Source organism: Legionella sp., from assembly GCF_049790535.1.
Lineage (GTDB): Bacteria > Pseudomonadota > Gammaproteobacteria > Legionellales > Legionellaceae > Legionella.
Genome location: NZ_JBAQZB010000154.1, coordinates 1 through 57,671 on the forward strand (window position 1 = coordinate 1; position 57,671 = coordinate 57,671).

The window sequence follows — 57,671 nt, forward strand, 5'->3', positions numbered from 1 at the left end:
CAGTACACACAGAAATTGGCATGACTTTTAAAGCATTTAAGAGGCCCTCATCTCTAGGTCTTGGGTATCAATGGACTAAAGAGGCTCTTGCTCTAAATTTACCCAAGCAACGAATTATCGGTGTATATAATATCTCCATTTGGAGAGACACCGTAGAAAGTATTGAATACAGTCATGATATTGATTATGCTGTTTATCAATTTGCTAACGGTGCTGCTCCCAACGGTACGGTAAATTTACCTACATTGGGAACAGGACGTTCTGCAAATACACTTTCCGCGCAAATTGGTGTTTATTTCTAAGCGAGTTATTGTTGTGAACAGAGTCTCGAGCCCTTAGTTCGTTACTGCATTCAATGTTGACTAGGGACTTGTTTCTTTTAAAGCATTTCCTTTATTTGTTTTTTATGATAGAACTGTTTTTTTTGCAAAGGCTATGAGGTTTAACTGTGTCAATTAAATCAGATAGATGGATAGAGAAAATGGCTCTTGAGCAGGGAATGATCGAGCCGTTTCAACCGGGTCAAGTGCGTCAAAATGAGCGTGGGCGTATTATTTCTTACGGAGTATCCAGTTATGGATACGATGTTCGTTGTTCTAATGAATTTAAAATTTTTACTAATATTAATTCTGCAATTGTGGATCCGAAAGCTTTTGATGAAAACAGTTTTGTTGATGTACAATCTGACGTATGTATCATACCACCCAACTCATTTGCCTTAGCTAGAACAGTAGAATATTTTCGTATCCCACGCAATGTATTAACTATATGTCTTGGTAAATCAACGTATGCACGTTGCGGAATCATTGTGAATGTGACTCCTTTAGAGCCTGAATGGGAAGGTCATGTGACACTGGAGTTTTCGAATACAACAACGCTACCTGCTAAAATCTATGCTCGTGAAGGCGTGGCGCAAATGTTATTTTTAGAAGCTTCCGAAGTTTGTGCTGTTTCTTATCGTGATCGTGGTGGTAAATATCAAGGGCAGACTGGTGTGACATTACCACGCACTTAACTATAACCCCTTCATTTCAAATGTACGCAATCTCTTTATTGGGAGGTGAGGTACTCACGTATTTCCCATAAATAGTTACAGCAGGAACTTTTTGCCATTGCGTGATGTAAGCAATACGCATTATTCCTCTTCTGGAAGCTTATAATGCGCACGTGATCCATTTACGCGTTCACGCAATTCCTTACCTGGTTTAAAATGGGGACTATATTTTGCTTTAGTCACTACTTTTTCTCCAGTTTTTGGATTATGAGCATTGCGAGGCGGACGATAATGTAGCGAGAAACTACCAAAGCCCCGAATTTCAATCCGTTGATTTTTAATGAGTGCTTCACTCATTAATTCCAATATCCTATTAATCCCATCAGCCACTTGTTTTTCAGTAAGATGTGTCATTCGAGCAGCGATGTGTTCAATGAGTTCCGATTTAATCATAACCACCTCGTTATTGTCGCGTATTCCAAAGCCTGTCACCAATACAGATTTAGGTGCTGACAATGTCCCTTATCTATAAGTATAGATCGGGTAAAAAATTATTCAATTTTTTCAAGGTGCTTAGTAATCATTCTTTTTTTCGTACGTGTACATAGGCAAAAACAATCCCCCAACTCATCTCAACCAAGGTTTGAGTAACCACTATAAATTTCTTACTACGCAAGGCTTTACTAATGGTTATAATTGTCATTAGACACGGTAAGCGCTCAAGGCGTGTGCATAGTTTTTCCCAAGTTGGATTAAACACAGCGGTGGAATTAATAAAAATAAAGGTTGCTTCATTTAAATTAACTTCAAGAAAATCACCAAGGATAAATTCGATTTTATTTGCTTGTGTGGTATAGTTTTTTACAATTGCTAGTTGTGTAACTTGTTTACAGGCTTGAAAATATAACTCTGGGAGTAGTTCCACACCCACACTTTTACGAATTGGATAAACCATGGCACAGGCTAACACTGCTTTACCGATACCACAGCCTAAATCATAAAATACAGTCTCATCATTCAGTTTAGTTAGTGATAACAGCGCAATAAAAGGTAAAAATTTGATTTCTCCATAAACATAATCAAGAGTATCATATTTTTTTCGTGCCTGTTGCGACAGAATAAAGCCATTGATGTTTTGGTACAGCTGGTGAAAAACTCGAGCATGATTGGTCAAATTTAAGGATTTTTGCCATTTATTAATATGAAATTGTTTTCTTTTTAACGGAAAATAAATAAAAAAAACTGCAATTATAGGTGCTAAATAAAGAAACAGATATGTTGCGTCAATCAATACAAGCCCTTCTTTTTTAAGGAATTAATAGTTAAGACTGAGGATCATTGACAGTTCATCATCCTCTTCTCTATAACTGGCTAGGCTGATTATGATAAGCTGCGGTCAATGCTTAAGAAGATCATGCTACAACATTGGATTTATGACAAGCCTAATTTTGCTAGTTTTAATATACGGTAATTTTTAATTTTAATACGCAAATTGTGTAAATAATTTTTCGTGGTCTAGAATTAGGATGAAATGAAATTTTAGGAAAGAGTTTTTATTTTGAAAACAATTTCTTTATGTAATCAAGCGAGTGGTTAATATTTCCTTAATTTAGATTTATTAGAATTAAGATATCTTTTTAGAGTAGGAGCAGGTTATGAGTAGTAACAGTTTTTTTAAAGCTCCTGAACGGCATGCAAATCAGCGGGGCGAAAATTACGAAGTAATTAATGTAGGAGGTGAGCAATTTCATGCCGTAGCAGTGGCCTTAATTGATTATTTGCAAAGTAATTCTCAAGTTAATGATGTGAGCATTAAAAAAATACTGCGTGGTTTTTCACAATATTTTCCTCAATATGTTATCCATAATTCTCCTTCGATGCCTTCTACCGATCTTATGAGACGATTATTAAATAGTCCAAGGAAGACAGAATTGATTGAATGTATGGCTTATGTTCTCCGTCAGTTAACCGTCGATGAATTATATGCAGATCATGTAAACTTAAATTATCGCAATGTTTTTGAGCATTTGACTGCCAAAACAGCAAAAAACTATTTACGAAAGCCTGATACTCAATTACCTGTATGTGCGCTAAAAGCGTTGCAGCATACTTTAGGATTATCCATTATATTATCTTTTAAAGAACCTGGAAAAGAATTAAGGAGGCGCGAAAAAAATTTTGATAATAATCACGCAGCATTACTTATTCAGGTTCAAGATTATAATAAATATTATCCTCAGGTGAAACACAAGGAAGATTTTTCCTCTGTTGGTCAATTGGATGTAACGGTTAAGCCTATTGAAATACCTAGTGAAAATGAAGGAACTATTAACGATATAGTTTCTGCAATAAATACTGATAATCAGGAGCGATTGCACACTTACGAGCAACAAACTACTAAGATTCTAAGTATGGTTGCTGCAGGAGAACTTAGTTATGAGCAATTACGAGATTACTATATTGTTTTAGTACCTTTCCAACTGAATAATGCCCCCTTCATTACCCAGTTACAACAAACCATAAATCCGGTTATTGTCAAGGCACAAGTGCATCCAGAGCAGCACACAATTCTGTTAGCTACTACTTTGGCAAGTTGGATTGCTGCTGGAGCAATTACAGAAGATCAATTATTTGATCGCATTGAAAATATCCAGGTTGGAACTTTAGCTCGATAAAAAAACCTCCTCTTTCATATGAGGAGGTGAAAGAAGACAATAAACTTCCGTTGTTTTTCTTCTTATTAAAGGTAACCGTGAGCGTTCATCCAGTCATCGTTTACAAATTTAGACATATAATTACGAATTGAATCAGGTAGAATAACCAGACATTTTTGTCCTTTACTTAGTGATTTTGCTACCTGTAAAGCAGCCCACATTGCTGCACCTGACGAACCACCCACCAACAACCCCTCTTCACGTATAAGTAATCTTGCTGTATGAAATGAATTAATGTCATTGGTTTTAATATAATGATCAATTAATTTATTATTTAATACGGCAGGGAAGAAGTCGTAACCTATACCTTCTACATCATAAGATTTAATTTCTGTACCGCCGCCTAAAATTGAACCTTCAGGATCAACGCCAATAATTTGGATAGCAGGATTGAATTCTTTAAGACGTTTGCCAATACCAGAAATAGTGCCACCTGTGCCTACGCCAATGACCACCATATGTAAATCCTTGCCAAAATCATCAATGATTTCTTGTGCCGTACCGCGATAATGTGCATTGGGATTATTAGGATTTGCATATTGATCAAGAATATAGGAGTGCGGAATTTCAGCTTGTAATTTTTTTGCAAGAGAAATATGACTTTCAGGATCATTAAAAGCTGCTTCAGTAGGCGTACGGTAAATTTTTGCTCCCAAGCGTTCAAGTACAGATTGTTTTTCTTGGCTCATCTTTTCTGGCATGGTGATGATTAATTTATAACCCAATACCGCAGCTGCCAGTGCAATCCCAATCCCAGTGTTCCCTGAAGTTGGTTCGATCAGCGTGTCTCCTGGTTTAATTAAACCATCTCGCTCAGCATTTACTACCATTTCATAACCAATACGATCTTTTACAGAACCACCTGGATTAAAAAATTCACATTTTGCATAGAGTTCGCAGTCAAGCTCCTTACCTAAGCGATTAATTTTTACTACTGGAGTATTGCCAATAGTGGTGAGTATATTGGGATAAATCATGCGTGTAGTCCTTTATTTAGAGTAAATAGATGGGTTATAGGGTAATGGAAAAAACAAATTAAGTCTTTATGAAGAAGATAAAATCTTATCTGGGGTGGTGATTTTAATATTTATAATTTATATTTAATAAGTTAACTAACCGTGCAGGGAGCAAATAATGATAAATCATAAGTCAGTAAAATGGGGTTTCGCTGTGGTTTTTTCTTTGGGATTAAGCGCATGTAACATGTGGGACAGGCAAGGTTCACGCCAAGCAAATTCGCCTTATGAGCCCATGCAGTCAAAACATAAAGAAGTTTCTCACAAAGCGAAACCAGTACAAAAAACTTATGCATCTAAAGATCCTACGCAACAAGCAACACCTGGTCCAGTACGTAAGGCAGCACCGCAGTTACCTGTAATCCAATAAGATTTATACAGATTACATCACTAATCCAACCCTCTCTTTTCTAGCAAAATAGGGTTGGATTTATTTATTGCTCACATTGGGGAGCAATCATTTCTTCGGGCCTTACCAACTCGTCAAAACGTTCAGCGGTTAAAAAGCCTAGCTTTACTGCAGCTTCTTGTAGAGAAGAATGGTCAAGGTGTGCCGTTTTTGCAATCTTCGCTGCTTTATCATAACCAATGTGCTGATTCAAAGCGGTGACTAACATCAATGAGTGATGCAAATAATAATCAATGACTGCATAATTAGGTTCTATTCCTTCAGCGCAAAATTTCTGAAATGAATGGCATGTGTCAGCTAATAAATTAGCTGAATGCAGCACATTAAAAATAATTACTGGCTTAAATACGTTCAGTTCAAAATTACCTTGGCTGTCAGCAATCCCCACCGTTGTATCGTTGCCTAGGACCTGAGTGCACACCATTGTCATGGCCTCACATTGAGTTGGATTTACTTTACCCGGCATAATGGATGAACCCGGTTCATTTTCAGGAATAATTAATTCACCGATACCACAACGAGGGCCTGAAGCTAACCAACGAATGTCATTGGCTATTTTCATTAGGGCGCAAGCCAAAGTTTTCATTGCACCATGAGCAAAAACTAGTGCTTCATGTGAGGCTAAAGCGGCAAATTTATTTTCAGCACTCACAAAGGGTAACTGAGTAATTTGTGCAATGTGTGCTGCAACTTTGCTAGCAAATTGTGGATGAGTATTTAATCCAGTGCCAACGGCAGTACCTCCTGCAGCCAATTCATATAATTCAGGTAAAACGTCCTGAAGTCGTTTGATACACGAATCAAGCTGAGCTACATAACCAGAAAATTCTTGACCTAAAGTAATAGGAACTGCGTCTTGCAAATGAGTTCTACCGATTTTAACAATGTCTTTAAACGCGTTCATTTTAACCGCTAATGCATTTCGTAAATTTTTAACGGCGGGGAGTAATTTTTCATTAAAAACAATCGCTGCAGCAATATGCATGGCTGTTGGGAAGGTGTCATTGGAGGATTGAGACTTATTTACATCATCATTAGGGTGGATCGGTATTTTGCTGCCCATTTTCCCACCCGCTAATTCAATGGCGCGATTGGAAATTACTTCATTTGCATTCATATTGGATTGTGTGCCACTTCCTGTTTGCCAAACGTGCAATGGAAAATGATCATCTAATAAGCCTTTACCGACCTCATCTGCTGCTTTAACAATTAAATCAGCTTTATCTTTAGGAAGTTTACCTAAGTCCATGTTTGTGAGCGCAGCAGCTTTTTTTAAGATACCAAACGCATGAATAACTTCACGTGGCATAATGTCTTTGCCAATATTAAAGTGATGTAGAGAGCGCTCAGTTTGTGCACCCCAATATTTATCCTCTGGGACAGCAATTTCGCCCATACTGTCCGATTCAATACGTGTTCTACTCATGGTACGTGGTTCCTTGGTAAAAGATAAATTTTCGTTTAACCTGCACTTCAATCTGGTCGTTCGTCAAGATTTTTACATAGTGACTCAGCAGTTACAAATTTTATCACATGAATGATTATGAAAGAATTAGAATGCTTATTTTGTAGGTATTCCTTATAAAAAATAGAAATAAATTAGGGAGTGGTTGACATTTCTATTTTCTTGGTGAAAATAGTTTCCTACCCCAAGTTAGGGTGAAAATAAGTTTTTTTTTAGGAATATTAGGTGAGAATAGTACGTATTTATCAACCTGGCAATTACCAAAGTGGCCAGCTTTTAGAACTTTCTCCAGAGGCAAGTCAACATGTTGGTGTGGTTTTGCGCATGCAGGTGGGTGAACGTCTCACTTTATTTTGTGGTGATAATCGTGAATTTGAGGCACTGATTACCACCGTGAAAAAAAAGCAAGTTGTAGTTACCGTAGGTGCAGTAAACGAGGTGAATAAAGAATCACCTTTAATGGTCCATTTAGCTCAGGCTATTTCCAAGGGAGAGAGGATGGAGTTCGTGATGCAAAAGGCCGTAGAATTGGGTGTTACCAGTATTACTCCCCTTATTACTGAACGTTGTGTGGTTAAGTTAGATAAAGAACGCATGACAAAAAAACTGCATCAGTGGCAGTCGATTGTTATTGCCGCTTGTGAGCAATCTGGTCGTAATATTGTGCCAACAGTACATCAACCTTGTACGTTAGCACGTTATTTGCACGAAGTTCAGTCTCCATTAAAATTACTTTTACATCCTGGCGACAATAAAAATTGGCGTGCTTATTCCTTTACACAAGCAGATGTTGCTTTATTAATTGGCCCTGAAGGCGGTTTAACCCGAGATGAAATCTTATTTGCTAAAAAGCACGCGTTCCAGCTTTTATCTTTGGGCCCAAGAATATTGCGAACAGAAACGGCAGCAATTACTGCATTGAGTGTGTTGCAAGCCCTCGGTGGTGATCTATAATAGAGTATTGGCTTCATACATGAATTTTAAATAACAGAGGTTTTATTTATGAGTGATCTTATTAAAACGATAACAGATGCAAGCTTTGACCAGGAGGTAATAAGCGCTAATAAGCCTGTATTGGTTGATTTTTGGGCTGAATGGTGTGGTCCTTGCCGTGCATTGACTCCAATTCTGGAAGAAATTGCAGCAACTCATGGCAGCGAAATTACTTTTACAAAAATTAATATTGACGAAAATCCCGAAGCACCCGCAAAATTTGGCGTAATGAGTATTCCTACTTTGATTTTATTTAAAAATGGTCAAGTTGAAGCGGTTAAAATGGGTTTGCTATCCAAATCTCAATTAAGTGCTTTTGTTGAAAGCCACATGTAAAATACATGTTTTCTTTAATAAAATGTTGGATCTTAAAGTAAAGTTGTGATACTGTTTGTCCTATGTGGCCCCCTTAAAATTTTTTTAAAGTCACATAGGCAGCAGAATCCTTAGCTGCTGTTCTTAATATAAATTTTCTCGGATAACTCAATTCGTAAACAACAAATCAAGTGAGAAGTATGAATCTTAGTGAACTTAAGCAATTGCCTATTGCCGATCTCTTCAATATAGCACAAGAGATTGGTGTCGAAAATCCTTCACGTATGCGTAAGCAAGAAATTATTTTTGCCATCCTTAAAGCCCATGCCTTAAAAGGGGCAGATATTCATGGTGATGGTGTTTTGGAAGTCTTGACTGACGGTTTTGGCTTTTTACGATCAGCAGATGGTTCTTATTTAGCCGGTCCTGATGATATTTATGTTTCACCAAGTCAAATTAGACGTTTTGGTCTACGTTCTGGTGATACTATTTCTGGAAAAATTCGCCCTCCTAAAGACAGTGAGCGTTATTTTGCTTTGTTAAAAGTGGATGAAATCAATTATGATTCTCCTGATAGTGCCAAGCGCAAGATTCTCTTTGAAAACCTTACTCCTTTATTTGCTTCAGAACGTTTGGTTATGGAACAAGGCAATGGCAGTACGGAAGACTTAACAGCTCGTGTGGTTGATTTATGCGCTCCTTTTGGCCGTGGTCAGCGAGGGTTGATTGTTTCTCCTCCAAAAGCTGGTAAAACGTTAATGTTACAAAACATTGCTCGTTCCATAGAAAAAAATTATCCAGAATGTTACCTCATCGTTTTATTAATAGATGAACGTCCTGAGGAAGTAACTGAAATGCAACGCTCTGTTAAAGGAGAGGTGGTTGCCAGTACTTTTGACGAGCCTGCTAACCGACACGTTCAAGTAGCAGAAATGGTCATTGAAAAAGCCAAGCGTTTGGTTGAACACAAACGTGATGTGGTGATTTTATTAGATTCCATTACGCGTTTGGCTCGTGCTTACAATACGGTAATTCCTTCTTCAGGTAAGGTATTGACGGGGGGGGTAGATGCCAATGCCTTACAAAGACCTAAGCGTTTGTACGGAGCGGCACGTAACATTGAGGAAGGTGGTAGCTTGACTATTATTGCTACAGCCCTAGTTGATACTGGTTCTAAAATGGATGAAGTAATTTATGAAGAATTCAAGGGAACTGGTAACATGGAAATTCACTTGAGCCGTAATATTGCTGAGCGCCGAGTTTTTCCAGCAATTAACATTAATCGTTCAGGTACTCGTCGTGAAGATCTTTTATTAAATCCTGAAGATTTACAACGTACGTGGATCTTACGCAAAATTCTCCAATCTATGGATGAATGTGATGCGATTGAATTCTTAATTGAGCGCATGAAAAATCATAAAACGAATACTGAGTTTTTTGATGCAATGAAACGTCAGGAATAATAGAGATAAAAAATTCTTATCTTCTTGATAAGTTGGCAAAAAAGTAGTACCTACGTTCCGCTATGTGTCCGCGTGATTCAGAAATCTTGTTTTACTAGAGTATTTACGAGGGTAGTCGCAGGACGTAGGTCAACGAAGCAATTTTTCTCGGTAGTTGTTACTAATGAAGTTTGTTGAGAAGTGACACATCCTCTCCTTGAGGTCATTGCTATTAAGTTTTTGAAGCTCGTGCCAAGGCTGCTCTTCAGCATGGATGGATCGAAATAATTGTCAGACCTTATCCAAAACTTAATGGTAATGTTCTTGGGGTTGGCCCTGAGGGGCACCTTTTCCCTTGGTGGAGAAGGATTTTACTTTAACCCTGTGAGCCGAGATAGTGCGAGGAATTTTTAATGAAATACTCTGATCTCAGAGACTTTATAGAGCAATTAGAATCACGTGACTTATTAAAACGTATCGATTATCCGGTATCACCTTATCTTGAAATGACCGCGGTCAGTGATCGCGTCTTACGTTCTGGTGGACCGGCTCTTCTTTTTACTAATACTCCTCATCATCACATGCCGGTTTTAACTAATTTATTTGGTACAGTTGAGCGTGTGGCCATGGGCATGGGTGAAGAAAGCATTAATGCCTTAAGAGAGGTGGGTAAATTATTGGCAGCATTAAAAGAACCTGATCCCCCTAAAGGGTTCAAAGATGCGTTTACTAGAGTACCTTTGTTAAAACAGGCATTAAATATGGCACCAAAATACGTCAGCGGTGCCGAATGCCATACCCATGTTTGGGAAAAAGAGGCAGTCGATTTAACCTCCTTGCCGATTCAAACTTGTTGGCCTGGAGATGTTGCTCCATTGATTACTTGGGGATTGGTTACTACTAAAGGACCTCATCAGGACCGTGAAAATATGGGAATTTATCGCCAGCAACTTTTAAGCAAAAATCAATTGATTATGCGCTGGCTGTCACACCGTGGAGGTGCTTTGGATTATCAAGCCTGGCAACAGGCTTACCCTGGTGAGCGTTTTCCCGTGGCTGTAACTTTAGGTGCGGATCCTGCGACCATTCTGGCTGCAGTAACGCCGGTACCCGATAGCTTATCTGAATATGCTTTTGCTGGCTTATTACGTGGTCAACGTACTCGCCTTACTCGGTGTATTGGTAATGATTTGCATGTACCTGCCAGTGCAGAAATTATTTTAGAGGGCTATTTGCAGCCTGGAGTTGATGCTCCTGAAGGGCCGTATGGGGATCACACGGGTTATTACAATGAAGTACAATCTTTCCCAGTGTTTACGGTGGAGCGAATTACTCATCGTGATCGTCCGATTTACCACAGCACCTATACAGGTCGTCCACCGGATGAGCCTGCTATATTAGGTGTTGCTTTGAATGAAGTGTTTATTCCTTTATTACAAAAGCAATTTCCGGAAATTGTTGATTTTTATTTACCGCCTGAGGGTTGTTCTTATCGTTTAGCCGTAGTGACCATTAAAAAGCAGTATCCTGGCCATGCGAAGCGTATTATGATGGCGGTGTGGTCTTTTTTACGACAATTTATGTATACAAAATTTGTGATTGTCTGTGATGAGGATATTGATGCTCGTAATTGGCAGGATGTAGTATGGGCCATGACTACACGTATGGATCCTTCGCGGGACACAGTGATGATGGATAACACGCCCATAGACTATCTTGATTTTGCCTCCCCAGTTTCGGGTTTGGGCTCAAAAATGGGTATGGATGCAACCAGTAAATGGTTGGGTGAAACTCAACGTGAGTGGGGGAAACCCATTGTTATGGATGAGGACGTATTAAAAAAAGTAAATGGCTATTGGTCCTCATTGGGACTAGGAGCATGAGTAGGAAAATAGTTAAAGCCCATATAGAGCAGATAACTCCCCTGACTGACAGTATTACGCAGTTAATTTTAATACCTGAAGAATATGTAGATTATCAAGCAGGACAATATTTGCAAATTCTTTTAGGTGAAGAAGCATTGAGTTATTCAATCGCAAATGCTCCTTTAGGTTCACGTAAGTATGAACTGCATATCCGACATAACCCGGAAAATTTTTGCATGCAACGTTTGTTTGCTCACATTAAGAAAGAAGAAAGTGTAACTATTAATTTGCCTTTTGGAGACTGTAGTCTCGAACATCTAGAAGTTCATCGCCCTATCTTGTTTATTGCGGCTGGAACTGGCTTTGCACCAGTAAAAGCAATGATAGAACAATTATTATTTAATGCAGATAGGCGATCTTTTGAGTTATTTTGGGGGGCGCGTATGCAAAATGATTTGTATATGGATGAAAAAGTAACTCAATGGCAGGCTCATGTCTCTGGCTTTCATTATTTTTCTTCCCTTTCTGCGGAAAACTCACAACCATTGATTTCTTTTGTAGTTGCCAGACATCTTGCCGATCTGAATGATTGGCAAATTGTTATTAGCGGGCCTTATGATATGGTATACAGTACACGTGATGCCTTAATTGAATATGGTGTAGAACCTGAGCATTTATTTTCTGATGCATTTAGTTTTTTATCAAAATAAGGGGGCTTTATGCAAATGTTGTATGAAATTTTAGGTCTTATTGGGGGAGGAATAATTCTTTTTATTTTGTACCGTTCAATTAAAGGGAATCCTGCTCAATTCAGCAAAGAGAATTTAAACAAAAGCTTTTTCACTATGGGTGTGTTAGCTCTTGTTTTGATTGGTTTTATTGCATTAATGGTGTTTATGTTGCGCAGTACGTAACTTAATGTTTCATTTTTGGATTATGATACTGTCCTTTATGCTCTTTCAAATACATAGCAAGATGTGGATTATTAATGGGTAGTTCGCTGGCATCTGCAATTAACTTGCATTCTTCAACGTAAGTCATTTGGCTGCTGTCATCAACCAGTAAGCGGTACCAGGGATTACGGGCGGCAAATTCTCGTTTTGGTGCCTGCGGATTGTAGCGACCGGAAGCCTGAAATAAAGGATCAACATCTACAACAATAGCTCTGTAGCGACTGTATTTGTGAATTACTAAATCTCCTATATTAAATAGAGCGACTTTATTCATTGAAGGCTCCTTTTTCTTAATTGGCAATAGAGTCTAGTTGTTTTTTCCAAATTTATGGCCACTTTGATTCTATATCGGTAAATTGACATTTCTCTTAAGTTATAATTCAAGGAATGATGTATTCGCGTCGCATTGTAACAGCCAGAATAATCCCTAGTTCATAAAGTAAACAGAGTGGTACTGCCAGCATAATTTGTGAAAAAACATCAGGAGGGGTAAGAAGCATCCCCATTATAAAGGACCCGACAATAACATAAGGACGTACTTTTTTCAGAGTAACGACATCAAGAATGTTTAGTTGAACTAAAATAAAGCAAATTAAAGGTACCTGGAAGCAAAAACCAAATAACAACAGCATACGAGTGATGAAGTCCATGGCTGAGGCTATATCAGGCATATAACGAACTCCCTTAGGCACAGCATGAGTGAAAAATTGAAACATGAATGGTAGTACAAGATAAAAGCAAAACAATACCCCCATAATAAATAAGATGAGACTAAGGGTAAGTATACCTCGGAGGAGTTGTTGTTCGTTTTTATAAAGTCCGGGACTAATAAAACGCCAGAGTTGAAATAAGGCAAAAGGTGCACTAAATAACATGGCTGCATCGGCAGCAAGTTTGAGAGGGGTAAAGACTGGAGAAGTAATTTGGGTGGCAATTACTATTTTTTGCCCTGAAAGGCTATGCAATAAGGGGTTGATTAGGACATGGAATAAATCGTTGGCGAGGAAAAAAAATAATGTAAAGAGAACGCCAAACCACACGAGTGTTTGAATGCTGCGGCGACGTAGTTCAAGAAGGTGGATTAACATAGGAATAGAGAGTTAAGCGTCGACAGGTGCACTATTCTTCATACCCAGTCGTTCGGGACGTATTTCTTGGATGCGATTAAATGAATCCACAAAAACCACCGTTGGTTCTACATTGGCGCAATTTTCTTCCAATACTTGGGTAAAAGTAGCAATAATCACCAGATCTCCAGGAGTTACAAGATGCGCTGCAGCACCATTAACGCAGAGATTGGTAGATCCAGGCTTACCAGTAATGGCATAGGTTTCAAAACGAGTACCGGCAGTGACATTCCACACATTGACAGCTTCATAAGCTGCTATATTTGCTGCTTTCAAAAGCTCTGGGGAAATGGTGATACTCCCTTCATAGTCCAAATCGGCTTCAGTCACGCATGCACGATGGATTTTTGATTTTAACATTTTTCTATAAACCATTATTCTTCCAACCTGATTCATTGTGTGCGAATTTTACCCCATGTTAACAATTTTATGCTAGTTAAATTTAAGAGCTGTTGATAATTTATTGTCCGCTTAACTTGCTCTCTTGGCTGCCGTATAAGTGAGTACGGCACAGCAGGGATGAATATCAATATAATGAATGAGGTACGGAAAACCTATTATGATTCTTTTGAATAATCAAATATCTCTTTCATAATTAAAACTAAGAAACTGCAGTGAAGTCTGTTGAATTGTCCAGTTCAGAGTGTTTTTGTCTGTTTTTATAGGTATCAATAGCAAATAGTCCAACTCCAGTAAGCGCAGATGCAATTCCTAACCCGGCTACTATCACACCTGGCACACCAAAAGTTGCTGCATTTAGTAAAACAAAAGCAGTTGCAACCGCAGCACAACCTACTACTGCCATAAAACCACTTAAAACCAGCATGCTAATATTAATCATTGATAAAGAAATATTGTGATGTTCTATTGTGTTATGCGTTGAATTTTGGCTGGCATCATCGATGTTGTTGGCGCTTTTATTTAGCAACTTCAAGTTTGCATTAACCACTTCCGCTTCATTATTTGATTTATATTTATTCTTTTGTTCATCCATCGATGTAGGTCCGTTTTCTGAACTACCAGATAGATCAAGAATATTGCGTGTAGTCCATGCGCCACAATATACATCATTTAGCTGGACACCTTGATATTCTTTTTTAAATGACATATTGCTTGCTATTACGGAACCGTAAATAGAGGTAATTCCTTTTTTAAGTTCGTGTTCCATAGCCGATGTTGGATAAAATAGTGAAATAAACCAAGGTCTTGAGTCAAGTAAAGTAGCTTGATTTGTATTTAGATTGTATTCTAACGTCACCCAGTGATTTCGTTTAAATAACCCAAATATTTTTTGTTCTTCTGCAACCGGAATAAGTATTTTATTGTACTTTTTTTCTTCCGATAAGTCTTTTAATTCGTTAATTCCTTCACTAATTGTTTGTAGCATTTGCGTATTCGTATTTTCAGTATCGGTTGATGGATCAAGAACAATAGATGAATTGTTAATATAATACGCATAAGTTTCTATATCACCGCTTATATACCGTTTTTTTTGGCCTAACAAAGATGGAGAAACCATAAAAATTTTACGTATTTTATTGGGACAATAGCGAATTTCATAAGACATATTAAATCTAAAAAAATTATGGGGTAGTACTTTATTATAAACACTTAACATTAATGTTTTATTAAGTTAACAAATTGGATATTTTTAAATCTTTATGCTGAATTGAGGATTTAGAAAATAATGTCAATTTAATTTAGGTAATAATCTCAGTAAATTTATTACCTGACTTTCTTCATCACTCACGACCATTGCTTTTAACAACAGCCGCATGAGGTTTGAGACCTATCTCTGGTGATCGATCTCGGTGGGTCTGCCACCATCTCTTCCACAGCTTGCTATGACATACCCTCAGATTTGTAATTCAACCCCACGTATCAAATGCTAATAAAAACAAGCAGATTAGCTTGTTTGAGTCATCATGGAAAGACCATATTCAGATCGCAGTATACGGAAAATTTTAGAAAAATATAGTGTAATAGTGGGAATGAGCCATACTGTTTCACCTATAAATTAAGACATTTTTTATTCACTTGGTTAAAAAGCCAAGGTGTTCATAATGCACTAATACAACCTTATTCAGACCATGAAACCTGCGCCTCACTTGAAGTGTACTCGAAACTATCTTTATCGAATGTACAAGAAGCTTATGATGAAAAGATCAAAAATTTTCCAGTGTGAGGGCTAATTTTGGCACTTCAGCGCCCGATCTTTAGTTCCAGGCCATCAAGATAATTTTTTGTTTCATCTGCAACCTGTATTAATTGATAATACAATTTTTCTAATGATTCTGTGTGCCCAGCCTTGCGGTAACGCTCTAAATACTGGCAAGCATAACGCATGCGAACCGTTCCACAATAAGTTGCTCCACCCTTCATCTTATGGGCTAATGCTTCAACGCGATCCCAATTTTTAGCTAAAAAAGCCTCTTTAATTTCTTCTTTCTCTTTGGGGATTTGTTTAGACATTAGATTTAAAGAGTCCTCTATAAGTTTATAACAATTCTCACCATAAATTTCAGTTGCCACCTTCATACTAAAATAAGGGTACTGATCTAACATAAAGAGTTCTTCTTCTGTATCGGGTAAATCACGGCCTAATCCGGTCTTAGGTGGAGTGGATTCTTGCTGAGTAGGTATTGACTGCTGGGTATTTTGGGAATTAATATTTTCATTATTTGATATAAATTGTTGAATCAAACTCTTAAGATTATCAAAGCTGGCAGGCTTAGTTAATACTTTGTCCATACCTGCTTGTAAACATTCTGGTTCAGCTATTTGGGCTGCATGTCCTGTTAAAGCAACAATAGGAACCCTTTTTTTATGATTTTCTTTTTCCCAAGCACGAATATTTTTTGTTGCTTCGATTCCTGATATACCAGGTAAACCTATATCGCTAATGATTAAGTCAAAATTATGTGTTTTAGCAAGTTCAACGCCTTTCTCTCCGTCCTCTGCCGATTTAAATCGACATCCCGCTCTTTTTATCATGGATTCAAGGCCAAGCAATGCTGGTTTATTATCTTCAATCAGTAGTAGAAAAGGAGCAGTATCAGGTAGAGAATCATCATCAATAGGTTGGGAAGATTTTGATATGATATTCAAAGAGGTTTGGCTCACCTGTTGAGATCTTTGCTCTTGCTCAGGCACAATTTGAACAGCATCTTTCTGATCGCCTAGTTTAAAAGATAACGTGAAGAAGAAGCGACAACCTTTGCCTTCTTCACTTTCTACATAAATACGGTCTGCTCCTAATAACTGCACATATTTTTGTGCAATGTATAAACCAAGGCCATTCCCTTTATAAACACCTTTATAAGATGGATTGGCTCGAAAAAAACGGTCGAATATTTTATCTTGTAATTCTGCTTTAATACCAATTCCTGTATCAATTACACAGACATTAAGGGTAACGTTGTCCTTATTTTGCTCAATAAATTTGACTTTAACACCTACATAACCCTTATCTGTAAATTTAATTGAATTTCCTAATAAATTAAGCAAGATTCGGTATAATTTCGATTTATCCTTTATTAGATAAGCAGGAACATTAGCATCGACATTGACAACAAAGTCAAGACCTTTTGATTTAATCATTGGCATTTCAAGATGGCCAATAGCCTGAATCAATTGGCGCAAATCAAAGCATTCTTCTTTGATATCTTGTTCAGTATAATTGTCAGTAGCAATAGAGTCTAAGATATTATCGCAAAATTCTAATAATTGCTCCCCGCTTTCATATAACCATGCTGCTTCTTGCTCGCCTCCTAATCCTATTAGTTTGTCTTTTAAATCATCGGATATTGTAACGACTCCTGTCAAAGGAGTGCGCAAATCGTGACTAATATTTGCAATAAATTCAGATTTAGCACGACTAGCTGCTTCCGCAGCTTTCATCGCTTGGTAAAGGGCAGCCTCTATTTTTTTGCGATCGGTAATATCTACAGATATACCTAAGATCCCGCTAATGTTATTATTTTTATCTTTCAATGGTATTTTTTTAGATAAAAAATAAACTTTTTGCCCTTTACGATTAATAAAAATTTCTTCTGAGCTAATAGTGCAACCTGTCTCTAATATTTTCTTATTATTCTCTATGATAACTTCTGCGTTTTCTGGGGTTTGAAAAGAAGACACATGGAGTCCTACAATCTCTGAGCTATGTTCTAAGCCAAAATCACACGCCTGTTCATCGTTACATCCTAGAAAATAATTATCTTTATCGAGCCAATATACGTGTCCAGGCAAATTGGCCATAATATTATTTAAAGCTAGTTCTGTTTTTTTATGTTTGAGGTCAAGTTTTTGAAAGTTTTCTCGTTCCTCTGAAATGTCAAATGACATCCCAATCAAACCTACGACTAGAGCGTCTTTTCCAAAAACTGGCATTTTGTATGATATACATATTCCTAATGTTTTGTTTTTCCTTAGGATAGGTTCTTCAAATTCCAATGTCTTTTTAGACGTGATTACCTTTTGATTATTACTTTCTAAAGTAGCTACTATATCCGGGTAATCTTTCAGAATTGGAAGATCTGCATTTTTCTTCCCTACGATCTCGTCCTTATTATTTAAGCCAAAATCGATTGCTTGTAGATCATTGCATGATTGATAAACGCCATCTTTATCCAGGAAATAGATATGAATAGGCAAAAGCGAGAATAAATTACTAAAATTTACTATTATTGATTTAAAATCATCCAAAACGTCATCCTTTTTCTAATTCCATTACCCTATTAGGTGTAAGATTTTTAAATTTTATGGAGATAGCTTTCATTAGATTTTCATTATATGCGGAAATGACCTCTTTGTAGATATAATCTAACGCCAGATTTCTTTGATTGGGGTAAATTTCAAACTCATACCCTTCTTCTGCCAATATGAGCATAACAGCACATTCTTCTAGCAAATATTCTTTGCTTAAAAAAAACGCATCGCCATATTCTCTTACCATTTTATCAGTATTTCTTTTTAAAAAATCGCTTGTAGTGTCATCAACTGATTTTTTAAATTGTTCATCACTATGGTAGAGTTGATTAATTATGTGTGATTTTGTATTATATTTTTCATGATTAAGCCAATAATCCCAACGTGAAATTTCGTATGGAATCGTAAGTTGGTTTATAAAGCGAGCATTCCTCATGATCCACTCATCTCCCAATAAATTAGATTGCTCATGTATTTCGTTTTTATCTAATAGGGAAACTATTTCCATCGTATGTCTTTGCAAACTATCGCAGACCATTATTATACAAAAATCAAAATTATTATTTAGAGCGATGAGAGTAGCTCGAAATTTATCACTTTCATGGGGTGGCTGTCCCACACTTATGGTTAAAACACATTTTGAGTGAATAAATTCATTTTTTGTATCTGATTTTAATATAGCTTTTTTAGTAAGATTATTATTTAGCATCCCAATGACTCCATTAAATGATTTAGGATTGTTCATCTACATAAATCAATGACCAATATTTACCGCCATGTCCAAATTTTTAAATAATAAGCAACCGATTAAATTGACGATGGGCAATATGGATAATTTACTTACCAAATAACCACCATAAGACAAAATTTTCACGATTCTAGTTAAGTGCTAAGATTCTTGGCTCTGATTTTTCGATAACGGTCAAAATTGTCCGATTACTGCTTCATTCTGTTGATATGAGGTAGCCAGTAATTACAAATTTTTATTAAACTTATCTTTAGCAAGATAAGTCTCTCTTTTTTAAAGATCCATAATATAAAATAAAGAACGTAACTATACCACACGTTAAAAAACTTAACAAAAATCCACCCATTAACAAATAATCTTTAACTAAATATCCATGTAGTGCTGTGAAAAACTGCATTATATTAAATCCACCAAAAGTTAATAATGAAAGTCCTTCGGCATTTTTTTTACGAAATATAGTAACTGCTTGTGGCACAAACAATATTGCATTGAAAAATAATCCCAGACTAAAAACCAAATCAACAAATTGGCTAAACGAAAACAACATTTAATAATCCTTATTAATTTACACCAATTGCAAAATTTAATTAATTTGTCAAATTAATATTCTAAAATGGAGTTTCAAAATCTTCTATAGAATCATTATCATCGTCCTTATATTTTTTTGCTCGGTTACCAGATGGTATAACCTTCACTTCATTAGCCGTTACAGAATAACACCATCAAGCTGCATTTTGTACCTCAATAATCTCAGCGATTTTTATGTTTCCATTATTCCCAATAACATAAATGGTTCGATAAGCTTTGCTAAGTCGAATAGAGCGCTGCCCTTTCCGATCACCTTTAAGTGGCTTATCATAGAAGCCAGGAATTTTGCGAACAGCCAATAACCCATCATGTCCTACGACAACTCCAAGAATGCAATTATCGCCATTCGCGTTATATTTATTGAAACTGGCTATAGCAGTACTGACTTGTTGTGTTCTGGCAGTATCACACCATGGATTGCAATTATCAGTGCTGGGATCAAATTCATAAACTCCTAACAGTAATTGTAGCCTCATAGGACAAAGCTATATCAGCCATAGCTGTATTTTGTCCGTTTACTGTAGCAACTATGGAATAAAATGTTTTAACCACAGTGAAGCCATTTCTTTTAGCAGTCTGAAAATCTTTCGCCATTTCATTTTTCATAGTCTGGATATTATTTTGTATTTGAGCATCGGTGTATACTTTGCTGTGCAGAATCGTAATTAATCCCACGAGTGATGGCCCATGAAGAAAATGCACTTAAAAAGCACATACTTGGAGTGGAATTGGCCAGAGTTTAGAACTCGCAATATTCCCCATTGTTCCAGCCGTGCATGATAGAGGTAGAGCTAAGCATGTAAAAAGTAAATGCTTTTTGATTCCTGATTGCATAATCTATTTAGCTATACTGAGTTTGGTCAAAAAACTGAAAATTAAGACCGGGCTCAGTATAACTTTCTTACTTCAAAGACACAATTATATTATGGTAGTTGTCGTAAAGGTTGGCGTTATTGAATAAGGCGTGAGTCCAAGATATTTTTATCGAGAATAATTGCACCTGTCTGAAATTAGTATTCGCATCATAAGCAGGATATAATCTTGCATAAAGCAGCTGGATCTACTTTAAGTATCTACTGTACTAAATTTTATTATTTTTCTAGGTGAATTAGTGAAGCATCGTCCACGCAAGCGTTTTGGTCAAAATTTTCTAAAAAGCAAACACGTTATTGAAGACATTTTGCGTGCTATTAATCCACAGCCTGAAGATAATGTAATGGAAGTAGGCCCTGGTTTGGGTGCTTTAACTGAACCTTTGCTACGCCGATTAAAACAGTTGATAGCTGTTGAAATCGATACTGATTTACAAAAATATTGGCTTGAATTGCCTGCGGCACAAGGAAAATTAAATTTAATTGCAGCAGATGCTTTAACTGTTGATTACAGTCAGTTCGGCGCAAAGTTGCGAATTATTGGGAATTTACCGTACAACATTTCTACCCCGCTATTGATCCACTTATTGCATTTTACGCCATTCATTGAAGACATGCATTTTATGTTACAAAAAGAAGTAGTGGAACGTATGGCTGCACAACCAGGGACTAAAGACTATGGACGCTTGACGGTGATGTTACATTATCATTGTGAGGTTGATTATTTATTTGATGTTCCCCCTGAAGCCTTTGATCCGCAACCTAAAGTTAATTCAGCAGTGGTGCGATTGCTACCTTATCAAAAATCACCATTTGCCAAAGTTTCTTTTAAACAGTTAGAGCGTTTAGTCGCCACGGCCTTTTCAATGCGTCGTAAGACTTTAAATAATAACCTAAAAGGGATAATTTCTGCAGAACAGTTAAATAATTTAGGGATTGATGGAAGGAAAAGACCCGAACAAATTTTGGTCTCAGAATATGTTCAGCTAGCGAAATTTGTTTCCAATTAGTGTAAAATTAAATAATTAGATGCTTAGTTTGTAATCATTCAGGTTATGTTGCTACTCACTTATGAATGGTTACTTTAATTTAAGTTGTATTATTAATTATTATGGAGATGGCTTTGTTTCATCGTGAACTAAAACATTCTTTGTCAAAGCAAAGAAAATCGATCAAAAATTTAACACGAATAGTAAGTGCCAGTCATTTTCTGGCTGAAGACAAGCGACAGGCATTAGTGAAAAAGATGCGTGATCTGAGTCATTTAGAAACATCCCGCTATGAAAGTTTATGTCATACTCTTATTGAAAATTTGATTCTTTCTTGTCAAAATTTACCAGAGACGGCTAACAGTTATTACTCGCAACCGGGTGGACTCGTTGATCATGCATTGAATCGTACTGAAGCAGCTTTGAGCTTATTTCAGGAATTCATGGTGCAAGAGCAACCTGATTCGTTCTCGGAAGAGCAAAAGCTTTGGCAGTATGCATTGTTTTCAGCAGCAATTTTACAAGGTATAGGCAAAATATTTGTTGATTACCGGGTGAACCTGTTTGATGTAAATGGTCATTTCTTAAAAGAATGGAATCCTTTGTTAGAAAGCATGGGCAACATAGGCCAATATTATTTTTATGAATTTCAAAAAGAACCTGAAATTGAATTTCGTCGGCGTATCAATTTATTGCTTGCTAAGACATTAATGCCAGCAAGTGGTTTTGCTTGGATTGCTTCACACGGTGAAGTTTTATCTGTTTGGTTGGCTTTACTAAATGAAGATGAGCGTTCCGCAGGTACTTTAGGTGCGCTTTTAATCCGCGCCGATGCACTTGCCATCCAGCGATATTTCACAGAGTTTCTGCATCGACATACCGCAAATTATCCAGGTGGACGTTATGGTCAAATAGGTACATTTAACGTGGGAGCAGAAACTTTATTGGAAAAAGAGCAGGTCGTGGGACTAGAGTTCATTCAATGGATGATTAAATCTTTGGATGAGGGGCGCATTATGATTAATAAAGCTCCTTTATTTATGGTTCCTAATGGCATGTTGATGTGTCAGGAAATGTTTCAGTTATTCGTGCGTGAGCACTCTGAATACAAGAATTGGCAAGCAGTACGCAATGGCTTTTTGGCTTTAAACTTACATGGACGTGGTGTTGAGAACGCTACGAGTCATTTTGAACACATAAATAATCAGCAGATGCAAAGCGGAGTTGTGTTGTCCAAGTATGCTATTGCTTTACCAGAAACTGTTAAAGTACAGCATCTTTCGGGTAAAATAGAATCTATGTCAACTATTGAGTTGATTAATAAAGCAGCTTATCTTACGCAGTTTACCGCGAAAAATTCCGTAGTGATGGCACCGTTACAGAAATTAAACGCAGCAGGACATTGGTTAACTGTCGAGCAGGATAGCAAAGCGCCAAGACCAGGAACCAAAAACAGTGTCTGATTATGCGATTGGCGATGTCCAAGGATGTTATGAACCATTACAAAGGTTGTTAGCATTAATTGATTTTGACGACACTGTGGATCGGTTATGGTTTGTAGGTGATTTGGTTAATCGTGGCCCTCAATCGCTTGCTGTGTTACGTTTTGTAAGCTCCTTATCCATTACCCCCAGGGTGACTTTAGGTAATCATGATTTGCATTTATTGGGTTCATTATTTGGTTATAACCCTTGGAAGGGTTATGATGATACTATCCAAGATATAATACAGGCACCTGATGGTGAATTCTTAGGTCATTGGTTAAGAAAACAATCTATTTTGTATTATTCCTCTGAATTAAATGTAGTGATGTCCCACGCAGGTATTGCTCCTGTATGGGATTTACCCCAGGCAATACAGTTAGCGAAAGAATTTGAAGCAGTGCTTTCGGGGGATGATTTTCGCTATTTTCTGTCGCATATGTATGGCAACAAACCCGATATTTGGTCTGATGAGTTAAGGGGTATGGAGCGATTGCGCCTGATTACTAATTATTTTACTCGTATGCGTTTTTGTGATGCACAAGGAACACTGGATTTAAGTTATAAAGGGACAGTTGCTGCTGCCCCAAAAACTCTTTATCCTTGGTATGCGGTGCCTCAGCGTAAAAATATTGAAGTAGATATCGTTTTTGGGCATTGGGCTGCCTTAATGGGCGCCTGTCCTAATCCTAGAATTTATGCCATTGATACAGGATGTTTATGGGGTGGTCAATTAACGGCGCTACGTTTACAGGATAAGCAGCGATTTGCCGTATGGAACAAAGCCTAATGAATAAGCTAATAAAACGTCTTTCGTTGTTGTTGGGCAGTTTACTGGCTTTTCATGTTTGGGGAACAACGATAACTGATGAGGAACAGGTAAAACGAGCGGAAGAGCGTTTGCAAAAAGCGATTACTAACCCTGAATTTATGCTCAATAATTGGATAGATCTGCCTTCTTCACCTGCAGCACGCAAAAAAAATGTTCATCGCTTGGAGCTACGAGAAGCAATTTTATTGGCTTTACGCTATAACCCAAACATCCAAAATGCAGAACTGGATCGTGTGGTACAACGTTATCAATTGCGTCTGGCTAATAATGAGTTTGAAGTGCAATATGCTTTGGGTGCATCCGGAGTGTTACAAAAAAGCAGATTTAACGGCATTGGCACCAACACAACACATACTTTATTGGCGAGTCCCGAATTTGATTTACGTACGAAATTAGGAACTCGGGCAAGCCTTAACATTGATAATAATGTATCAGAAAATAACAACTTTAATCCGGTATTAAATTTTTCGCTTACCCAACCTTTATTAAGAGGTTTTGGCAAGAATGTGAATGAAGCGGCCTTATTAGATGCTGTTGATAATGAATGGTTAAATAAATTAGGTTTGCGTCAATCTATTTCTGATCAAATCACTCAAGTGATCATGGCGTATAGAACATTAATCTTAAGTGCTAATAATTTACAAAACCAGCGTTTGCAATTAAAAGAAGCCAAAAAATCTTATAAAATTAATGAGAAAAAAATAGCGGCAGGCCAATTAGAACCTACGGGTAATATTCAGCAGTCTTATCAAATTGAGTCACTCAGCTTGATGGTAGAGCAATACGAAAATGATTTTCAAACTGCTACCCAAGAATTGTTGCAAACCATAGGTCTTGATCCGGACACCCATTTATCAGTACCCAGTAATGTAAGTATGAAAGAGAGTGTTGTACCTGATTTACAGCAAACAATTGAACAAGCTTTACAGCATAATACTCTCTATCTTGCACAAAAAATGGCTTTGCGTGCGGATGAGCGTGCTTATAAGATTGCCAAAAATCAACAATTATGGCAAGTAGACTTAGGTGTTAATGTGCAAAGCGGTACGGTAAATGATGTAGTAGGAGTTACCAATAGTTTTCGCGGAATTTATAATGGTAATAATTTGACCGAAGCCGCACGTCTGACACTAACCATTCCTTTACATGATGTGAGTCGGCGGAGTCAATTAATTAACGCCAAGATCCGTTTGGAAAAAGACCGTTTAAATCTAGTAGCAACGAAAAGAGCATTAATTACCAATATTACTAATACAATTAATAACATACGAAGTTTGGCCAAACGATATCAATTAGCGGAAAAACAGTTAAAGCTAGCAGAACAATCTTATGCCTTGGAAAAGAAAAAACTACAGGCTGGCATAGCCAGTGCGTTGGATGTGAATAATACTCAGAATCAGCTGATTCAAGCACAATCAGGACTAATCAGTGCAAAAATTACATATCTTAATCAGATATCTGGTTTACAAAGGACTTTGGGAACCACATTGGATTACTGGAAAATTAATTTAAGGTATAGCGGATGAATAAGTATTTAAAAAACAGGTGGACAATTATCGTCTTGCTATTCATTGGTATGATCTTATCTGCATGCAACAGTCATGAGCAGCAAAAAATTGTTAAGTTGCACCACTACGAAGTCAAATCTCAGATTCTGCATAAAAATTTACATTTTACGGGAACAATTCAGCCTTTACACGAAAATACTTTAACCAGTTCCTTGGAGGCAGTGGTTGAAAGAATGCATTTTCATTATGGTCAGTTTGTTAAAAAAGGCGATGTCATTTTAACTTTGAGTTCGCATGAACTCCAAAAACAATTTAATGATACTTTGACTGATTATTTAAAAGCTAAAGACAGTTATACTATAGCCAAAACTAAATTTTCTGGAACAGAAGAATTGTGGGCTGCAGGATTATTATCTAAAAATAATTATTTAAGTGAAAAATCCAATATGAATACGGTACGTGTTACCTTAATGCAATCTACACGTAAGCTTATGGAAATGTTGGAAAAAGTCGATGAGAAAAATTCACAAAATATGTCTTCTTTAAGTTTGGCAGATTTTGACCAAATAAGATCCATATTAGCTTCAAAGCATAATTTAATTCAATTAAAGTCACCTGGAGATGGTGTATTACTTTATCCACCTAAGGCAGGTGAAGATAAAACAGCTCGTATTACGGTCGGTTCCTCGGTTAAATCAGGACAAGTGATCGCTTTAATTGGTGATTTGTCAGGGATTAGTATTGAAATAGAAGTACCAGAAATTGATATTTCACAGATTAAGACGGGAATGAATGCCAGTATTAGTGGCATTGCGTTTGGGAAACATCCTTTAAAAGGGAAATTGATCGCGGTGAATGCACAAGCTTCTAATACGAGTAGTGGGTTGCCATTTTTTACGGCAGTAGTCGAAGTGAAATCCTTAACTCCAAAACAGCAACGTTGGATCAAAGTTGGTATGAGTGCGGATATAGAATTAAGCATCAATAGTGGTAAGCAATTATTAATTCCTATTGCAGCAATTAAGCGAGAAAATGGACAAAGTGCAGTTTATGTGGAAAATGCAATTGGGAAGCTAGAAAAACGTATTATCACAACGGGGGCAGCACAAGTTGACTCAGTGGTGGTGAAAAGCGGTTTGCAAGTAGGTGATGTGGTCGTTTATGAATGATATGCTGTTGCATGATACCGTTGACCCTCAAAATACCCATCCTCTGATGACACTTATCGATTTGGTAAAAATCTATCATCTTGAAGGCATTAGTACCACTGTATTAAAAAATGTATCATTCAAGGTTCATATGGGAGATTTACTCGCTATTGTTGGTGCCTCTGGCTCAGGTAAATCTACTTTAATGAATATTATCGGTTTATTAGATACAGCCGATGCAGGAACTTATTTGTTAAATGATCATAATGTGGCTGCCTTAACTGACGATGAGTCTGCACTTTTACGCAATCAAAATATTGGTTTTGTTTTCCAGCAATTTAATTTATTACCACGCTTTACTGCCCTACAAAATGTAGCCTTACCTTTGCTATATCGGGGTAGTGGTGCGGCGGAAATTAATGAACGAGCCCATGCAGTCTTAGGGCATGTCGGTATGGAGCGTTATGTCCAGCATCGCCCCTCCCAATTATCAGGTGGCCAACAGCAACGTGTAGCCATTGCTCGTGCCTTAGTAACGGATCCGCAGGTGATTTTAGCTGATGAACCGACGGGGGCGCTGGATTCACATACAGGCAATGAGGTGATGAATTTATTTTTAAACTTACATGCTCAAGGGCGTACTATCATTATGGTAACTCATGATAGCCATATTGCCTCATTATGTAAGCGTCGGATTACCCTTGCTGATGGTGCAGTAATTGCAGAGAGTTCGCAATGAATTTTGCCAGACTCTGTCAGGAGGCTTTAATTAATTTAACTGCAGCAAAACTACGTTCGTTTTTAGCGGTTTTGGGTATCTTGGTAGGTACTGCTGCCGTGGTTGCGTTAATCAGTTGTGGGCAGTTGGCTACTGAAAAAGCGTTGCAACAATTTAAAGCGTTAGGAACCGATTTACTCGCTGTTGCTGTTTATCAGAAAACACCAAGTAAATCGCCAAGTAACAATGATTCTTTATCAATTGAGCAATGGCTACAAATACCGGAGAGTATACCCTACATTGTCAATCTTGCCCCTTACAGTACTGCATACCAACCGTTGAGTTTTCAAGGAAAACAAATGCAAGGTGCTATTATTGGTGCTGATGAGCATTTGGCAAAGATTGTGAACATTAAATTGGCTCAGGGACATTTTGTTTCTTTTGTTGATTTTTTTGAGCATTATTGTGTGATTGGTGATAATTTAGCACAACAAATTAAACAAATTAGTTTTGATGATCCCATCGGGAAACAGGTTCGCATTGGACAATCTTTATATACTATTATCGGTGTGGCAAAACACTGGAAGGAAAATGGTTTTTTTAATGAAGATGTGAATCAAGCGGTGATTATTCCTCTTGCCGGTATGAGTTTAATCAGTAAGGATGCCAAAATAAATAATGCGGTTTTGCAATTAAACCCTGATAGTCCTATCGATAAAATCATCGAGGAGATAAAACAATATATCTTCTCAGTTTCTCCAAAACTCAGTGTTTTTCCGCGCAGTGCCAAGCAAATTATCGCCAGTATGGAGAGTCAGGGACATACTTTTACTTTATTATTGGGAGTGATTGGTGGTATTTCACTTCTGGTGGGTGGTATTGGCGTGATGAACGTAATGCTGGTTTCTGTTAGTGAACGCAAGAAAGAAATTGGCATTCGTAAAGCAGTAGGTGCCAGAAATAATGACATTCAAACTTTATTTTTGGTTGAATCAGTAATGCTCTCTTTGGTTGGGGGTGTATTTGGTGTTATTTTAGGGTTAATTTTTACGTGGATAGTTGCTTACTTCAGTACCTGGAATTTTACTGTCTATATTCTTCCACCACTAGCTGGCTTTCTGGTATCTGCCGCTACTGGCATCTTCTTTGGTTTTTATCCTGCACGACGCGCAGCAAAATTGGCACCAGTTGTTTCTTTACGTAGTGAGTAATTCCAGCTGAATTTAATTATTGGGCTGCTGCTCCACATGTATTGGTGTAATTTTCTTGAGGTTGTTTGGTCTTCGTATTTATTTTAGTGTTAAAAAAACAATGTTCATTTATTGTAGATGAAAAATGTTTTTTCAATTTTATTTCTGCTTTTGCATTTATATAAGTTCCATCCCCGTTAAAAAATTCTTTATACTGTGTGGCGAATATCTCCGCATTTTTTATGTTCATAAAACGATGTTTAGATAATCCAGTTTGATTTATTATATTTTCAAATTGCGGATTAGTTTCGTTATAGATTTCCTTGTTTGAAAAAGTATTACTTTTAAAGTTCCAGGATATCACTTCATTTTTAAATAATAAAATTTCTCCACCATAAGCAGGTTTTTGGTCACAAATTTTTTTTAGTCGTTCTTGAATCTCTGGGATAAATTGTGAAAGGTGGCGCGGTAGGTAGCTTTTAAAATACATTGCCATCCCTGAATGATTGCTTCCCTCAGGTTGAAAAGCGCGTAAAACATAAATTTTATCGTCTGGAGTTTCGTAAGTTATGTAAGCGTAAAGTCCATGCAGTATATTTTGTTGCTCAACTGATGAAAAATTAACTTGAAGATAAGAGAGTCTTGATCCATCTGCTGTAGCAATAAAATGTTCGGCATTCTTGGTCATAAGTGGTTAATCTCCGTACAAATAGAAGTCAGTATAGTAAAAATAGTAAACATTTATCTAAAAAGCAAAATTATCTCCATGTTTAATTGTTAATCAAACCTAAATTATGAAGTCTAATTTGACAAAAGTTTATAAATTATTTTTCGTTTCGTCTAAATGGTCTATCTTATAAAATACATTTAAGTTATAAATTTAAACGAGTTATAAATCAAGGGGAAGAGTGATGAAAAAGTGGGTGTTGGCGGTATTAACAAATATTATTTTAATGCACTCAGTTGTTTTTGCACAACAAAACTGGAATCAATGGGTTAGTGATGTGCATGCTGAGGCTATGCGGCAGGGGATCTCTCCTGAAGTTTTTGACAGTGCTTTTGCTAATATTCATGAACCAAGCCACCAAATTAAAGGGCTGTTACGTTCTCAGCCTGAACATCGTTTAACATTTATCAAATATCGCAATACGCGGGTGGATAATTACCGAATTGCTATGGGACGTAAGGAATTTAAAAAAAATCAGGCTGTATTAGAAGATGTAGCAAAAAAATATGGTGTTAATCCTTGTTTTATCGTTTCCTTTTGGGGAATGGAAACAAGTTATGGCACTTATATGGGGAATTTCCCGGTAATTAAGGCGTTGGCGACTCTTGCTTATGACTCTAATCGTAAAGAGTTTTTCCGTAAAGAATTATTTATTGCTCTGCGTATTCTAAATGAAGGTCATGTCAGTTTACCTGATTTCAAAGGCGAATGGGCAGGTGCTTCTGGACAGCCACAATTTTTGCCTTCCAGTTGGGTAAAATATGCTGTTGACTATGATGGCGATGGTCGACGTGATATTTGGCGGAGCAAACCTGATGTTTTTGCTTCCATTGCCAATTATATGAAACAAAATGGTTGGCAAACAGGACAACCTTGGGCGATTCAAGTCAAATTACCAAAGAATTTTGACATGACTATGGAGGGTAAGAACATTGTAAAATCTGTTAGCGAATGGAATGCATTGGGTGTGCGTACTGACAAGGGGCAGCCACTTCCTTATCAAAACATGCAGGCTAGTATTGTTCAACCTTTGGGAGGTCCAACTTTTATGACATTCCCCAATTATAAAATGATTTTACATTATAATAACTCTATCTATTATGCGGGTGCAGTAGGGTATTTAGCGGATAAAATTTGCCAAGGAGAATTAAGGGCATAGTATGAACAATTATCTTGACAAAACAGCCAGCTTAACTCCGCTTGCAAAAAGAGTAATTTGTGATAAAGCCACGGAATGTCCCTATACTGGAAGCTACAATCATGTGATGAGCAAAGGCACTTACTTATGCAGACGCTGTGGATTGGCACTGTTTCGTGGTTCAAGTCAATTCGGTTCTGGTTGCGGTTGGCCCAGTTTTGATGAGGATATTAGAATTCATTCGCAACTTGCTGCTGTGAAGCAGGTTGCAGATAGTGACGGCAGACGGATGGAAATTCTTTGTGTACGCTGTGATGCTCATTTAGGCCATCTCTTTACAGGCGAATATTTTACCCTCAACAATTTACGCTATTGTGTTAATTCAGCATCCATTGATTTTGTTGAGGATAGTCAGGTTTTAGACACGGAAGAAGCAATTATGGCAGGTGGATGTTTTTGGGGTGTGGATTATTTTTTAAAGAAAATTCCTGGGGTGCTTCGGGTCGAGGTAGGCTATACTGGTGGATCGGTGCTAGAGCCTGATTACGAACAGGTTTGTCAGGGGAAGACGGGTCATTATGAGGCAGTACGTGTTCTTTATGATAAAAATATAACTAATTATCATCAGGTTTTAAAGCGTTTTTTTGAGATTCATGATCCAACTCAAAAGACGGGGCAAGGTCCTGATCTGGGACGACAGTACCAGAGCGCAGTGTTTTATTATAATCAGAAGCAGTTAAAGGAAGTGGAAACATTAATCCAAATGTTGCGCAAGCAGGGTTATTCAGTAGTAACACAGTTGCTTCCTGTGCAAATTTTTTGGCCCGCAGAAGACTATCATCAGGATTATTATAACAAGCATCAGAAGTTACCTTATTGTCATCAACCCGTGAAGCGATTTGGCTAGGAGCTATTATAACTTCTTGACAACTTCACGATGTTGTCAACTGCACTTTCAGCGCATATATTTTTCGTATACTCTCATGAAAGACTAATTAATTTTAGAGGGAGTGAACCGTGAAATTCAGTGAATTAAAAAAATCCTCAAATCACAGTGCAAAATTGAAGACTTATTTAGTTTAACCAAGATACAGGACATTCAGAATGATGGCTGTGATCTCAAGCCTGAAATGATGGTTCCCATTAAGAAAATAATTAAGGAATTTTGGGATTGGGCTATTTATAATTTATCTTATGACAATGGCAAAATGGCAGCGAAGTGGCACCATATCTTGCTTTACAAGAATCATTGGTCAATGCGGGTCTTTTCATCACCCTCTTTTATACTATGTATTGAACAGGCGTTATGAGTGTTTTGGTGGAAATCAACTGAAAATGACAGCAACTTATGTTGTTAATTACTACCAGTAGTCGTATGTTAGGTTATGCTGAGACAACTCATCTTCAGTATTATCCGTTTTCTCCATTGAGTGAAAAAATAAGGGCAAATAGGCCGCAGGAAAAAGAAAAATTAGAAAACATAATCGGGTTGTTAAGAACAATTTTTTATTTAATCTATCAATATTGTACAGTGGAGCAATTAGAAAAGGATTTTGTTACATCGAATAATCAGTCTTACAAAGCTATTCAAGATTTTTCTAACACAATCACGAGACAAATGCATACATTAACAAAAAGAGAAGCCATTTTAGTGCACAGAGCACATTATTTATTTTGTCTTAATCAGTATATAAAATAACGTCAAGAGGAGCCGTGCAATAAATACACTCCATTATCATTTTCAAAAAAGACAAAACAGGAAGCTGCAGAAAAAAACAAACAATTATTCGTGGTGAATCCATTAGTTTTGGATTTTTCCCCAGGATAGCGTTAAACCAAGGACGTTTAAAAAATTAGTTAAGTCCTTTGAAAATGTATCAGTATTTGTATGTTCAACAGACATGTAAGGTACAGCAGGACTGTACTGTTATAGTCTTGTCAAGATATTAATCTTCCTTATATTTTTTATCCGCTTCTTCTGCTTTGCGTTGATTTTCCTGCAATTGATACTCGTTAAGCTGTTGTTGCCAAAACGCTGCGGCATGAGTTGAGAGCTGATTGAACTTTCGTAGCAACAACCCTAAATGCGATGCCAACATGGGTAATTTAGTCGGTCCAAACACAATCAGCGCGACAATGAGAATCAGCAAAAGCTCCATACTCATAAATGATTCTTATCGTTTTTAGAGCTAGTGTTTATCTGCTCATTATTTAATGCTTTACGGAAATTTTTAATCGCCTCTCCCAAGTCCGTACCTATAGTTTTTAATTTGGAGGTACCAAAAAGAGCGATAATAATTATCAGAATTAATAATAAAGAAAGAGGGCTAATACCACTAAGTCCCATGCTAGTTCCTCGCGTTACGGTTAATAAATACAAATAATCCAGCACCAATGAAGCCGGCTAGAGCAATGACTGAGAGCTGTTTATGATTGATAAGCTGCAAATAATCAAGCATACCTATAAAAAGAAAGGACAGGCTGGCACCAATGGCTACACTGTTCCAGTTTAGACCTGATGATTCTTGTTCCTGTTTTGCCGCTGCCAGTTCTTTAGCGGCTAATAATTGCTCTTTTTTAAGTTCAAGAAAATCAAAAATCAGCCGTGGCATATGCGGTAGTTGTTCAGCAAAAAAAGGCATATTTTGTTTTAATTGACTAAAAAAAGCTTTTGGACCAATTTGATCTTTTACCCATTGCTCAAGGAAAGGTTTCGCTGTAGCCCATAAATCTAGTTCTGGATAAAGTTGGCGTCCCAAGCCCTCTATTGCCAATAACGTTTTTTGTAATAAAACTAATTGTGGTTGCACTGTCATGTGAAAACGTCGAGCTACTTGAAAGAGACGTAACACGACTTGGGCAAAAGAGATGTCTTTTAATGGTTTTTCAAATATGGGTTCGCAGACCATACGAATCGCGCTTTCAAATTCTTCAATACGGGTATCGCGTGCAACCCAACCTGATTCTACATGCAACTGCGCAACACGGCGATAATCGCGATTAAAAAAAGCAAGTAGGTTTTCTGCCAAATAACGCTTGTCATTGTCATTCAAGGTACCCATAATACCAAAATCAATGCAAATATATTGTGGATCTTTGGGATGTTTATAGGAAACAAATATATTTCCTGGATGCATGTCGGCATGAAAAAAACAATCGCGAAAAACCTGCGTGAAAAAGATTTCCACACCGCGTTCCGCCAGTTTTTTTACGTCGATACCATGGGCATGTAGAGTACTTAAATCAGCAACAGCGATACCATGAATACGCTCCATAACCATTACATTATAGTGAGTGTAATCCCAATAGATCTCAGGGATGTAGAGAATGGGGGAATTTTCAAAATTGCGACGTAATTGCGCTGCATTAGCTGCTTCTCTTTGTAAATCAAGCTCATCAAGTAAGGTATGCTCAAATTCTCTTACTATTTCTCTAGGTTTTAAACGTCTGCTTTCAGGCCAATAGCGATCAGCCCATTTTGCAAGGGTATGCATAATGTTTAAGTCATTCTCAATCACACGTTGCATGTTGGGTCTAAGTACTTTGATAATAACGTCTTCACCTGTTTTTAACGTTGCTGCATGAACTTGCGCCATAGAGGCTGATGCTAAAGCTACGGGATCAAATTCGGCAAAGACTTCATAAGGTGATAAGCCATAGGCCTGGGTGATAATCGCTGTTGCTTGCTCACTAGAAAATGGGGGTACTTTATCTTGAAGCTTACTTAATTCCTGGGCTATGTCAGGTGGTAAAATATCAGGGCGGGTAGAAAGAGCCTGACCGAATTTAATGAAAATAGGTCCTAATTCTTCCAGTGATTTACGCAGTGCCTCGCCATGACTTAAATGTTCTTTACGAAACCAGTTCCAAGGATTTAAATAGACTATAAACCGTAATGGTGCAAAAAGTCTTAGTGATACGACCACATTATCTAGCCCATTTTTAGCCAGAATATAATTGATGTGGAGAATACGAATGAGTTGTTTAATTGATTTCATGGCGACTTATTAAATAATTCACATGGGCTTGTAAGCGTTCAACGCATAATGATAGTTCGTCGATCTCAGCAAAAAAATCTTCTAATTCATTTTTTGTTGGGGCGACACGTAATTCTTCCTGAAGGTATTCTGACATATTTTGACGCATGGACGCATCAAAACGTTTTTTTAAGCTCATTCCTTTACGGACAAAAGAGCCAATCTGATGAGCAACGACATCGCCAGTAAAATGGGCTAAATGTCCTTCCCAATCAATATCCATTTCATCAAACAGTTTTTTAACTTGTTGTCCTAATTCAGTGTCGCCGGACATACGGATTTTATCATTAAATAATGAACGGGCTTTTGACGCAGGCAGAAGACCTAAGCGTATTAAGCCAATTGGAGTACTGTGAATAACAGTATCGACAGGTGCATCATAGTTCTCAAGTAAGTGTATTTGACCTTCTTTAAAATGGATAAAAAAGTGAACATTTAATGGTGCAATAACCATTTCGAGCGTTTTATTTTCAAGTGCCAAAAGTTTGGTTGGCATCTGTTCGTCTAAGTGTAAGGCCTTATTAATGGCTTTTTGTAGGGCTTTGAGAGAATATTTTTTTAACATAATCGACTCAATACTTGTAAGCGATGTGCAAAGCAACGATGCCACCACTTAGATTATGATAGCGACAATCTTCAAATCCGGCATCTTCAATCATTTTCTTTAATGTATTTTGATCTGGGTGCATGCGTATGGATTCGGCAAGGTATTGATAACTGGCTTCATCTTGCGCAAAAAATGCGCCCATTTTAGGTAAAATAGTAAACGAATACCAATCATAAATTAGTTTTAAGCCAGGAATCGTTGGGGTAGAGAATTCCAGAATTAGCAATTTGCCTCCAGGTTTACAGACACGGTACATGGAACGTAAAGCCTCGTCTTTATCGGTAACATTACGCAGACCAAAACCCATGGTAATGCAATGAAAACTATTGTCGGTAAACGGTAAATATTGAGCATTTCCTTGAACAAAATTAATGTTCTTATAAATGCCTACATCAAGTAAACTATTGCGTCCAACATTAAGCATAGCGGAATTGATGTCGGCCAAAACAACGAACCCTGAGTCGCCCACTTTTTTTGCTAATAATCGAGTGAGATCACCGCTGCCACCAGCTAAATCAAGAACTGATTGTCCTGATTGCACCTGGCTCAATTCAATAGCATAGCGTTTCCATAAATGATGAATACCAAGCGACAGGAGATCATTCATGACATCATAGTTTTTCGCTACGGAATGAAAAACTTCAGCGACTTTTTTTTCTTTCTCATCCCAGGCCACTGAAGCATAGCCAAAATGAGTAGTTTTCTCTTGCTCAGTCATAAATCAGGTTGATTTTCTTATTAAATACTTCATACTAACCGATCTTTGATAAGATACCCAGTTAAATTCGTAACTTCTTCAACATATTGTAATAAAAGCGATACCTACGTCTCATGAAACGTAAGTAACTTAATAGTGCCACAACGTATTAAAAAGTTACTTAAATACCTCATAAATTTGCTAAAGTATTCAAATAGTAATGCTCATCTGGAGGCAAATTATTCTTCTGAGAACGCCATAAACATTCTGCCAGTTGATCCATCATTAAATGTTCGACGGTCAAGAGGTCGCCATATTTTTTAACAAGCTTTTTATAAACTATATTAATTCCCACAGGACGGTCTGTGGCCACTTGTTCTCTAATCGCAAGATGTAGTCCCATGTGCAAAAATGGATTGGTTGCACCCAATTCAGGAAAATAAGTCTGGTGTTGAAACTGATTATGATTTTCCAATATATTATGGTACTCAGGGTGAGCCAATATGACTTGTACAATCTCGTTTTCCAGTGGCAATAATGGTTTATTCTGCTGGTATTTATCCCAGCTGTTAAAGAACAATCCGCGTGTTTCCTCAATAGTATCACCGTAAAACATGATGGCTCAATAGTATAAAAAGGTTAAGTGTAACTGAATAGAATAAGAACAACAATGATGAGTAGCTTCTAGGGGAGTGGCTAATCAATTTTTTTAGACATTGTTGTTTAAATTTGATTTATGCAACAATACCATTTATCTATAATACCTAAAAAATGTCTGATTATAGTATGTTTTAAATGTTATAAATAAACGCTTGGATTTAAATTACTTGTTGGTGCAGTAGGAGCAATAATTTCAAAGGAGTATGATTGTGATTAGTAGATTAAACAAAATATGGATGGCTCATAAATGGGGGTTACTAATAATCCTTTCAGCAGGTGGCACACAGTTGGCTGGATGCAGTGGGTGTAAATCGTCTGGGTTACCATCCTCCGTACCGCTCACGACGCTAGGTGGACAGTGTATACTGGGTGCTGATATTAGATGCACCTGTTCAGGTGGCGGCATTCTTTCAAGCTGCAGCAATGCGTCTCAAACCATCATCCAGGGCACTATCGCCCCCGGGCTTGCTGCTCCCTGTCCCGCTACATTTAACTGCAATGACTTTGCTAATTGCAGCACCGGTTTTCCCTGATTTTTTAAAGGAACTTATCAATGGTATTTATTGAAAGTATATGATGTTGGTAGTAAATAAGTTGACACCAACCAAATGCTTATGAGATATTCTCCCTGCGAGGTTGGACTTGCTATGTGTCATTCCACTGGGTCAATTGGCGACACACTGATTGGCCCTTTCTATGTTTTATATTCACTTCCCACATAATTTTAAAAACTCAGGTTGCCTTGCTATTTGGCTGTTAAAATAAGCAGAGCACAGAACGTAAAATTTAAGATTAAGATCGCAATTATAACGTTGCAACTTGGTCGTTGTAGAGTATAAAATGCCTCGGTTATTCTGTCTTCGCAAGAGAAGCGTGCAAAATAAGAACAAAATAGGAGGGAGCGTGGGCTCTTTGTTACTAAGAAAGCTGATTGTTGCTGCAACGTTGATGGTGTTAAGCATAATGGGTCAATTGTTGTATGCTGAAACTATCCCTACACAACAGAAATTACCGCTTATAGATGGATATTATCCGGCTTATCCACCTACTACTCCCGCTGAGGGTGCGCAACAAGCATTGATTCAACGAGGGGAATACCTGGCTAAAATGGGAGACTGTATTTCCTGCCATACTGACGTTCGCGGTGGAACACCCGCCTATGCTGGCGGATTGCCAATAGAAACTCCTTTTGGAACCTTTTATAGTCCTAACATAACCCCTGATAAAGAAACTGGCATCGGAACCTGGACTGAGCAAGATTTTATTCGTGCGCTGAAAGAAGGTCGTGATCCTAAGGGTAGAAATTATTTTCCAGTATTCCCATACTACTATTTTTCTAAAATTACTGATGATGATGCTCGTGCTTTGTATACCTATTTCATGAATTTACCACCTATACGCCAAGAGAATAAACCCTTACCTTTTCCTTTTAATGTTCCTGGCGCTCGCCTTAGCCTTTGGGGATGGAATTTATTATTTTTCTTTCCTGAAAATCGTGAAATTCAATATGATAAAAACCAAACTCCTGAGTGGAACCGTGGTAAATATATTGTTGATGGCTTAGGCCACTGCAGCATGTGTCATACACCATTAAATGTGTTTGGTGCACCAAAGAATACCTATTACCTAACCGGTGGTTTTATTGATGGTTACTGGGCTCCTAATATTACTAAATACGGATTAGAGTCAGCGAGCACGGAGCAAGTTGCTGATGTATTCAGAAAAAATCAGTTAATTAACAATGCCGGTCCTGTTTCGGGTCCAATGGCAGAAGTAAATCATAACAGTATGAAGTATTTGACAGATGCTGATACAATGGCCGTGGCTACTTACCTAAAAACGGTAGAGAGTAAAGAGCCATTAGGACTACCAGCATCTAATGCAGCCCCTTCGCTCTCACGTGGAAAAAAAGTTTATTATACTGCGTGTGTGATTTGCCATCAAGATGGTCAAATGAGTGCACCGCTTATTGGTGATGCGGTAAATTGGTATTCTCGCCTGAAAACTAGCGGTTTAACAGGTTTGTACCGTCGTGCAATTCATGGATACAACTCGATGCCAGTCAAAGGAGCTTGTGTCACTTGCTCTGACAACGATGTGATTTCTGCTGTGGATTATATTCTCAATGAGTCATTAACTCGTACAGAATTGACTGATCTTAAGTCGGGTGGGGCTACTAAATTCCCTACTAATGGGGTTGATGTTTACAATGAAAATTGTGCCGTTTGTCATAATGAAGGCAAATCGGGTGCTCCAAAAATTGGTGATAAAGAAGCGTGGAAGCCATTAATCGCTAAAAATATGGATGTGTTGATTGAAAATACAATTCATGGGAAAAACCACCCTAAAAATGGTGGCTGTGAACAATGTACTAGTAATGAAATAATCAAAGCAATTAAGTATATGGTCAGCCAATCTAAAACTGAAGGTAATTATTCATTGTGGTAAACATACAGAATCCAGACGGTTTGTGCGGTTAATAGTCGCAGAGTACCGATAAGTACAATTTATCGACCGCCAGGCTTCCTGGCTTTATGACAAAATGAGGAATTGGGATGTTAAACAGGTTAACACTCTATAAATTAATAACACTTCTTGCATTATTAATCGCAGGCCAGCCAGTATTTGCTGCTGCGGATAATTGGCAGTTAAATATGTTTGAGGGGGTAACACCCATAAGTCAAGATATATATTATCTACATATGGTTTGTATGGTAGTTTGCGCCATTATTGGCGTCGTAGTATTTGGAGTAATGATTTATTCTCTGATTCATCATCGAAAATCTAAAGGATACAAAGCAGCATCGTTTCATGATAATCCTCGTCTAGAGCTTATCTGGTCAATTATTCCATTCTTAATTTTAGTAGGTCTTGCTATACCTGCTACACGCGTTTTAATTCGTATGGATAATACGAAAGAGTCTGATGTAACGGTTAAAGTAGTAGGTTATCAATGGCGATGGCGTTATGAGTACTTAGATCAAGGGATTTCTTATTTTAGTACTTTATCTACTCCCTTAGCGCAAATCCAAAATACACAACCAAAGAATGAATGGTATTTATTAGAAGTTGATAAACCACTTGTTTTACCCATTAATAAAAAGATTCGTTTTCTGGTTACTTCAAATGATGTAATTCATTCCTGGTGGGTTCCTGAATTAGGCATTAAACGTGATGCAATTCCTGGATTTATGTATGAAGCTTGGGCAATTATTCAAAAGCCTGGTATTTACAGGGGGCAATGTGCAGAGCTTTGTGGGATTAACCATGGGTTTATGCCAATTGTTGTGGAAGCCGTAAGTCCGGCAGACTTTGATAAATGGGTTGCTTCGCAAACCTTGAAACAGGATCAATACGCCAATGAAGAAATACAACCCGCTACACAAAAAATAATGCAACGTGATGAACTGATGATTTTGGGACAACATAAATACGAGCAATTGTGTGCCGCCTGTCATCGAGCAAATGGTAAAGGGTTACCACCAATGTATCCGGCGCTTAAAGGGAGTTCTGTAGCAGTAGGTACGCCCATTTCTCGTCATATAGACATCATCTTAGATGGTATCCCGGGCTCGGCGATGCAGCCGTATAAGGATCAGCTTAGCGATGAAGAGGTTGCAGCAATTGCTACTTATGAGCGTAATGCTTGGGCAAATAACACAAACGATATGATTCAACCTGCAGAAGTGGCTGCAGAGCGACAAAATGCGAACAAACAACCAACCATGGTTAATAAAGCTAAAGCTGGAGGTTTTCAATGAGTTATGCAATAACACATGACGATGATCATGATGATCATGGGCCTGAACAAGGCAAAGGTATTTTGGGATTTGTAAAGCGCTGGCTATTTACTACCAACCATAAAGATATTGGTACTCTTTATCTCTGGTTGGCAATGATCAGTTTCTTCGTGGCTGGTGGGATGGCATTGATTATTCGAGCAGAGTTATTTCAGCCAGGACATCGCCTAGTTGATCCTAACTTTTTTAATCAACTGACTACCTTGCATGGTTTGGTAATGTTATTTGGTGTGGTAATGCCAGCATTTACAGGAATGGCTAATTGGCAAATTCCTATGATGATCGGTGCGCCCGATATGGCTTTACCTCGGCTTAATAACTGGAGTTTTTGGATTTTACCATTTGCCTTTACCTTGCTGTTTTCAACTATGTTTCATGCAGGCGGCGGGCCTAATTTTGGTTGGACTATGTATGCACCTTTATCAACCAAATATGCGCCACCCAGTACCGATTTCATGATTTTTTCGATACATATGATGGGTCTTTCCTCCATTATGGGTTCGATTAATATTATTGCAACCATATTGAACTTACGAGCTCCGGGCATGACGTTAATGAAAATGCCAATGTTTGTTTGGACCTGGCTAATTACCGCTTTCTTACTTATAGCAATTATGCCTGTTCTAGCTGGGGCAGTGACCATGATGTTGGCTGATCGTCATTTTGGCACCAGTTTCTTTAGTGCAGCAGGGGGCGGTGATCCTATATTATTTCAACATATATTTTGGTTCTTTGGACATCCCGAGGTTTATGTTTTGATATTACCTGCATTTGGTGTTATTTCAGAAATTATCCCTACATTTAGCCGTAAGCCTTTATTTGGTTATCACTTCATGGTGTATGCCACTGTGAGTATTGCGTTATTGTCATTTATTGTCTGGGTACATCACATGTTTACTACAGGAGTACCTTTAGGTGCTGAACTGTTTTTCATGTACACCACCATGTTAATTGCGGTGCCGACAGGAATTAAAGTATTTAACTGGGTAAGTACCATGTTTCGAGGATCAATGACCTTTGAAACACCTATGCTATTTGCTTTAGCTTTTGTTTTTTTATTTACTATTGGTGGATTTACTGGTTTGATGTTGGCTTTGGTTCCCGCTGATTTTCAGTATCAAGACAGTTATTTCGTCGTGGCGCACTTCCATTATGTTTTAGTTCCTGGTGCAATCTTTTCCCTGGTAGCAGCTACTTACTACTGGCTGCCTAAGTGGACCGGACACATGTATAATGAATGTTTAGGTAAATGGCATTTTTGGCTCTCAGTATTTTCAGTGAATCTGGCATTCTTTCCTATGCACTTTTTAGGTTTGGCTGGTATGCCGCGAAGGATTCCTGATTATGCATTACAGTTTACTAATTTTAATATGATATCCACTGTAGGCGCTTTTATTTTTGGTTTCTCACAATTACTGTTTTTATATAATGTGATTGCTACCATAAGAAAAAGAAGAACTAAGAACGATCTGGTTACTTCAAGGGTATGGGAGGGTGCTCAAGGTTTAGAGTGGACCTTACCTTCTCCACCACCGTATCATACATTTACCACGCCACCCGAATTAAATTTGTAAGTCGATGGGTAATGTTGTATGAATAATGAGAGAAATCATGGTAGGTTGCTTGTTCTCTTAACGGGTATTGTATTAGGAATGTTTGCATTTGGTTTTGCTTTAGTTCCTATTTATAACAGTTTATGCCAAACCTTAGGGATTAATGGTAAAACAAGCAAAGAAGCGGTAGCCTACGATACGAAAACGGCTAAGATTGTCCAAGACCGCGAAGTTTTAGTTGAGTTTGTTGCAACGAATAACGGCGGCGTGCCTTGGGCATTTTATCCAAAAATACATAAAATCAAAGTGCATCCTGGAGAAATAGTTAAATTAGAATTTTATGCTGAAAACAAGACTGATTATCCAATGACGGTCCAAGCAATACCCAGCGTTACACCTGGCATTGCAGCTAAATATCTAAAAAAAACAGAATGTTTTTGTTTTACTCAGCAAACATTAAATGGGCGTGAAGCAATGAATATGCCCTTGTTATTTCATTTGGATACTGAATTACCGGAAAATGTGAATACGGTTACATTGTCCTATACCTTGTTTGATGTGACAGGCCGTAGTTAGCGTAATTAGCTCCTTGCTCTTTTGATGAGAAATGCCTGTAGGCGAGGGTAATTTTACTTTCATCTAGCATTGGGCTGTCATCAAAAAAGGAGATTTTTTAATTGAAGAGCTTAAATGAATTATTGATACAGGAGACTAAAATACAATGGGAGCACATGGTACTTATTACATCCCCAAGCCCAGTCACTGGCCTTTGGTTGGATCATGTGGATTAACCACGTTCTTGGTAGGGGCAGCGTCCTGGCTTCATCATGATTGGTATGGACCTTACCTTTTTAGCATGGGTCTTGCGATTATTATTTTTATGATGTTTGGCTGGTTTGGTCAAGTCATCTATGAAAATGGTAAAGGGCTTTATGATCTTCAAGTTGATCGATCTTTTCGTTGGGGTATGTGCTGGTTTATTTTTTCAGAAGTATGTTTTTTCGGCGCATTCTTTGGTGCTCTGTTTTATGCACGATTGTGGGTGGTGCCACTTTTAGGCGGCGAAGTACATCCAATGACTCATTTTACTTTATGGTCAGATTTTAAAGCAACCTGGCCTGTATTAGTAAACCCCAACAACCAAGTTTTTGCTGGGGCACACGAAGCAATGGGGGCATGGGGTTTAGCTGCAATCAATACATTAATTTTATTAACATCAGGGGTTACAATCACTTGGGCACATTGGGCTTTAAAGTTAAATAAGCGTTCTCAATTACTAATTGGTATGTCGTTAACTATAGCTTTAGGTATTTTGTTCTTAATTTGCCAAGCTTATGAATATCATGAAGCATACACAGAAATGAATTTGACGTTGTCTGCTGGGATTTATGGAACAACTTTTTTTATGTTGACAGGTTTTCATGGCTTGCACGTGACTTTGGGAACCATCATGCTCATTGTGATTTTAGTTCGCTGCAAGCGAGGTCATTTTACCCCAGAACGTCATTTTGCTTTTGAAGGCGTTGCTTGGTATTGGCACTTTGTGGATGTGGTATGGTTGTTTCTATTCATTTTTGTATATTGGCTATAAAAAAGTTCTACATCTTGCAATTAGTACGAACTAAATAGGAACTTTGCATGAGGCTTTTTTATAGCCTCACTTAACATTTCAATCGTGCTAAAAAAACCTACTTTTTAATCTGAAATGCTTGTTGTTGAACTTGCTTAATTTGTGCTTGCATTTGCTTCATTTGATTTTGATTTTCAGTATAAATTTTTTGAATTTGAGCGTGCATTTGTTTCATTTGAGCCTGCAGTTGGGTATTCAGAGTAATTATTTGCTGTTGTTGTTGATCGTGCATTTGTTTCAATTGGGCTTGCAGTTGAGTATTTAATTGTACAATTTGTTGACTAACTGAACCTCCAGTTAATTGAGTCGGTCCACTAGCAGTACTACCTACATTGGAGATAGTTGACGTAAAAAGTGCAGTACTTAACATAATAAATTTTCTCATAGTTCCTTCCTTAGTATAATAAATTTACTGAATCATAGTTCATGTAAGTTTTGAGCAACATTGTACAAGAAAATCTTTAACACGAATGCGGGTATAAAGCAATATTTTATATTAGCTACTCTATACTAGTTTTATATTTTAAGATAATTTTGTTTCCTATTCATTAAACTAGTTGGCATTCTAGAATAGTTGTGTTTATTTATATTTGGTTACATTCTCAAATTTCGCGTCCGTATTTCTTCTAAACTTAATTCTTCATTGAGAAGATGGAATACTTCATCATGAATTTGCCCCGCTTTGCGCATATGCAATAAAGTCTGTTTTTCAGTCGCTATAGCGGTTAAGGTTAATTTTTTTAAGTTTTGATAATCTTCATTTATAGTTGAATGAGGGAATTTACAAAGCTGAGTTTTGATCATAGAAAGTCGACGGTGAATTGGTTTTTGAAATTCTAATAGTACCTCATCCGAAACATGTACACATTTTGTTAATTCAGCAATTCTTTCTAATGCTGCTTCATAAGTGCGAATACGGGCTTGTGCTTCTTCTTGCATGCGTATCTTAGGATCTTCTTTTAATTGAAATTTTTTGATTAATACAGGTAATGTTAAGGCTGGAATTATTAATGTTGCCACGGTATTCCTGGGGCTAATTGAATTGGAATCGCTAATGCTGCGGCTAATGAAACAACTCCTCTCATGCCGGACCAGCCTACCACAAATATCAATTGCCAGTTTGGCATAGGATCTTTTTTTATGATCGATGGAATTAATTTGCGGGCTATATAAGCCACACCAAAAATCCAAACGATACGAATTCCTATAATAGCCAAGAGGACTACGGCACTATAAAAAATTAAATAAGTTAGCGGATAAGACAACGATTTAATCACGGAAGGTAATTCAAGACCAATTAATATAAAAACAAAACAATTAATAATAAATAAGAAGATGCTCCAACTAGCTCTTGATAAAAACATCAGTTGTGCAGAGGCGAATCCTGGTAGTAATCTACCAATCATAACACCACAAAACACAGTAGAGATGACCCTAGAAAATCCAAATTGATCGGCTATCAGATAGCTTATGAATGCAGTAATAAAGGTAAAAGTTGTTTCAGCTAAGACATTATTGATGTATTGGAGTAAACAGAGGGCTATAAAACCAGTAGCTAAACCAGTGATTGCTCCACCAATAAGGATCGTGCAAAAGTCACTGGCCATATGAGACATGGAAAAAGTACCTGACACAATTGCCGCTATACTAAAGCGAAATAACAACAAAGCTGTTGCATCATTAATTAAACTTTCGCCCTCTAAAATTGAAAGTATTCGTCTATGGGAATGTAACTTCTTTACAATTGTTATGGCTGCGGTAGCATCAGTTGGCAATAAAATAGCGCCAAGTAAAAAACCTTCTGCCCAGGATATTTCTGAAAAAATGGCTTTAATTAGTAGGGCCACGGCAACTGTAGTTATTATAACTAATCCAAAAGCATTGAGTGTAATTGGTCTTAAATTAAATTTAAAATCTTGCCATGAAATAAAATAAGCAGTTGAAAACAAGATAGGAGGTAAAAAAAGTTTAAACACCATATCAGGATTTATTTGAATATGTGGTATCCAAGGCATAAAACTAATAATGGCGCTCACCGCAACTAGAAAAATTTCAAATGGTAAGTGAAAACGATTGGCAATCGGCACAGAAAGAACTGCTAGCAGCAGGAGAAAAATTATAGGTTCAAATAAATCCATGTAAAGGATATCCATCAATAGCTAATAGTACAGCATAACCACAAAAGGGTGCATTGTGTATTGTGAGGATGTTTAGTAAAAGACTCTATCTTTTGTCCCTATTCACGTCCTCACAGGCAGCAATTGAGGGCAGAGCATTATATCTAAGCCAAACATTATTTTAATTCATCAGTTGTTCAATAATTTTTTGCAAACTGTTGGTACTATCATAATGAATAACTAAAGATCCTTTGCCAGATTTTCCAGGTTTTAATTTAATCGCAGTGCGCAGCAGTCGTGCTAAATTATTTATTTGTTCTTGGTAGTGTAGATCAAGTGACACAACATCTAATTCTTCAGTGCTCTTACTTGCTTTAATACGTTCTACCAATTTCTCGGTTTCACGAACAGATAAATTTTTAGTAACAATTAATTGTGCTACCTGGTTTTGCTGTTCTTCTTCAAGCATCAGCAAGGCACGTGCATGTCCCATATCGATGTCGCCATGTTCCAGCAGTTTTTTTACGGCTGTTGATAATGTCAGCAAACGCAAATAATTGCTTACTGCAGTACGTGATTTACATAAAAGATCGGCAACTTGCTGATGTGTTAAGGAAAATTCACTTGTGAGTCGATACATGGCACGTGCTTGATCCATGGCATTTAAATCTTCACGTTGTAAATTTTCGACTAAGGCCATGGCTATGGCAGTTTCATCATCAACTTGTTTTAAAATAACAGGTATTTCAGTTAGTCCAGCAAGTTGGCTGGCGCGCCAACGGCGTTCGCCGGCAATAATTTCATAACGACCATCGCTAAGCTCCCGAACCAGAAGCGGTTGTAACAGTCCTTGCTTTTTTATGGATTCTGCTAATTCGACTAGGGGGGTTTGTTCCATTTCACTGCGTGGCTGATATTTGCCAGGTTGCAAACAGTCCACTGCAAGTTTAAGATTCTCCATTGCTGGTTTTTCATTTAAAAGAATAGTAGCAGATTCACCCAATAAGGCGGATAAATTACGTCCTAAACCACTGCGTTTTACTGTCATAAATTACTCCCTTTAACCTACTACAGTCTGTTTATTAATCAACTCGGCAGCAAGTACCATATAGGCAGCCGCCCCAGCTGATGACTTATCATAGTGGATTGCCGGCATACCATGACTAGGTGCTTCTGCTAGTCTAACATTGCGTGGAACCACTGTTCTATAAACTTTAGTAGGGAAGTGTTCAATTAATTGTTTTGATACATCAGAGCACAGTCGATTACGTCCATCATACATAGTGCGCAGTACGCCCTCAAGATGTAGACGAGAATTTACCGATGCTTTAACTTGCTCAATAGTGGACAGGAGTGCGGCTAAACCTTCTAATGCATAATATTCGCATTGCATGGGAATGAGTACCGAATCGGCTGCTACAAACGCATTAATGGTTAATGTATTTAATGCAGGAGGGCAGTCAATAAGAATATAATCATAGCGACTTTGCAAGGGTTGTAATGCTTTATATAAAAAAGTTTCACGATGATTACGCTCCATGAGACTTACTTCAGCAACCGTTAAGTCATCATTGCCAGGAATTAAATCATAACCATAAGTTGTAGTTAAACAGGCTTGTTCTGCCAGACAGTCGTGTAATAACACATCATTAGTAGTATGAACTAGTTGGTTTTTATCAATACCACTACCCATAGTTGCATTTCCCTGGGGATCTAAATCGATCAACAAGATGTTTTGGTGATTTGTAGCGAGGGATGCAGCTAAATTAATAGCCGTAGTCGTTTTACCTACCCCACCTTTTTGATTGGCAATGGCTATGACTTTCGTCATGATTAATTCCTTGGTTGAGTGTTTTCTATCAGCACGCAGCAACGTTCACCATCAACACCTTTAACAGTATAATGTTCCACTTTGCAGTTTTGCATTATTTCATGCAGTTCGGCAGCAGGATAACGACCTTTCATTGCCAACCATTTTCCATCTTTGGCAACAAGATGCTTTGTCCACTGAATCATTTGTGAAAGGCTACTAAATGCTCGACTTATCACTGTATCAAAACCTTGAACCGGGTGGTAGTTCTCGACTCTAAAATGTACAATTTCAAGATTTTTCAAGCTCAATTGCCGCTTTACCTCATTAAGAAAACGTGTTTTTTTTCCATTAGCGTCTAATAAAACAAAATGTGTTTCTGGTTTAGCAATCGCAAGAGGAATACCTGGCAAACCAGCACCAGTTCCTACATCGATTATTCGCTCACCACTAACCCAAGGTAAAATAGCCAAACTGTCTAATATATGCTTACTCACCATGGACTCAGGATCGCGGACGGCGGTCAGATTATAAGCTACATTCCATTTTTTCAGTAAAAATAAATAATCTAATAATAAGGAACTAAATGAGCTTAAGTTAAATTGCAGCAATCCTTGTTCAAGCAGTAGTTTTAACTCTTTTCTCTCATCATTTTGCAATATAGTGAAATGCTCGCTCATGCTTCAAGCCGTTGTTTTTTCAAATGGATTAAAAGTAAGGATAAAGCTGCAGGAGTTACTCCTGAAATACGGCCTGCTTGTGCCAGTGATGTTGGTTTTATCCTCGACAGTTTTTGAATTACTTCTGTAGATAATCCTATCACTTCACTGTAGTTAAGCGATTTAGGCAATGCCGTCTGTTCCTGCTTGCGCATTTTTTCAATGTCTTGTTGTTGTCTGTCTATATAACCAGCATATTTATTTTGAATTTCTATTTGTTCGCTTACTTCTGGAGGTATTTCAGGTAAGTTCAGATCCTTTAGTTTTAATAAATGCTGGTAGTTAATTTCTGGACGTTTTATAAATTCTGAGGCGCGATTATCATGTTGCATGGGGTTAAGCAGAATATCTTTCAATGCCTCATTATGGCCTATACGTACCCAAGAATTATGCAATAATGTTTGAGTGGCTTCTATTGCTTCACGCTTGGCAGAAAACTGTTGCCAACGTGCTTCACCTACCATACCTAATGCTCGTCCTTTTGCAGTTAACCGTAAATCTGCATTGTCTTCCCGTAATAACAAACGGTATTCAGCTCGTGAAGTAAACATACGATATGGTTCTTGTGTACCGCAAGTAATTAAATCATCAATTAGTACGCCAATATAGGCTTCATCACGTCGTGGACACCACAATTCTTTTTCCTGAACGTATAAAGCAGCGTTCATCCCTGCAATGATTCCCTGGGCAGCAGCTTCTTCATAGCCTGTGGTACCATTAATTTGTCCTGCAAAGAATAAATTGGCAATTGGTTTGGTTTGTAAGAACGAAGTGAGTCCACGTGGATCAAAATAATCATATTCTATAGCATAACCTGGGCGTGTAATATGAGCATTTTTAAAGCCTTTAATGGTCCGTACGAATTGTACTTGTACATCAAAGGGCAGGCTTGTGGAGATGCCATTTGGATAAATTTCCTCTGTAGTTAAGCCTTCAGGTTCAACAAAAATTTGATGTGATAATTTATCAGCGAAGCGGACAACTTTATCCTCTATGGATGGGCAATAACGTGGTCCTACTCCTTCAATAACTCCTGCATACATCGGCGATTGATGCAGATTATTACGAATAATCTCATGCGTAGCTTCTGTGGTGTGAGTGATATGGCAAGAAATTTGTTGCGGATGATCGCTATGACTACCTATGTAAGAAAATATCGGTAATGGAACATCACCTGGTTGTTCTAACATTTGACTGTAATCCAGAGAGCGTCTGTCAATACGTGGTGGCGTACCTGTTTTTAGACGGCCGACAGGCAAATCGAGATCGCGTAAGCTTTTTGCCAATGCAATCGCCGGGGGATCGCCAGCGCGTCCGCCTGCATATTGACTCATGCCCACATGAATTTTTCCACCTAAAAAGGTACCTACGGTCAGTACTACAGCGCGCGCGCGTAAGGTATAGCCCATTTGGGTAATTACACCAGTGACACGAGTGCCTTCGATTACTAAGTTATCCACTGCCTGTTGAAATAAAGTCAAATTAGGCTGTGATTGTAATTGCTCTCTAATAGCTTGACGATAAAGTACTCGGTCAGCTTGTGCACGAGTAGCACGAACAGCAGGGCCTTTGGATCCATTAAGCGTACGAAATTGAATTCCTGCTCGGTCTGCAGCTTTCGCCATCGCCCCATCTAAGGCATCAATTTCTTTAACCAAATGGCCTTTACCGATCCCGCCAATGGCTGGATTACAGGACATTTGTCCTAGTAAATCCATATTGTGCGTCAATAATAAAGTTTGTGCACCCATACGTGCTGCAGCAAGAGCAGCTTCTGTACCTGCATGACCACCACCTACGACGATAACATCATATAATTGTTCAAGATTCATAATCGGATTATTTAACTGCTTAACAAAACGAGTAATTATACACTTTTTTTACAATTGTCCCAAGCAGTAAAATTGGAATTAAAAAGGATGAATGGGTGGTAAAACATTCGCTTTAGGGGGTTGGTTGTGATTGGCAGGTTTTATTCCCTGGATACTACGCCATAATTCATCGCCACGCCATAAGCTTATTTTTTTTTCTTGATACAAAGCTTGAGAAAGAGCTTGTGTCTGTTTTTTTAATTGGACATCGGTGACTAGGTGAGTGAAATCGTTCAGGTTTAGCATAGGCGCTTCAGGCCAATACAAACTACCCCATTTTAATAAGGCGTCACGTGCACGTTGGGGATCAGCCTGCATGCATGCGCTGTGGAGTTCGCTTAAAACTTTTTTATAAGCCCCTTTTTTTGTATTTCTAGTACGTTTTTGCCATCCCCATAAGCTTAAAGTAATTAGCCATGCCAAAGCAAAAATTCCTGCAATAAGCCATGCCCAATAGTTTTGAATTTGCGGTGGTGATTCTGATACAGTTGTTAACAAATCTTCCTTCGGTGCTTTTATATCCGCTGGTTGATTTGTATTGGATTCTGTTGGCGCGATAGTGGATGGAGTAACCTCTATACTTCTAGGGGCTAGTGTTGCAATTTCTTCTTTACCCGTTTCTGTATTAAACCAGGGAAGTTTTAATTCTGGAATAGTGATGGTTCCGTTTTTATTGAATAAGTAGGTGACTTTAATTTCAGTAGTGCTGACTAATTCATCGCCTAAAATTTGATTTTTTTCTATGCCTTTTTCTGGATAAACGTTAAATGCATCTGTTGCAGCAAAATCAATTATAGGCAACAGTTGAGCAGGAATACCTACGCCTTCAAGCTTTACTGTACGCACCAAGGTAGTTCCCTGGTTTAATGTTTGTGCAACATTTTCATATTGCTCAGTTAATTTGACTTGTTTTGCTGGTAACCATTCTTTGCCTGTATAGTGTTGAGGGATGGGTTGAACGTCAAGGGTAATGGGTTTATTTTCTGCAGTGATTTTTTTTGGTGCAGTGCTATAGAGCAGGCCGGTAAAAACTGGTGATGTAATTTTTAAAGGTCCGCTTTTTTGAGGAAAAATGGCGTAATTTTGTTCTTCAACAAGGTATTGTCTATTATTTTTTTGTGTTTGATAGTGTTTTTCTCTCCCCAAAGAAATTAACAAACCATTTTCTATTTTGGGTGCTTGATAGTTGGCATTTAATAATTGTTGTGCATTATATAAAGCTACCTTATAAGTAATCTGTTGATTTACATAAGGTTTCTTTTCACTTACTTCAGTGGTTAAAAGAACATCTTGCTGTTGCTTTGTTGTATCTGATGCATTATGCGCAGGATCAATGGGTGTTACTGTAATGGTTAAAGGTGAAGTTTGTTCAGTGCCTATTTGTATTGTCGGGATGGTTAATGTTCCTATATTTTGTGCTTTTAGGGTAATAGTCCAGGTAGAGGATGATTGGGTTTGTCCATTGATGACGGAATAACTAATACTGCGCGCTGAGCCTAAAATAAGAAAGTCTTTATATAAAGGAGTCAGATCAGGAGTGCTACTACCGCCATTCGGTAGATTGTTTTGAGTTAGCGATAAGTTAAATGTTTCATCCAGACTTACTTGTGAGGTGTTCACTTGAGACTGCACTTCAGCTTTAGCAACGAAACTGAATAAACAACATAATCCTATTATTAGTAACTTGTTCATTGATACCATCCATTTTGTCTTCTTAAATGATCACGTAAAAATTTCTGCTTCATTAATCCGCCTGGATCATCTGGAATTAATCGTAACCATTGTTCTTTTGCTTGTTTCTTTTCACGTTCGGCTTCGGCCTCTTTCTGAGTTTTACTCTCTTGTTCTTTGTCTTGTTGTTCTTTATCTTGTTGCTCTTTGTCTTGTTGTTCTTTATTTTGTTGCTCTTTGTCTTGTTGTTCTTTGTCTTGTTGTTCTTTGTCCTGTTGCTCTTTATCTTGTTGTTCTTTGTCTTGTTGTTCTTTGTCTTGTTGTTCTTTGTCGTGTTGTTCTTTATCTTGTTGTTCTTTGTCTTGTTGTTCTTTATCTTGTTGTTCTTTGTCTTGTTGTTCTTTATCTTGTTGTTCTTTGTTTTGTTGTTCTTTGTTGTTTTTTAAAAGCTCTTCAACGAGTTTACGATTATAAATGGCATCCTCATTTGTTGCATTAATTGCCAATGCTTTATCATAGGCATTGATTGCTGCCTCATATTGTTTCTTATGAGCTAAGGCATTTCCTTCGTTATAATAACCTTGTTCATTTTTTAAATCATGATAAAGTTCAGCCGCTTTTTGATAATCGCCAGCACGATACGCCGCTGCTGCCGCCCAATCTTGGCGGCTAAAAGTTTCTTTAGCTTCTTTAAATTTGCTTTGTGTCATCAAATTCTGGCCTTGTTGATCCGGTGTGGACCATAAATCTTGCCATTGAATGGCATAAGTAGGTAAAGACAGAAATGAAATAAAGGAAATAACCAAATAACGCATCATATGACAATCCTTAGCAACCCATTACGTTGAAATACAGGTAAGAGTAATAGCAGGGCAGGTATTAAAAACCAGCGTCCCTCATCACGCCATAAAGGAATATCTTCATCTTCACTGAGTGCAAATTGTTTGTTAGCGCTAGCAGCAAGCCACTGATCCAAATCATTGTTGTCAGCAGAGTATTTTAATAATAGTCCTTTGCCAGCATCCGCAAAATGTTGATACTGTGGATTTAAGTTTTTATTCGTTGTAATGGGCATGATTGATGAGAAAATGCCTGATTGAGCTAGTTTTTTTGCTAGAGCAATAGCCTCAGAAGAAGGGGAGTCTGCAGTTAATACTAAAATTTCTCCTCGTTGATAACCCGCTTGTTTTATTAACTGATGTGCTTCGTTCAACGCGCTGTTCAGATTTTGTCCCGTTACAGGAATAATGTCTGGGGTTAAGGATGACAATAAGGATGAAATAGTTTGTCCATCATCGGTAAGTGGGGAAACAATGAAGGGCTCTCCAGTGAATGCTATGAGACCAAATTGCCCCATATTTTTATGCGCAAATAAGTCACGTAATTTGAATTTGGCGCGAGTTAAACGATTGGGGCTTAAATCGTTCATCATCATATTATTAGACATGTCCATTACTATGACTCTAGGTTGTACTGGTTTATAGGTTGATACTGGTAATTTATACCATACAGGACCAGCAATACTCAGAATCATAAATAGTATGCTTAAAAGTAAACAAGCTAAGAAACTTATGCGTTGTCCTTGACCTTTTTTTTGTAGTAAATGATCCAACAAATGTGCGTCACAGACATCTGTCCAGGCATGTGATTTCGGCTTCTGTTGCCAGAAGATCACAATAAGTCCTACTAGTGGCAGCAACATCAGGAGCCACGACGGTCTTAAAAAATGAAAATCAGCGATCATGTTTTTAACTTCCTTTGTACCAAAGAGTTGGCTCTAAAAGGAAAATTTGCTTTTCCAGTAAGCCAGCAAAGAGAGAGTAATAAGGCTAAGCCAACAAACCATGGATAATATTCTACTTGAGGCCGAATAGGTTTTAATTCTTGGTTTACAGTTTCTAATTGATTGATTGTTTTATAAATTGAATGTAAAGTTTCCGTATCTGTGGCACGGAAATAGCGTCCCTTGGTCATAGCAGAGATTTTTTTTAACGTCTCTTCATCCAAATCGGCAAATACATTTTGTATAAATATCCCATTGTTTACTGCTCTACCTGCTGAAGCACCTAAACCAATGGTGTATATTTTAATTTTTTCTTCTTTAGCCAATTCGGCTGCTTTTAATGGTTGAAGAACTCCTGAATTATTAACACCATCTGTTAGTAAAATAATCACTCGTCCTTTTTGTGGCGCAGAATCTAACCGTTTCACTGCTAAACCTATGGCATCCCCAATCGATGTTGATTGACCTGCGAGCCCTACAGTTGCATCTTCAAGGCGTAATAGGACAGTATGTCGATCATAGGTTAGAGGAGTTTGCAGATAGGCTTGGCTACCAAATAGAATTAAACCTATCTTATCTCCTGAGCGCTCACGTACGAATTGTTCTGCAGCGTTTTTAACTACCATTAAACGGCTTGCGGCTTTTCCGTGCAATATCATGTCCGGGATTTCCATACTGCCGGATAAATCCAAAGCCAACATGATGTTATACCCTTCATGCTCTATGGGTTTGGGTTCACCAATCCAGCGTGGGCCTGCAACAGCAATAATCAATAATATCCAGACCAATATTGGAATAATTAATGATGATTGAATTGTAATAGAATTTTTTTCTTGACTGGTAATGCCGATCATGTCGGCAAAAAAAGGTATCTTTAATGCAGTAGGTAATTTTATTTTTGCTTTAGGTAAAAGCAACCAAATAAGTAAAGGCAAGGGCAATACTAATAAAACCCAAGGATTGACTAATTCGAACATGGTATTCTCCTTTGCTTAATCCAAAGTCGAGCTTTGTTGAATAGCGGATTAAGGTCAATTATATCCTTTGCTTTAAAGGGAGTGTCTAACAGCATTGTGTGTATGGCATTAAAATCAATTCCTTTACTGGTTTGATTTAAAAATTGCAACCAGGCTTGGCCGTGCAGACTAGCAACCTGCTTTCTGGGAAAATAAACCAAAGCAACTCGACGTAATAGTTCTGAAATATGTGCACTGGTTAAGGCGACATCCTGTTCTTCTTCATAGTTTTTTTGATAAGTAGCTAATAAAATTAATGCTTGTTTTTTAGCTAAAGCATAATAATAGCGTCTGTAAGCACGACACACTAGGTACAATGTTAACAGTAAAACCAGAGTAATCAGTACATACCAACCAGGAGCAAGAGGCCACCAGCTTACCGGATTGGGAAGATGAATATCTTTTAATTGTGCTAAAAGATCTGTTTTATCCACGAGACCTCCGAGGAAAAGTGTGACGTACTAACTGTGTTAAATCAGTCTTGGCAGTAGTTTGGACACACTGAATCTGCAACCGTTTACATTGATCATGTAGCTGCGTGATTTTTTGCTGACAATAGTGCTCATATGCAGATCTTATTGAGTGTGAATTAGTATTTAGAATTAATTCCTGTTGCCCATTGGTAATGGCGTATTGCTGGGGCTTGGGGGGGGCTAATTCAACTGGGTCGCAAATATGGTAGACCAGAATATCATTGTGAGCGCGTAGGCGATTTAAATGTTTTTCGCAGTCTGCGTCCATGGAATAAAAATCACTAATTAACACAACAAGACTGCCTGGTTTGATTACTCTGCGTAAGCGAATTAAGGGATCACTAAGCAATCTTGGTTGCGCATCTCGATGTTCTTGAGTTTGTGCTGTGTAGTGACTTAGAGAAGCAAGAAGAGGCAGTACACCTGCATCACGGCCACGAGGCGTAAATTCACTGTGTTCTATGGATGAGAACAATAAACCCCCAACGCGGTCGCCTTGTTTTACTACTGTCCAGGCCAGGATGGCAGCCAAGCGTGCTGCAACCACAGATTTAAATGCGATGCGAGTACCAAAAATCATAGAAGGATTAAAATCTACCAGAATGACTACAGAGCGCTCTCTTTCTTCTTGATAAATTTTAACATGGGGTCTGCCAGTTCGCGCGGTAACGCGCCATTCCATATGACGTATTTCATCTCCAGCCTGATAATTTCTGACTTCAGCAAAATCCATACCGCGACCACGTATTTTCGAAATGTGATTGCCAGCACGTACGGCTTTTCCCTCTGGTTGGTAATGAACAGATTGCGCATAGCGCCGAAAATCAATCAATTCACTTAATTGTGCAACGATACCATCAGCCATAAAAACCTCTTGCTAAGGAACAGCAACCAAACGTAATAGGGAATCAATAAAATCATCAGTACTGATTCCTTCCGCTTCGGCTTCAAAGCTTAATAAAATTCTATGCCGCAAGACATCATGAGCAATGACATGGATGTCTTCTGGTGTTACATAATCACGACCATCAAGCCAGGCATGTGCTTTAGAGCAACGATCCAAAGCAATGGTTGCACGAGGGCTGGCACCAAAACGTAACCAGTGGCCCAATTCTTCGCTGTAGACGCCAGGATTTCGTGTGGCAACCACTAACTGGACCAAATAGTTCTCTAATGGTTTGCTACTATGTACTTTGAGTACTTGCTTGCGTGCTTCAAATAAAGTTTTTTGCGGTAATTGAGCAAGTGGTGCTTTGGGAATTGCCATGGCTGCGCCTAAGGCTTCATTTCTGGATAAAATTAAAATGTCATGTTCTACTTTAGCATCAGGGTAACCAATTTTCACATACATTAAAAATCGATCTAATTGAGCTTCAGGTAATGGATAAGTTCCTTCTTGTTCGATTGGATTTTGTGTGGCCATTACTAGAAATAGTTCAGGAAGGGGGTAGGTTTTGCCACCGATAGTGACTTGTCGTTCAGCCATTGCTTCAAGTAATGCGGATTGTACTTTTGCTGGCGCGCGGTTAATTTCATCTGCTAAAAGTAGGTGATGAAATATGGGGCCGGGCTGAAATACGAAGGAACCATTTTGGGGGTGATATACATCAGTCCCTGTTAAATCTCCTGGCAGTAAATCGGGTGTAAATTGAATGCGGTGAAAATCACCTTCCACACCGCCAGCTAATTCTTTAACGGCGCGTGTTTTTGCCAAGCCCGGTGCACCTTCTACTAATAAGTGGCCATCAGCAAGCAGGGTAATTAATAAACGGGAAACTAAGCTTTTTTGTCCTAAGATTTGTGAATTAAGATGATCATTTAGTTGCAGTATTTGTTGCTGCACAGAATTTATTGTTTTATTTTCTTCCATTTGCTCCATAATTTACACATCCAAGTTTATAAAAAAAGTTTATCCTAACGTGAATTTGCGAAGATGCCAAGACTTTAGGAAAAAATTTTAAATATTTAATAATACTGAGATATTCCCTACTTCCAGCCTCAATTTATGAGGGTTATGTCTATTGATAATCAGGATGCAATTCTAAAGGCATCATCATTTGTAACCTCTGGTATAAAAAAATAATCTCTTCACAAAAAACATGTAATTGCTGTTGATTATCCCACAATTCATATGCAGCGCCTTTATGAAAAGCCTGTTGCCGTGACAGTGTTTTTAATAAGCCAATTTCCTGACACGAAAGCCCTAAATTATTATTTAGATCAACCAGTTCCATAAGTTTTTTGTATTCTTTTATCGGGCGGTGGTCATGTAATGCATAGGCTTTTAAGGTAAGTTGAAATGCTTGATACATTAATGAAGTGATCGGGGCTAGTGCTGCAAATGTGACCCTTCGCTCTAAAGCATTATTAGTTAATTGTTGCAACAAATTGTCTGCGGCGTAGGCATGTTGTGTCGCAATGGTCAATAACTCCAAGGGGGATAAATAATGTCTGTCCATAAGGAGGATTCCTGTTTGGTTCGATTTATCTTCAAATATGTTAAAATTCATTATCATTATATCCTTGAATTGATTTGATGCACACTTTTATTAACAGTCCTTTACGAATTGGTTCTCTTAACATTCCGCACAGGTTGATTCAAGGGCCACTAGCAGGTTATAGCTGCGCGCCATTCAGAACCTTATTTAATCAGTATCTTCCCCCAGCGTATTGTGTCACGGAAATGAGTTCTGCAGCAGATCTACTTCATAAATATACAAGCACTTCACGTTATATTTATCGTGCGCCAGAAGAACAACTCCTTGCTTATCAAATTTCAGGTACGGAGCCTGATGTTTTAGCCCAGGCTGCTTTGCAATTACAAATACGTGGTGCGGATCTGATTGATATTAATTGCGGTTGCCCCAAACCCAAAATACGTAAAAAAGCTGCGGGAAGTGCTTTGCTTGAAATGCCAGAACAATTAATTCGTATTGTTGATGCAGTACGAGCTTTAATCAGTATTCCGTTAACTATTAAAATTCGTATCCAGAAAAATGAACAGGATTTAATTCTAGCAAAAAGAATTGAGGATGCTGGAGCAGATGCGCTTATTGTGCATGGACGTCGTTGGATTGATGATTATGATGTGGCGGCTGATATGCAACATATTGCGCAAATCAAACAAGTGCTTACTATCCCTGTTATTGCTAATGGCGATGTATTTAATACAGCGAGTTTAGGTAGCGCTATTGAACTGAGTGGATGTGATGCCTATATGATCGCACGTGCAGGCAGTGGTCGACCCTGGTTGTATCAAGAGTTATTAGAGCAGCGCCCCATGGA

Annotated in this window: 62 protein-coding genes (1 of these 62 running past the window's edge); 27 read left to right on the forward strand and 35 right to left on the reverse strand. The window is 37.9% G+C overall.

The annotated features are described in order from the left end of the window. Both WA877_RS10410 and dcd read left to right on the forward strand, forming a co-directional pair. The coding region (locus WA877_RS10410) for an LbtU family siderophore porin (RefSeq protein WP_425170848.1) at positions 1–302 on the forward strand (302 nt) is incomplete at its 5' end. A gap of 146 nt (positions 303–448) precedes the next feature. Then, on the forward strand, positions 449–1,015 hold the full coding sequence (dcd, locus tag WA877_RS10415; RefSeq protein ID WP_425170849.1) for a dCTP deaminase: 567 nt from the start codon (positions 449–451) through the stop codon (positions 1,013–1,015). 120 nt (positions 1,016–1,135) lie between these two features. Here dcd and WA877_RS10420 read toward each other — a convergent pair whose 3' ends face one another. Both WA877_RS10420 and WA877_RS10425 read right to left on the reverse strand, forming a co-directional pair. After that, positions 1,136–1,447, reverse strand: a complete 312-nt coding sequence (locus WA877_RS10420; RefSeq protein ID WP_425170850.1) for an integration host factor subunit beta — start codon at positions 1,445–1,447, stop codon at positions 1,136–1,138. 127 nt (positions 1,448–1,574) lie between these two features. Further along, positions 1,575–2,285: a hypothetical protein gene (locus WA877_RS10425; protein WP_425170851.1), complete on the reverse strand. Its 711-nt coding sequence runs from the start codon at positions 2,283–2,285 to the stop codon at positions 1,575–1,577. 364 nt (positions 2,286–2,649) lie between these two features. Between WA877_RS10425 and WA877_RS10430 the strand changes: the two genes are divergently transcribed. Then, positions 2,650–3,669 (forward strand): hypothetical protein, encoded by a 1,020-nt coding sequence (locus tag WA877_RS10430; protein WP_425170852.1) that lies wholly within the window; start codon positions 2,650–2,652, stop codon positions 3,667–3,669. A 65-nt stretch (positions 3,670–3,734) separates the two neighbouring features. Here WA877_RS10430 and WA877_RS10435 read toward each other — a convergent pair whose 3' ends face one another. Further along, positions 3,735–4,685, reverse strand: a complete 951-nt coding sequence (locus WA877_RS10435) for a pyridoxal-phosphate dependent enzyme (RefSeq protein WP_425170853.1) — start codon at positions 4,683–4,685, stop codon at positions 3,735–3,737. Positions 4,686–4,842: 157 nt separating this feature from the next. Between WA877_RS10435 and WA877_RS10440 the strand changes: the two genes are divergently transcribed. Beyond that, positions 4,843–5,094 (forward strand): hypothetical protein, encoded by a 252-nt coding sequence (locus WA877_RS10440; RefSeq protein WP_425170854.1) that lies wholly within the window; start codon positions 4,843–4,845, stop codon positions 5,092–5,094. A gap of 64 nt (positions 5,095–5,158) precedes the next feature. Here the strand turns inward: WA877_RS10440 and fumC are convergent, their stop codons facing one another. Next, positions 5,159–6,559 (reverse strand): class II fumarate hydratase, encoded by a 1,401-nt coding sequence (gene fumC, locus WA877_RS10445; RefSeq protein WP_425170855.1) that lies wholly within the window; start codon positions 6,557–6,559, stop codon positions 5,159–5,161. Positions 6,560–6,823: 264 nt separating this feature from the next. On the opposite strand from fumC, the gene WA877_RS10450 reads away from it, so the two are divergent. The 6 genes from WA877_RS10450 to WA877_RS10475 all read left to right on the forward strand — a co-directional run bounded on the left by WA877_RS10450 (position 6,824) and on the right by WA877_RS10475 (position 12,127). Beyond that, positions 6,824–7,552 (forward strand): 16S rRNA (uracil(1498)-N(3))-methyltransferase, encoded by a 729-nt coding sequence (locus WA877_RS10450; RefSeq protein WP_425170856.1) that lies wholly within the window; start codon positions 6,824–6,826, stop codon positions 7,550–7,552. A 48-nt stretch (positions 7,553–7,600) separates the two neighbouring features. Next, positions 7,601–7,927: a thioredoxin gene (gene trxA, locus WA877_RS10455; protein ID WP_425170857.1), complete on the forward strand. Its 327-nt coding sequence runs from the start codon at positions 7,601–7,603 to the stop codon at positions 7,925–7,927. A 179-nt stretch (positions 7,928–8,106) separates the two neighbouring features. After that, positions 8,107–9,369: a transcription termination factor Rho gene (gene rho, locus WA877_RS10460; RefSeq protein WP_425170858.1), complete on the forward strand. Its 1,263-nt coding sequence runs from the start codon at positions 8,107–8,109 to the stop codon at positions 9,367–9,369. A gap of 392 nt (positions 9,370–9,761) precedes the next feature. Continuing rightward, entirely contained in the window at positions 9,762–11,231 is a 1,470-nt protein-coding gene (ubiD, locus tag WA877_RS10465; protein ID WP_425170859.1) for a 4-hydroxy-3-polyprenylbenzoate decarboxylase, read from the forward strand. Continuing rightward, positions 11,228–11,923: an NAD(P)H-flavin reductase gene (locus WA877_RS10470; RefSeq protein WP_425170860.1), complete on the forward strand. Its 696-nt coding sequence runs from the start codon at positions 11,228–11,230 to the stop codon at positions 11,921–11,923. The genes ubiD and WA877_RS10470 overlap by 4 nt, the downstream gene beginning before the upstream one ends. Positions 11,924–11,932: 9 nt before the next feature. Further along, positions 11,933–12,127 carry a hypothetical protein gene (locus WA877_RS10475; RefSeq protein ID WP_425170861.1) on the forward strand — a complete coding sequence of 65 codons (195 nt, stop codon included), beginning with the start codon at positions 11,933–11,935 and terminating at the stop codon, positions 12,125–12,127. A 1-nt stretch (position 12,128) separates the two neighbouring features. Here WA877_RS10475 and hspQ read toward each other — a convergent pair whose 3' ends face one another. The 9 genes from hspQ to WA877_RS10520 all read right to left on the reverse strand — a co-directional run bounded on the left by hspQ (position 12,129) and on the right by WA877_RS10520 (position 20,014). Next, positions 12,129–12,440, reverse strand: coding sequence for a heat shock protein HspQ (gene hspQ, locus WA877_RS10480; RefSeq protein WP_425170862.1), 312 nt, complete (start codon positions 12,438–12,440; stop codon positions 12,129–12,131). A gap of 106 nt (positions 12,441–12,546) precedes the next feature. Beyond that, positions 12,547–13,254 (reverse strand): twin-arginine translocase subunit TatC, encoded by a 708-nt coding sequence (tatC, locus tag WA877_RS10485; protein ID WP_425170863.1) that lies wholly within the window; start codon positions 13,252–13,254, stop codon positions 12,547–12,549. A 12-nt stretch (positions 13,255–13,266) separates the two neighbouring features. Continuing rightward, positions 13,267–13,668 carry an aspartate 1-decarboxylase gene (panD, locus tag WA877_RS10490; protein ID WP_425170864.1) on the reverse strand — a complete coding sequence of 134 codons (402 nt, stop codon included), beginning with the start codon at positions 13,666–13,668 and terminating at the stop codon, positions 13,267–13,269. 226 nt (positions 13,669–13,894) lie between these two features. Continuing rightward, entirely contained in the window at positions 13,895–14,860 is a 966-nt protein-coding gene (locus WA877_RS10495; protein WP_425170865.1) for a hypothetical protein, read from the reverse strand. Positions 14,861–15,495: 635 nt separating this feature from the next. Next, entirely contained in the window at positions 15,496–18,000 is a 2,505-nt protein-coding gene (locus WA877_RS10500; protein WP_425170866.1) for an ATP-binding protein, read from the reverse strand. Between the two features lie 4 nt (positions 18,001–18,004). Continuing rightward, positions 18,005–18,712: a hypothetical protein gene (locus WA877_RS10505; protein WP_425170867.1), complete on the reverse strand. Its 708-nt coding sequence runs from the start codon at positions 18,710–18,712 to the stop codon at positions 18,005–18,007. A 289-nt stretch (positions 18,713–19,001) separates the two neighbouring features. Next, the gene (locus tag WA877_RS10510; protein WP_425170868.1) at positions 19,002–19,298 is read right to left on the reverse strand and encodes a PQ-loop domain-containing transporter; all 297 of its coding nucleotides are present in this window, start codon (positions 19,296–19,298) and stop codon (positions 19,002–19,004) included. Between the two features lie 175 nt (positions 19,299–19,473). Beyond that, on the reverse strand, positions 19,474–19,815 hold the full coding sequence (locus tag WA877_RS10515; protein ID WP_425170869.1) for a hypothetical protein: 342 nt from the start codon (positions 19,813–19,815) through the stop codon (positions 19,474–19,476). Then, complete coding sequence (locus tag WA877_RS10520; protein ID WP_425170870.1) at positions 19,784–20,014, reverse strand: hypothetical protein; 231 nt, start codon at positions 20,012–20,014, stop codon at positions 19,784–19,786. Before WA877_RS10520 ends, WA877_RS10515 begins: the two co-directional genes overlap by 32 nt. A 436-nt stretch (positions 20,015–20,450) precedes the next feature. On the opposite strand from WA877_RS10520, the gene rsmA reads away from it, so the two are divergent. The 7 genes from rsmA to WA877_RS10555 all read left to right on the forward strand — a co-directional run bounded on the left by rsmA (position 20,451) and on the right by WA877_RS10555 (position 28,098). Further along, entirely contained in the window at positions 20,451–21,221 is a 771-nt protein-coding gene (gene rsmA / locus WA877_RS10525; protein ID WP_425170871.1) for a 16S rRNA (adenine(1518)-N(6)/adenine(1519)-N(6))-dimethyltransferase RsmA, read from the forward strand. Between the two features lie 113 nt (positions 21,222–21,334). Further along, complete coding sequence (locus WA877_RS10530; protein WP_425170872.1) at positions 21,335–22,663, forward strand: conjugal transfer nickase/helicase domain-containing protein; 1,329 nt, start codon at positions 21,335–21,337, stop codon at positions 22,661–22,663. After that, entirely contained in the window at positions 22,656–23,471 is an 816-nt protein-coding gene (locus WA877_RS10535; protein WP_425170873.1) for a symmetrical bis(5'-nucleosyl)-tetraphosphatase, read from the forward strand. The genes WA877_RS10530 and WA877_RS10535 overlap by 8 nt, the downstream gene beginning before the upstream one ends. Beyond that, positions 23,471–25,039, forward strand: a complete 1,569-nt coding sequence (locus WA877_RS10540) for a TolC family protein (RefSeq protein ID WP_425170874.1) — start codon at positions 23,471–23,473, stop codon at positions 25,037–25,039. The genes WA877_RS10535 and WA877_RS10540 overlap by 1 nt, the downstream gene beginning before the upstream one ends. A 50-nt stretch (positions 25,040–25,089) precedes the next feature. After that, positions 25,090–26,190 carry an efflux RND transporter periplasmic adaptor subunit gene (locus WA877_RS10545; protein ID WP_425170944.1) on the forward strand — a complete coding sequence of 367 codons (1,101 nt, stop codon included), beginning with the start codon at positions 25,090–25,092 and terminating at the stop codon, positions 26,188–26,190. Continuing rightward, positions 26,183–26,908 carry an ABC transporter ATP-binding protein gene (locus tag WA877_RS10550; RefSeq protein ID WP_425170875.1) on the forward strand — a complete coding sequence of 242 codons (726 nt, stop codon included), beginning with the start codon at positions 26,183–26,185 and terminating at the stop codon, positions 26,906–26,908. Before WA877_RS10545 ends, WA877_RS10550 begins: the two co-directional genes overlap by 8 nt. Then, positions 26,905–28,098 (forward strand): ABC transporter permease, encoded by a 1,194-nt coding sequence (locus WA877_RS10555; protein ID WP_425170876.1) that lies wholly within the window; start codon positions 26,905–26,907, stop codon positions 28,096–28,098. Before WA877_RS10550 ends, WA877_RS10555 begins: the two co-directional genes overlap by 4 nt. A gap of 16 nt (positions 28,099–28,114) precedes the next feature. Here the strand turns inward: WA877_RS10555 and WA877_RS10560 are convergent, their stop codons facing one another. Then, positions 28,115–28,765 carry a hypothetical protein gene (locus WA877_RS10560; protein ID WP_425170877.1) on the reverse strand — a complete coding sequence of 217 codons (651 nt, stop codon included), beginning with the start codon at positions 28,763–28,765 and terminating at the stop codon, positions 28,115–28,117. A 223-nt stretch (positions 28,766–28,988) separates the two neighbouring features. Between WA877_RS10560 and WA877_RS10565 the strand changes: the two genes are divergently transcribed. From WA877_RS10565 to WA877_RS10575, 3 genes are all read left to right on the forward strand, one after another. Further along, positions 28,989–29,963: a lytic murein transglycosylase gene (locus tag WA877_RS10565; protein WP_425170878.1), complete on the forward strand. Its 975-nt coding sequence runs from the start codon at positions 28,989–28,991 to the stop codon at positions 29,961–29,963. 1 nt (position 29,964) lies between these two features. Beyond that, positions 29,965–30,849: a bifunctional methionine sulfoxide reductase B/A protein gene (locus WA877_RS10570; RefSeq protein WP_425170879.1), complete on the forward strand. Its 885-nt coding sequence runs from the start codon at positions 29,965–29,967 to the stop codon at positions 30,847–30,849. 441 nt (positions 30,850–31,290) lie between these two features. Next, on the forward strand, positions 31,291–31,641 hold the full coding sequence (locus tag WA877_RS10575) for a hypothetical protein (RefSeq protein ID WP_425170880.1): 351 nt from the start codon (positions 31,291–31,293) through the stop codon (positions 31,639–31,641). Between the two features lie 247 nt (positions 31,642–31,888). Here the strand turns inward: WA877_RS10575 and WA877_RS10580 are convergent, their stop codons facing one another. From WA877_RS10580 to WA877_RS10605, 6 genes are all read right to left on the reverse strand, one after another. Continuing rightward, positions 31,889–32,107 (reverse strand): Sec-independent protein translocase subunit TatA/TatB, encoded by a 219-nt coding sequence (locus WA877_RS10580; protein WP_425170881.1) that lies wholly within the window; start codon positions 32,105–32,107, stop codon positions 31,889–31,891. Further along, positions 32,104–32,289 (reverse strand): twin-arginine translocase TatA/TatE family subunit, encoded by a 186-nt coding sequence (gene tatA / locus WA877_RS10585; protein WP_425170882.1) that lies wholly within the window; start codon positions 32,287–32,289, stop codon positions 32,104–32,106. Before tatA ends, WA877_RS10580 begins: the two co-directional genes overlap by 4 nt. Before the next feature lies 1 nt (position 32,290). Then, positions 32,291–33,940: a ubiquinone biosynthesis regulatory protein kinase UbiB gene (gene ubiB / locus WA877_RS10590; RefSeq protein WP_425170883.1), complete on the reverse strand. Its 1,650-nt coding sequence runs from the start codon at positions 33,938–33,940 to the stop codon at positions 32,291–32,293. Beyond that, positions 33,927–34,544: a ubiquinone biosynthesis accessory factor UbiJ gene (locus WA877_RS10595; protein WP_425170884.1), complete on the reverse strand. Its 618-nt coding sequence runs from the start codon at positions 34,542–34,544 to the stop codon at positions 33,927–33,929. The genes ubiB and WA877_RS10595 overlap by 14 nt, the downstream gene beginning before the upstream one ends. 7 nt (positions 34,545–34,551) lie before the next feature. Beyond that, entirely contained in the window at positions 34,552–35,304 is a 753-nt protein-coding gene (gene ubiE / locus WA877_RS10600) for a bifunctional demethylmenaquinone methyltransferase/2-methoxy-6-polyprenyl-1,4-benzoquinol methylase UbiE (RefSeq protein ID WP_425170885.1), read from the reverse strand. Positions 35,305–35,473: 169 nt separating this feature from the next. Then, positions 35,474–35,899, reverse strand: a complete 426-nt coding sequence (locus WA877_RS10605; RefSeq protein WP_425170886.1) for a DUF1841 family protein — start codon at positions 35,897–35,899, stop codon at positions 35,474–35,476. 253 nt (positions 35,900–36,152) lie between these two features. Here WA877_RS10605 and WA877_RS10610 point away from each other — a divergent pair, with 253 nt between their 5' ends. The 6 genes from WA877_RS10610 (at position 36,153) to WA877_RS10635 (ending at position 42,887) form a co-directional block, all read left to right on the forward strand. Beyond that, the gene (locus WA877_RS10610; protein ID WP_425170887.1) at positions 36,153–36,476 is read left to right on the forward strand and encodes a hypothetical protein; all 324 of its coding nucleotides are present in this window, start codon (positions 36,153–36,155) and stop codon (positions 36,474–36,476) included. Positions 36,477–36,846: 370 nt separating this feature from the next. Then, positions 36,847–38,391 carry a c-type cytochrome gene (locus WA877_RS10615; RefSeq protein WP_425170888.1) on the forward strand — a complete coding sequence of 515 codons (1,545 nt, stop codon included), beginning with the start codon at positions 36,847–36,849 and terminating at the stop codon, positions 38,389–38,391. Positions 38,392–38,498: 107 nt separating this feature from the next. Next, positions 38,499–39,704 carry a cytochrome c oxidase subunit II gene (gene coxB, locus WA877_RS10620; RefSeq protein ID WP_425170889.1) on the forward strand — a complete coding sequence of 402 codons (1,206 nt, stop codon included), beginning with the start codon at positions 38,499–38,501 and terminating at the stop codon, positions 39,702–39,704. Further along, positions 39,701–41,317, forward strand: coding sequence for a cytochrome c oxidase subunit I (ctaD, locus tag WA877_RS10625; RefSeq protein ID WP_425170890.1), 1,617 nt, complete (start codon positions 39,701–39,703; stop codon positions 41,315–41,317). The genes coxB and ctaD overlap by 4 nt, the downstream gene beginning before the upstream one ends. Positions 41,318–41,335: 18 nt before the next feature. Continuing rightward, entirely contained in the window at positions 41,336–41,872 is a 537-nt protein-coding gene (locus WA877_RS10630; protein ID WP_425170891.1) for a cytochrome c oxidase assembly protein, read from the forward strand. 145 nt (positions 41,873–42,017) lie between these two features. After that, positions 42,018–42,887, forward strand: a complete 870-nt coding sequence (locus tag WA877_RS10635; protein ID WP_425170892.1) for a cytochrome c oxidase subunit 3 — start codon at positions 42,018–42,020, stop codon at positions 42,885–42,887. Positions 42,888–42,984: 97 nt separating this feature from the next. Here WA877_RS10635 and WA877_RS10640 read toward each other — a convergent pair whose 3' ends face one another. The 15 genes from WA877_RS10640 to WA877_RS10710 form a co-directional block, all read right to left on the reverse strand. Continuing rightward, positions 42,985–43,311: a hypothetical protein gene (locus WA877_RS10640; RefSeq protein ID WP_425170893.1), complete on the reverse strand. Its 327-nt coding sequence runs from the start codon at positions 43,309–43,311 to the stop codon at positions 42,985–42,987. A gap of 209 nt (positions 43,312–43,520) precedes the next feature. Continuing rightward, the gene (locus WA877_RS10645; protein ID WP_425170894.1) at positions 43,521–43,946 is read right to left on the reverse strand and encodes a hypothetical protein; all 426 of its coding nucleotides are present in this window, start codon (positions 43,944–43,946) and stop codon (positions 43,521–43,523) included. Then, the gene (locus tag WA877_RS10650; protein WP_425170895.1) at positions 43,934–45,064 is read right to left on the reverse strand and encodes a cation:proton antiporter; all 1,131 of its coding nucleotides are present in this window, start codon (positions 45,062–45,064) and stop codon (positions 43,934–43,936) included. The genes WA877_RS10645 and WA877_RS10650 overlap by 13 nt, the downstream gene beginning before the upstream one ends. Positions 45,065–45,224: 160 nt before the next feature. Next, complete coding sequence (locus WA877_RS10655) at positions 45,225–46,091, reverse strand: ParB/RepB/Spo0J family partition protein (RefSeq protein ID WP_425170896.1); 867 nt, start codon at positions 46,089–46,091, stop codon at positions 45,225–45,227. Between the two features lie 12 nt (positions 46,092–46,103). Next, entirely contained in the window at positions 46,104–46,874 is a 771-nt protein-coding gene (locus WA877_RS10660) for a ParA family protein (RefSeq protein ID WP_425170897.1), read from the reverse strand. A 2-nt stretch (positions 46,875–46,876) separates the two neighbouring features. Continuing rightward, positions 46,877–47,533 carry a 16S rRNA (guanine(527)-N(7))-methyltransferase RsmG gene (gene rsmG, locus WA877_RS10665; RefSeq protein WP_425170898.1) on the reverse strand — a complete coding sequence of 219 codons (657 nt, stop codon included), beginning with the start codon at positions 47,531–47,533 and terminating at the stop codon, positions 46,877–46,879. Further along, positions 47,530–49,404, reverse strand: a complete 1,875-nt coding sequence (gene mnmG / locus WA877_RS10670) for a tRNA uridine-5-carboxymethylaminomethyl(34) synthesis enzyme MnmG (RefSeq protein ID WP_425170899.1) — start codon at positions 49,402–49,404, stop codon at positions 47,530–47,532. The genes rsmG and mnmG overlap by 4 nt, the downstream gene beginning before the upstream one ends. 78 nt (positions 49,405–49,482) lie before the next feature. Then, positions 49,483–51,135, reverse strand: coding sequence for a BatD family protein (locus WA877_RS10675; protein WP_425170900.1), 1,653 nt, complete (start codon positions 51,133–51,135; stop codon positions 49,483–49,485). Beyond that, positions 51,132–51,932, reverse strand: a complete 801-nt coding sequence (locus WA877_RS10680; protein ID WP_425170901.1) for a tetratricopeptide repeat protein — start codon at positions 51,930–51,932, stop codon at positions 51,132–51,134. Before WA877_RS10680 ends, WA877_RS10675 begins: the two co-directional genes overlap by 4 nt. Beyond that, entirely contained in the window at positions 51,929–52,858 is a 930-nt protein-coding gene (locus tag WA877_RS10685; protein WP_425170902.1) for a vWA domain-containing protein, read from the reverse strand. The genes WA877_RS10680 and WA877_RS10685 overlap by 4 nt, the downstream gene beginning before the upstream one ends. Next, positions 52,855–53,874 carry a vWA domain-containing protein gene (locus tag WA877_RS10690; RefSeq protein WP_425170903.1) on the reverse strand — a complete coding sequence of 340 codons (1,020 nt, stop codon included), beginning with the start codon at positions 53,872–53,874 and terminating at the stop codon, positions 52,855–52,857. The genes WA877_RS10685 and WA877_RS10690 overlap by 4 nt, the downstream gene beginning before the upstream one ends. After that, positions 53,862–54,347: a DUF4381 domain-containing protein gene (locus WA877_RS10695; RefSeq protein WP_425170904.1), complete on the reverse strand. Its 486-nt coding sequence runs from the start codon at positions 54,345–54,347 to the stop codon at positions 53,862–53,864. The genes WA877_RS10690 and WA877_RS10695 overlap by 13 nt, the downstream gene beginning before the upstream one ends. Next, positions 54,340–55,251 carry a DUF58 domain-containing protein gene (locus WA877_RS10700; protein ID WP_425170905.1) on the reverse strand — a complete coding sequence of 304 codons (912 nt, stop codon included), beginning with the start codon at positions 55,249–55,251 and terminating at the stop codon, positions 54,340–54,342. The genes WA877_RS10695 and WA877_RS10700 overlap by 8 nt, the downstream gene beginning before the upstream one ends. Before the next feature lie 12 nt (positions 55,252–55,263). Next, positions 55,264–56,265, reverse strand: coding sequence for an AAA family ATPase (locus WA877_RS10705; RefSeq protein ID WP_425170906.1), 1,002 nt, complete (start codon positions 56,263–56,265; stop codon positions 55,264–55,266). Between the two features lie 139 nt (positions 56,266–56,404). After that, positions 56,405–56,845 carry a hypothetical protein gene (locus WA877_RS10710; RefSeq protein ID WP_425170945.1) on the reverse strand — a complete coding sequence of 147 codons (441 nt, stop codon included), beginning with the start codon at positions 56,843–56,845 and terminating at the stop codon, positions 56,405–56,407. Positions 56,846–56,922: 77 nt separating this feature from the next. Here WA877_RS10710 and WA877_RS10715 point away from each other — a divergent pair, with 77 nt between their 5' ends. Then, positions 56,923–57,671: the 5' portion of a tRNA dihydrouridine synthase gene (locus WA877_RS10715; RefSeq protein ID WP_425170907.1), read on the forward strand. It continues 223 nt past the right edge of the window; the window shows 749 of its 972 coding nt (coding positions 1–749); it begins with the start codon at positions 56,923–56,925; its stop codon lies beyond the right edge, outside the window.

Excerpts from the sequence above, each read along its gene's own strand:
- WA877_RS10420 (WP_425170850.1), bottom strand. The coding sequence starts at position 1,447 with ATGATTAAATCGGAACTCATTGAACACATCGCTGCTCGAATGACACAT.
- WA877_RS10430 (WP_425170852.1), top strand. The coding sequence starts at position 2,650 with ATGAGTAGTAACAGTTTTTTTAAAGCTCCTGAACGGCATGCAAATCAG.
- WA877_RS10435 (WP_425170853.1), bottom strand. The coding sequence starts at position 4,685 with ATGATTTATCCCAATATACTCACCACTATTGGCAATACTCCAGTAGTA.
- WA877_RS10440 (WP_425170854.1), top strand. The coding sequence starts at position 4,843 with ATGATAAATCATAAGTCAGTAAAATGGGGTTTCGCTGTGGTTTTTTCT.
- fumC (WP_425170855.1), bottom strand. The coding sequence starts at position 6,559 with ATGAGTAGAACACGTATTGAATCGGACAGTATGGGCGAAATTGCTGTC.
- trxA (WP_425170857.1), top strand. The coding sequence starts at position 7,601 with ATGAGTGATCTTATTAAAACGATAACAGATGCAAGCTTTGACCAGGAG.
- rho (WP_425170858.1), top strand. The coding sequence starts at position 8,107 with ATGAATCTTAGTGAACTTAAGCAATTGCCTATTGCCGATCTCTTCAAT.
- ubiD (WP_425170859.1), top strand. The coding sequence starts at position 9,762 with ATGAAATACTCTGATCTCAGAGACTTTATAGAGCAATTAGAATCACGT.
- WA877_RS10470 (WP_425170860.1), top strand. The coding sequence starts at position 11,228 with ATGAGTAGGAAAATAGTTAAAGCCCATATAGAGCAGATAACTCCCCTG.
- WA877_RS10475 (WP_425170861.1), top strand. The coding sequence starts at position 11,933 with ATGCAAATGTTGTATGAAATTTTAGGTCTTATTGGGGGAGGAATAATT.
- hspQ (WP_425170862.1), bottom strand. The coding sequence starts at position 12,440 with ATGAATAAAGTCGCTCTATTTAATATAGGAGATTTAGTAATTCACAAA.
- tatC (WP_425170863.1), bottom strand. The coding sequence starts at position 13,254 with ATGTTAATCCACCTTCTTGAACTACGTCGCCGCAGCATTCAAACACTC.
- panD (WP_425170864.1), bottom strand. The coding sequence starts at position 13,668 with ATGGTTTATAGAAAAATGTTAAAATCAAAAATCCATCGTGCATGCGTG.
- WA877_RS10495 (WP_425170865.1), bottom strand. The coding sequence starts at position 14,860 with ATGTCTTATGAAATTCGCTATTGTCCCAATAAAATACGTAAAATTTTT.
- WA877_RS10505 (WP_425170867.1), bottom strand. The coding sequence starts at position 18,712 with ATGCTAAATAATAATCTTACTAAAAAAGCTATATTAAAATCAGATACA.
- WA877_RS10510 (WP_425170868.1), bottom strand. The coding sequence starts at position 19,298 with ATGTTGTTTTCGTTTAGCCAATTTGTTGATTTGGTTTTTAGTCTGGGA.
- WA877_RS10515 (WP_425170869.1), bottom strand. The coding sequence starts at position 19,815 with ATGAGGCTACAATTACTGTTAGGAGTTTATGAATTTGATCCCAGCACT.
- WA877_RS10540 (WP_425170874.1), top strand. The coding sequence starts at position 23,471 with ATGAATAAGCTAATAAAACGTCTTTCGTTGTTGTTGGGCAGTTTACTG.
- WA877_RS10545 (WP_425170944.1), top strand. The coding sequence starts at position 25,090 with ATGATCTTATCTGCATGCAACAGTCATGAGCAGCAAAAAATTGTTAAG.
- WA877_RS10550 (WP_425170875.1), top strand. The coding sequence starts at position 26,183 with ATGAATGATATGCTGTTGCATGATACCGTTGACCCTCAAAATACCCAT.
- WA877_RS10555 (WP_425170876.1), top strand. The coding sequence starts at position 26,905 with ATGAATTTTGCCAGACTCTGTCAGGAGGCTTTAATTAATTTAACTGCA.
- WA877_RS10560 (WP_425170877.1), bottom strand. The coding sequence starts at position 28,765 with ATGACCAAGAATGCCGAACATTTTATTGCTACAGCAGATGGATCAAGA.
- WA877_RS10565 (WP_425170878.1), top strand. The coding sequence starts at position 28,989 with ATGAAAAAGTGGGTGTTGGCGGTATTAACAAATATTATTTTAATGCAC.
- WA877_RS10570 (WP_425170879.1), top strand. The coding sequence starts at position 29,965 with ATGAACAATTATCTTGACAAAACAGCCAGCTTAACTCCGCTTGCAAAA.
- WA877_RS10575 (WP_425170880.1), top strand. The coding sequence starts at position 31,291 with ATGTTGTTAATTACTACCAGTAGTCGTATGTTAGGTTATGCTGAGACA.
- WA877_RS10580 (WP_425170881.1), bottom strand. The coding sequence starts at position 32,107 with ATGAGTATGGAGCTTTTGCTGATTCTCATTGTCGCGCTGATTGTGTTT.
- tatA (WP_425170882.1), bottom strand. The coding sequence starts at position 32,289 with ATGGGACTTAGTGGTATTAGCCCTCTTTCTTTATTATTAATTCTGATA.
- ubiB (WP_425170883.1), bottom strand. The coding sequence starts at position 33,940 with ATGAAATCAATTAAACAACTCATTCGTATTCTCCACATCAATTATATT.
- WA877_RS10595 (WP_425170884.1), bottom strand. The coding sequence starts at position 34,544 with ATGTTAAAAAAATATTCTCTCAAAGCCCTACAAAAAGCCATTAATAAG.
- ubiE (WP_425170885.1), bottom strand. The coding sequence starts at position 35,304 with ATGACTGAGCAAGAGAAAACTACTCATTTTGGCTATGCTTCAGTGGCC.
- WA877_RS10605 (WP_425170886.1), bottom strand. The coding sequence starts at position 35,899 with ATGTTTTACGGTGATACTATTGAGGAAACACGCGGATTGTTCTTTAAC.
- coxB (WP_425170889.1), top strand. The coding sequence starts at position 38,499 with ATGTTAAACAGGTTAACACTCTATAAATTAATAACACTTCTTGCATTA.
- ctaD (WP_425170890.1), top strand. The coding sequence starts at position 39,701 with ATGAGTTATGCAATAACACATGACGATGATCATGATGATCATGGGCCT.
- WA877_RS10630 (WP_425170891.1), top strand. The coding sequence starts at position 41,336 with ATGAATAATGAGAGAAATCATGGTAGGTTGCTTGTTCTCTTAACGGGT.
- WA877_RS10635 (WP_425170892.1), top strand. The coding sequence starts at position 42,018 with ATGGGAGCACATGGTACTTATTACATCCCCAAGCCCAGTCACTGGCCT.
- WA877_RS10640 (WP_425170893.1), bottom strand. The coding sequence starts at position 43,311 with ATGAGAAAATTTATTATGTTAAGTACTGCACTTTTTACGTCAACTATC.
- WA877_RS10650 (WP_425170895.1), bottom strand. The coding sequence starts at position 45,064 with ATGGATTTATTTGAACCTATAATTTTTCTCCTGCTGCTAGCAGTTCTT.
- WA877_RS10655 (WP_425170896.1), bottom strand. The coding sequence starts at position 46,091 with ATGACAGTAAAACGCAGTGGTTTAGGACGTAATTTATCCGCCTTATTG.
- WA877_RS10660 (WP_425170897.1), bottom strand. The coding sequence starts at position 46,874 with ATGACGAAAGTCATAGCCATTGCCAATCAAAAAGGTGGGGTAGGTAAA.
- rsmG (WP_425170898.1), bottom strand. The coding sequence starts at position 47,533 with ATGAGCGAGCATTTCACTATATTGCAAAATGATGAGAGAAAAGAGTTA.
- mnmG (WP_425170899.1), bottom strand. The coding sequence starts at position 49,404 with ATGAATCTTGAACAATTATATGATGTTATCGTCGTAGGTGGTGGTCAT.
- WA877_RS10675 (WP_425170900.1), bottom strand. The coding sequence starts at position 51,135 with ATGAACAAGTTACTAATAATAGGATTATGTTGTTTATTCAGTTTCGTT.
- WA877_RS10680 (WP_425170901.1), bottom strand. The coding sequence starts at position 51,932 with ATGATGCGTTATTTGGTTATTTCCTTTATTTCATTTCTGTCTTTACCT.
- WA877_RS10685 (WP_425170902.1), bottom strand. The coding sequence starts at position 52,858 with ATGATCGCTGATTTTCATTTTTTAAGACCGTCGTGGCTCCTGATGTTG.
- WA877_RS10690 (WP_425170903.1), bottom strand. The coding sequence starts at position 53,874 with ATGTTCGAATTAGTCAATCCTTGGGTTTTATTAGTATTGCCCTTGCCT.
- WA877_RS10700 (WP_425170905.1), bottom strand. The coding sequence starts at position 55,251 with ATGGCTGATGGTATCGTTGCACAATTAAGTGAATTGATTGATTTTCGG.
- WA877_RS10705 (WP_425170906.1), bottom strand. The coding sequence starts at position 56,265 with ATGGAGCAAATGGAAGAAAATAAAACAATAAATTCTGTGCAGCAACAA.
- WA877_RS10710 (WP_425170945.1), bottom strand. The coding sequence starts at position 56,845 with ATGGACAGACATTATTTATCCCCCTTGGAGTTATTGACCATTGCGACA.